This is a genomic window from Actinomyces sp. (assembly GCF_030530635.1).
Lineage (GTDB): Bacteria > Actinomycetota > Actinomycetes > Actinomycetales > Actinomycetaceae > Actinomyces.
The window spans coordinates 1-57671 of the sequence record NZ_JAUMUL010000012.1 but is presented as its reverse complement, the minus strand read 5'-3'; the positions used below and the strand labels follow the sequence as shown (position 1 = coordinate 57671).

Sequence of the window (57671 nt, the reverse complement as noted above, 5' to 3'; positions counted from 1 at the left end):
GCCTGGTGGCCGCGGTCGCCAACGCCTCGGGACGCAGGCCCTTGGCCGGGGGCAAACCTCATCCGGGCATCTACCGGCGTGCGTTGCGTCGTGTAGGAGGCACCAGGCCGCTCGCCGTCGGCGACCGGCTCAATACCGACCACGTTGGGGCGCGGGCCGCGGGCATCCCCGGCCTGCACGTGCTCACCGGCGTCAGCACCGCCCGCGATGTGCTGCTGGCCTCGCCCGAGGAACGGCCGACTTTCTTGCACACGGACCTGCGCGGCCTGCTGCAGCCCCACCCCGTGCCCGCGCGCATCATCAATGATGGTGAGGTCTGGTGGCAGGTCGGTGACGAGTGTTGGCGGGCGACCGGAGCAGGCCTGGAGAGCCGGAGCGCCGGACTGCTCGACGATGCCGCGACGGTTGCGGTCAGCCTGGACGCGTATCGCGCACTCGCCTGCGCGCTATGGGAGTATGCCGATGCCCACGGCGGCCGCACGGAGGTACTGAACGTGCCGGAACTCGAAGTGTCCTCTTGAACGTGACGACGCCTGGAGCACACGGATGAACGCCGCACCTCGCCCGGTTCCGCCCTCCCCGCCCGGGGCCGCCCGTGACGCCGTGCCGGAGTTGGCGGCACGGCTTGAGGCCGTCGCTGAACTGCCACTGGAGGAACGCGCCGCTCAACTCGCAGCCATACGTGAGAGGCTGTCATCCGATTTGCGTCAGACCGAGAACTGATCCCGGACCCGAACCCCGACCCCATGGCACGACTAATCCGCATCGATTCAGAACTCGTTCGGCGAGGGCTCGCCCGCTCCCGTGCCCACGCCGCGCGGCTCATTGGCGACGGCCACGTGACCCTCGACGGCGTGGTGGTGACCAAGCCCGCCCGGCAAGTCAATCCGGCACAGGCGATCGAAGTCATCGCCCCGGAGAACGACGACTACGTTTCCCGTGGCGCGCATAAGTTGGCGGGTGCGCTTGAGGCACTTCAGGAGCGCGGCCTGTGCCCGCGCGTCACCGGCCGGCGCTGCCTGGATGCCGGCGCCTCTACCGGCGGCTTCACAGACGTGCTGCTGCGCCGAGGCGCTGCTCACGTGGTTGCTGTCGACGTCGGCTACGGTCAACTCGCCTGGTCTCTGCGCAACGATCCGCGCGTGAGTGTGCTGGAACGTACTAATGTGCGCACACTCCGGCCCGAGGCGGTGACTCCCGCGCCCGAACTCGTTGTTGGCGATCTGTCGTTCATCTCACTGACCACCGTGCTGCCGGCCCTGGTCGGGGCGGCAGCCCCCGACGCCGACCTGCTGCTCATGGTAAAGCCCCAGTTCGAAGTCGGCAGGAGACGCCTTGGCCACGGGGGCGTGGTCCGCGACCCCGCACTGCACCTTGAAAGTGTGCTAACCGTGTGCGAGTGCGCCCATGCCCTGGGACTGGGCATCGACGCCGTCACCGCCTCGCCGCTGCCCGGTCCGGCCGGGAACGTCGAGTATTTTGTGAACATGCACGCCGGACGGGCCGGCTCACCGACGGATCTGGTCGGTCCGGCATTGCAGGACGAGATTCGATGCGCAGTTGCCGCCGGACCCGCCGGAGACAGCTCCACACGCAACACACATCTCCCGGAAGGAGGCGGACATGACCACCGGAACCATTCCCGCGACCACGCCTGAAGTCGCCTCCGAGGAAGCGTCGGGGAAGAGTGCAGCGGGTGCCGACGCGACTGGCATGCAGGTGGTCCAGAACCCCTTGGCCCTGCGCCGGCCGCAGCTGAGACGCGTCATGCTTCTCCAGCGCGATCTGAACGACAAACCGGTCCCGCCCCACCGCAAGGCGGCTCCCACCGCCACCGCCGTGGCCCGCGCGGAGGCAGCGTTGCGGGCGCACGGCGTCGAGCCCGTGGAGCCCGGATTCGAGGGCGACGTGGACCTGGTGCTGGTCATGGGGGGCGACGGCACCATTCTGCGCGCCAGCGAAGTCGCCCGCGATCGGGACGTACCGCTGCTGGGAATCAACACCGGGCATGTCGGCTTTCTCGCCGAGGCCGACCCGGACGCCGTGGAACAGGTCGTCGCCGACCTTGTAGCCGGCCATTATGTGGTCGACACCCGCATGACCGTTGATGTGGAGGTGCACGCCCCGGACGGGGCGGTTACCCGCGACTGGGCCCTCAATGAGGCCGCACTGGAGAAGCGCGACCGTGCCCGCATGGTCGAGGTGGCCGTCGGCGTCGACGGTCAGGCGGTATCCTCCTTCGGCTGCGACGGGCTGGTCATGTCCACACCCACGGGCTCCACCGCCTACGCCTATTCCGGCGGAGGCCCCGTAATCTGGCCCGAGGTGGAGGCCCTGTTGCTCGTGCCGCTGTCAGCGCACGCCCTGTTCACACGCCCGCTGGTTGTAGGCCCCGATTCCCGCCTGGAGGTGGTCATTTACCATGCCGGCTTCGGTGGAGCGGAGGTGTGGTGCGATGGCCGCCGCTGCCTGGACGCCCCCACCGGCTCGCGCATCTGCGTCACCCGCGCCGAGCGGCCGGTGCGGCTGGCCCGGTTGAACAAGGCTCCCTTCGCCACTCGCCTGGTACGTAAATTCGATCTGCCCGTGCAGGGATGGCGCACCGCCGAGGCGTCCGCCGCCTTGACGGACCGGGACGGCGACATACGGTGATCGAGTCGCTGCACATTGAGAACCTCGGGGTGATCGAGGAGGCCGACTTGAATCTAAGCCCCGGGTTGACCGCCCTGACCGGAGAGACCGGCGCCGGCAAGACCATGGTGCTCACCTCGCTGGGGCTGCTCCTGGGACAGCGGGCCGAGTCCGCAGTCGTGCGGGCCGGAGCCGATCGGGCCCTGGTAGAGGGAGCCTTCATCCTGTCTCCTTCGTCGCATGCGGCGAGCCGTGCCGTCGAGTCCGGCGCCGAACTCGACGAGGATCTGCTACTCGCCTCGCGCGTCGTTCCGGCATCCGGACGCTCCCGGGCACATCTGGGCGGCCGCGCCGTCCCCTCGGCGGTACTGGCCGACGTCGGAGCCCGCCTCGTGTCCGTACACGGGCAGGCGGATCAGTTGCGCCTACGTTCGGCCTCGGCGCAGCGCGCCGCACTCGACGGCCTCGGCGGGCCGAGTCATGCAGCCCTGTGTCGCCGCTACGCGGAGGCCTACCAGACCAGGAACACGGCGGCCGCGGCACTGGAGCAGTGGCGCGCCGGCGCCGAGTCACGCCGCGTCGAGGCCGAAGACCTGAGACGATGGCTGGAGCAGCTGGACCAGCTCGCCCCACAGCCGGGGGAGGACACCGCTCTTACCAGGGAGGCCGAACGGCTGGACCACGCCGAGGACCTGCGCCGTGCCGCCGCCGCGGCTCGCATCGCACTGGCCGGAGACGAGGAGGCCACCGCAGATGCCCCGGACGTCATGGCCCTTACCGCCGCCGGCGACCGGGCCCTGGCCCAAGTGGCCGGCCTCGATCCCGCCCTGAACGCGTTGGCCGACCGGCTGCATCAGCTCAGCATCGTCACCGCGGACCTGGCCGGTGAATTCGCCGAGTATCTCGCATCCCTGGACGCAGATCCCGCCCGCCTGGCCTGGGTACAGGACCGCCGTGCGGAACTCGCCCGGGCCTGCCGGGAGATCGGCGGTCCCACCACCCGGCTCGACGACGTCGACGCCCTGCTCGCCTGGGGAGAGGCTGCCGCCGCCCGCCTGGATGAGCTCGAAGGCCCCCACGGCACCGCCGAGGCCCTGACCGAGGCGTTCGCCGAGGCGGAGAGCACGCTTGCCGACGTCGCCGGTGAACTGTCAGGCGCTCGGAGGCTTCTTGCCGAGCGCCTGCAACAGGAGGTCAATGCTGAGCTCGCCGGGCTGGAGATGAAGGAAGCGCGCCTGGTCGTGGAGCTCCAACCGCGCGAGGAACCGGGACCCACCGGTGCCGAGACCGTGGTCCTGCGGCTCGTCTCCCACCCCGGGGCACCCGCCCTGCCGCTCGGGAAGGGAGCCTCCGGCGGCGAACTGTCCCGCATCATGCTGGCCCTCGAGGTGGTACTGGCGGAGGCGGTGCCCGCAGCTCCGGGGCCCGGCGTCCGGGAGGGCGCGTCCGCCCACCACCGGCGCACTTTCGTATTCGATGAGATCGACTCCGGTGTGGGCGGACGGGCAGCCGGGGAGATCGGTCGCCGCCTGGCACGGCTCGCCCGTCGTTACCAGGTTGTGGTAGTCACCCACCTCGCGCAGGTGGCGGCTTGGGCGGATACGCAACTGGTGGTGCTGAAGGAGACGGCGGCCAACGACGTACAGACCGCCGTGATGCCGCAGCGTCCCGGTGCAGATCGTCCGTCCGTGCGGACTCGGGTCACGGCCGTCACCGGTCCGGCCCGAGTGCGGGAACTGGCACGCATGCTCTCCGGCCATGAGAACTCCGAAGCGGCCCTTCGGCATGCCGCTGAGCTGATTGACGAGGCCCACGTGGCAGAATCCCGGTCGTGAGGCTCCCGTTTCCGTTCCGCAAGCAGGCCCCGCCAGAACCGGACCGCCCCAGCGGCATGGTCCGGGTGGACGCGCGCACCAAGAAACTCACTAAGCGACTCCAGCCCGGTGAAATCGCGGTCATCGACCATGTCGATCTTGACCGGGTGGCGGCCGAGGCCCTGGTCGAATGCAAGCCGGCGGCCGTCCTGAACGCGGCCCCCTCCGTATCCGGCCGCTACCCGAACCTCGGCCCCGGCATCCTCATTGACGCGGGCATCCCGTTGGTCGACGACCTCGGCCCGGACATCATGCGTTTGCACGACGGACAGCGCATAACCATTGAACTCGACTCCGACTCCGACCATCCTGGCGCGGTGCACGTAGAGGGCCGCGGCGGACACCGCCACGGACACCGGTCGGCCGCCCAGACTGCCTCCGGTGCGGGAGGCAGCCATGACTCCGCCATCCTCGCCGAGGGCGTCATTCAGACGCGGCAGAGCATTGATGCGCTCATGGAAGATGCCAGGCAGGGACTGGCGGTCCAACTCGAAGCATTCGCCGCCAACACCCTGGAGTACATGCGTGGCGAACGCGACCTGCTACTCAATGGCGTTGGCATTCCGGAGATCCGTACCTCCATGAGCGGCAGGCACGTGTTGATCGTGGTGCGCGGCTACTCCTACAAGGAAGACCTCCAGGCCCTGAAACCCTACATCCGCGAGTATAAACCGGTCATCATCGGAGTCGACGGCGGTGCGGACGCGGTCCTGGAAGCCGGACTCAAACCGGCCATGATCGTCGGCGACATGGACTCCGTGTCCGACAAGGCCCTGGCCTCGGGCGCCGAGATCATTGTTCACGCTTACCGTGATGGGCGCGCACCCGGGCTCAAACGAGTCGAGGACCTCGGCGTGGAACACACCGTTTTCGCCGCCACCGGTACCAGTGAAGACATCGCCATGCTGATGGCCGATGAGGCGGGCGCCGAATTGATCGTCGCCCTGGGCACACACGCCACCCTGCTGGAGTTCCTCGACAAGGGACGCGCCGGCATGTCCTCCACCTTCCTCACCCGCCTCAAGGTTGGTGGGCGACTCATCGACGCCAAGGGCGTGTCCCGCCTGTACCGCACCCGCATCTCCGGCTGGCAGCTGGGGCTGCTGGCACTGGCGGGATTGATCGCCCTGTTCGTCGCCCTCGCCGCCACCCCCGCGGGCCAGACCTTCCTCGGCCTGTCCGGAGCAGTGTGGGACGATCTGGTCAACTTCTTCCGGTCCCTCGTAGGACTCACGCCGAACACACCCTCCGTCTGAGCAAGTACAGGATTCTTCATGATTGACTTTCGCTACCACCTGGTCTCGCTCATCTCCGTCTTCCTCGCCCTCGCCGTGGGCGTCGTCCTGGGGGCGGGGCCGCTGCAGAACTCGCTCGGCACGGCGCTCAACGATCAGGTCAGTTCCTTGCGGGCGGACCGCAACGATCTGCAAACCCGTCTGGAACAGACCGCGGCGGCCGTCAATGAACGTGACGAGTACATAAAGGCGACTGCCGAGTCCTTGCTGCCCGGAGTCCTGAATGGGCGCAGAGTCGCCGTCGTCACCATGCCCGGTGCGGAGCGCAATGACATCGACACCGTCATTACCGAACTCGGGACCGCAGGCGCCACCGTCGTCCGCCGTGTCAACTTGAGCACCGCCTGGGCGGAGACCGCACGCGAGTCCTTCCGCTCCACCTACTCCGGTCAATTCGCCCCGTACCTGGATGCCGCCGCCGCGGACGGCAATGCCGTACTCGGGCAGGGGCTAGCCACTGCTCTGACCACCGAGGGTGAGAATGCCACCGCCCTGATGGGGCTGCTCACTGCATCCGACACGCCACTTGTCACCGAGGACACTCCGCCATCCGGTCCGGCCGACATGATCGTCGTAATCGGTCCGCGGACGGTTGCCTCCCCTAATGGCGGGGAGCCGACCGCCGCGGCCACGCCCGAGCAGGACGCGTCAGCCTGGGTCGCGGCACTGACCGGTGTCGCTTCTGTCTCCACCACTGCGGTTGTCGGCGCCGCCGACGCCCGTGCGGACATCGTCTCCGCCCTGCGCACCTCCGAGGCGCCGGTGACCACAGTTGACTCCATAGGCCAGGCCACGGCCGCCGTATCCACCCCCCTAGCGCTTGCGGCCGTCGCTGCGGGTACGGTGGGCGATTACGGCTTCGATGACGGAGCCGACGCCGTCATCCCGCCCGTTTCCCGCTGACGCCGGTTACGCTTGCGGTCATGATGCCAACCAGTTCTCCGGCAGGTGGGCTCTCTCCACTGGTCGCTGCCGGCGCATCCGGCCTCACCACGGCGGCCTGCGCCGCCGGACTCGGAGCTGTAAGAGGCGTGTCGCAGCGGCTGCGACGCGTCAACTACCGCGGACGTACTGTGAATCTGCGTGGTGGTGTGGCGGTGGCAGCCGGTGCCGTCGCGGCGGGATCCTGCGTTGGGAGAACGCTCCCCGACGCCGCCGAACCAGCTGGTGCCAAGGCTGCGATCGCCTCCGTCACGGCGACTTTGGCCGCGGGCGTGGCGGGCCTCATCGACGACCTTGATGCCGGTGCGCATGACGGTGATACACCCGCCAAGGGGTTGAGCGGGCATCTGGCGGCTCTGCGTCGGGGTCACCTGACCACAGGCGCGCTGAAGGTGGCGGTGATCGGCGCCTCCGCTTTGGCAGCGGGCACTGTTATCGCCGCGACGCGGAGCCGTGGCGGAACAGTGCGTACGGCGGTCGATGCCGCGACCAGCGCCGTCGTGATCGCGTCCTGGGCCAATCTTCACAACCTGCTCGATCTGCGTCCCGGGCGTGCGCTCAAGGTTGCGGCCCTGACCACGGCGCCGTTGTTGGCCGACCCACGTCCACAGGCCTCGGTCAGCCGGATGCTGGCGGCAGGGGCCCTGGGCACGACCACCGCGGCCATGCCCGCGGATCTAGGCGAGACCACCATGCTCGGCGACACCGGGGCCAACGCCCTGGGTGCCCTGGTGGGTGCCGCCCTGGCCGCCCACCCCAGTGCCGTACTTCGCACCGTCGCCGCCACCACCGGGACGGGACTGGTTCTGACCAGTGAGCGGGTCTCCTTCAGCCGTGTGATCGAGGCCAATCCCATCCTTTCGGCCGTCGACCGCCTTGGGCGCGCGGACCAGTGACCGGGCCGATCACCTCCACGGCTTCTGACGCCGCCGAACACGGCGCGACGAAGGGTAGTCGACGCGGCCTCATGAGTGCCGCCGGGGGAGTAGCCGGGCTCACCTTGGTTTCGCGTGCGCTTGGTTTTCTGCGCTGGATCGTGCAGGCAACGACCGTTGGCGCGGGCACGGTCGCCGGCGCCTACGCCACTGCCAACCAGATCCCCAATGTGCTGTATGAGGTGGTGGTGGGTGGAGCGCTGGCGGCCACCGTGGTACCGCTGCTGGCCGGACCCGTGGGGGCGGGCCGCGAGGCTGAGGTTTCTCGCACCACCTCAGCGCTGCTGGGACTGGTACTGATGGTCCTGACCCCGCTAGCCGTTCTCCTGGCCGCATGCGCAGGTACGGTCGCAGGCTGGTTCCCCGTCTCCCACGGCGTGGCTCCCGCCATTCAACACGACCTGGTGGCGTCCTTCCTGCGCATGTTCGCGGTGCAGATCCCCCTGTACGGCGTTGGCGTGGTGCTCACCGGCGTGCTGCAGGCGCACGGCCGTTTCACTTGGCCGGCACTCACCCCGGTGCTATCCAGCCTGGTGGTGATGGCGACATACGCCGTGTACGGGGCGCTCACCCGAGGATCGGAGACCGCTTCCTCGGCGGCGCTGCAGGTGCTCGGCTGGGGGACGACACTGGGTGTGGCGGCACTGTCGCTGCCGCTGCTGTGGCCTGCGCGCCGGCTGGGGGTCCGGCTGCGACCTACCCTGCGCCTGGGGCACGGCACCGCGGCGAAGGCGCTGCGCCTTGGCGGCGCCGGGGTATGGACGCTGATCGCCCAGCAGCTCAGCGTCCTGGCGGTGCTGGCGCTCGCTCGCGCCGGCGGCACTACCGGCACCGTCGCCGTTTACCAGTACACACAGGCCGTCTACGTACTGCCCTATGCGGTACTTGTGGTACCCGTGGCCACCGTCATCTATCCGCGGCTGGCGACTGCCTTCACGCGTGCAGGCAATGACGCGCGCACGCTCACCGCCTCTTCCACCGCGTTGGTGACGGGTGTGGCCGTGACCGGGGCGGGCATGCTGCTGGCCGCCGCCCACGGTGCGGAGCGGTTCTTCGCTCAGCTGGCCGAGGTTGAAGGCATGGGTGCTTCCCTGGCCCTTTTGGCCCCTGGCCTGGTGGGTTACTCACTGATCTATCAGGTCACGCGTGCGCTGTATGCGGCTGATCGGGCCCGCGCCGCCGCTGGTGCCGCAGTTGCAGGTTGGCTGACGGTCGCGGCGGCATCCTGGCCGGCGGTGCGGTTGTTGGCTCCGCACGGCGGCGACGGTGTGGGCACGCTCAAGGGACTCGCCCTGGGCACGACCACCGGCATGTGCGTGGCCGGTGTCGGCATGCTGGTCGTGCTGGCGCGCTGCATGGGGGTGGGGGTGCTGGCGCCGACGGTGCGTCTACTGGCGGCGACCGCCCCGATTGCTGCCGTGTTCGGGCTGGTCTGCAATTGGCTCAGCCGCCAGCCGGCCGGAGCCATCGGCGAGGTGGCTGTGGCGGTTGGCGGGGCGCTGGTTACCGCCGCCGTGTCTGTGGCTACCATCTGCGCCGTCGACCGGGAATCGGTGGCTTCCCTGCGCCGTCCCCGGGCTGCCGGCCGTAATATTGCGGACCAGGGTGAGTCACAGGAGGTGAAATGAGCCGATCACAGGCCGAGGGCTCTCGGCGCGCCGTATCCGGTGATGGGACGGAAGCAGGCCCGGGTCGTCTGCGCATACTGGAGGTATCGGGAAGTGCCGCCGGGGGCATGCGCGCCCACGTCGCCGAGTGTGCCCGGATCTTGGCCGGCGAGGGGCATGATGTGATTGTTGAGGCCCCATCCGATGTCATTGCGGGTGCCGATTTCGGGCAGGCCCGCTTGGAGGTGCTGTCGATCGGCGCCCGTCCCACGCTCGGCGACGGCGCCGTCATTGCCCGGTTGCGGCGGCTTGGGCGCCGGGCCGATGTGGTCCACGCCCACGGGTTGCGGGCCGGCGCGCTGGCGGCTTGGGCCCTGGGCAGGCGGCGACCGGGACGCACCCGCCTGGTGGTGACTATCCACAATCGCCCGGTGGGCGGAAGGCTGACAACCGCCGTCGGGGACAGGCTGGAGAGCCTGGTGGCCGCACGCGCGGACCATATCCTGGCGGTTAGCCCCGATCTGGCAGAAGACTTTCGCAGCAGCGGAGCGCAGCGGGTCGACCTCGCCGTCATTCCCGCTCCGCGGCGCGACGAGCGGGGCCTGGCGCCCCGTGCATCCTCGGTTGAGTCCGCGTGGCGGGGGGCCTCCGGGAGACTTCTTACCGTTGCCCGCCTGGCGCCCCAGAAGGGCCTGGACCTGCTTTTGGATACTGCGGCACTGCTGGCGGCGTCCGGCGTGGAAGGCTCCGGGACGATGGCGGGGCTGGCCTGGGCGATCGCCGGTGAGGGGCCGGGCCGGGCCGCCGCCGAGGCCCGGATCCGTGCCGAGTCGTTGCCGGTGAACCTGCTGGGGCGGCGCGAGGATGTGCCGGCACTGATGGATGCCGCCGACGTGGTCGTACAGACCAGCCTGTGGGAGGGGCAGCCGATCGCGCTTCAGGAGGCCCTGCAGGCGGGTGCCGCCATTGTTGCCACCGATGTGGGCGGGACTGCCGCCACCGCACGTGGAGGTGCGATCCTAGTGCCCCCGCAGCCACAGGTAATCGCCGAGGCCGTGGCGGGGCTGCTACGAGATGCCGAGGCCCGGTATCGGGTGCGGGAACGTGCGCGGCGTGCGGCCGAACGGCTGCCGGATGGTGCCGCGCTTGCGGCCCAGCTGGAAGCCGTTGTCGCCTGCCGTGAAGTACCGTGAATTTTAGGAGAGAACGATGAGTCAGCCGAGCCGGCTCTGGGATGTTCACGATCCGACACGCCGGGTGATCAGCCACGAGCGTGTCTGGTCGGGGCCGATTTTTGCGGTCGACGACGACGCCGTGGTGCTGGCCGAGGGGATCGCACCGGTACGTCGCCAGACGGTGGTGCACCACGACGCCGTGAATGTTGTGGCTCTGCGAGAGGGGCGCGAGTCCTCACAGTCGGACTCGGCCGCAGAGATCCTCATGGTGCGCCAGTACCGCCACCCGGTGCGAGCGATGCTGTGGGAGATTCCGGCCGGGCTGCTCGACGTGCCGGGGGAGTCTCCCCTGGCCGCCGCACAGCGTGAACTCGCCGAGGAGACCGACTATGCGGCCGCCCGCTGGGACGTGCTGGTCGACTCTTATGCCTCACCCGGCTTCACCACCGAGGGGGCACGCACCTTCTTGGCCCGTGAGCTGAAGCTGCTGCCCGGGGAGGAGCGGATTGCCCGGGAGGCCGAGGAGGCGGAGTTCGAGCCCACCTGGGTGCGTTTCGACGACGCCGTGGAGGCGGTTCTGCGTGGGAGGCTGCACAACCCTTCCACGGTGATCGGTATTCTCGCCGCCGCGCGCGTGCGGGAGGACGGCTACACGAGCCTGCGTCCGGCCGACGCCGACTGGCTGCGCAGTCCCGAGAGCCTGTGAAGCCGTCACGGCTCCTTGGTCGTGCGAGTGTTGATGGCCTGGATTTCGGCTACGGGGATGTTGGTGGTTGTGGTGGTGGTGTGGGTGTTCATGGTGCCGGTGGCGCCGTCGGTGGCGGTGTAGGTGATGGCGTAGGACACCTTGACGTCCACCGGGGTCACAGCGTCCTTGAAGTGTGCGCTGGAGCGGTCGAACACGATTACGCAGTCGGTGCCCTTGGAGTCGTTGTCCTGGGTCCAGGGGATGCCGAAGCCGGTGCAGGTCGCGGTGCCGTCCTTGGGCTGGAGCGTCAGCCGGGAGGCGGTGGCGGTGATGGTGGCGGTCACCGGGCCCGCCGTAGCCGTAACCACCGCTTCTTTGGGTGTGTCGCCGGTGGCCCAGATCCAGGTGTCCATGCCCACGACCGTGGCTTGCATGTCTCCTACCGTGGGGTTGTAGCCGATTGTGGCCGTAGGAATCGTCACCGCGTCCCACGCCGCCCGCGCCAGGGTGGCCCCGTCAATCACCGGCTCCGGCGCAGCCTGACCGGCAGGCACCCACACCGGCGGATGAGAAACTATGTGGTCCTGAATCACGTCGTAGAAGTCTCGCGGGTCGTCGTCGGCCATGTACTCCGAGGAGCAGGTTGCCACGTACCAGTGCCCCTCGGTGTCGTCCGCATGCGACTCGTAGTCGGGGTAACGGGCTTTCTGCTCCTCCAGCGCCTTCGGGTCGGAGTTGTTGTTGTTACGGTGGTAAACGTCGGATGCTGCGCCGCCCGGTGAATCAAGCCAGTCGGCCGTCTCGGCGCCCGACAGGCCCTCCATATACCAGCAAACCGGATGCACGCTCGCCGTTACCGTCTGTGAGGAGACCGTAACGCCCCCCGAACCGGAGCCATCCGACGCAGCCGACACATACTCCGCCGACACCGCAATCTGCACCGAACCATCCCCACCCGACGAAACCGAACCAGAAGCACCAGAAGACGAACCAGAACTGTTTCGTCCTCCAACTCCTGCAGCGTACGAAGGTGTACCAGGGCCCAATAGAAGGGAAAGCAGAAGTAAGACACCCATTATCGTGGCGAGCTTGTCGCTTATTGGACTAGTCTCCATGATTCAGGCCCAGCACTCGTTTGTGGAGAGTGTTCGTTCGTCGGCAGTACGCCACGTCGTATCGTCATAGACGAGTGTTACGACTCTTTCGTAGCGCCCTTGCAGTGTTTCGGGATCGGTATTCTCCGTCCCTGATGTGTCATATGAAGTCAGGCCTGCCTGATCGCTACAGACCCTGACTTCAGCCTGCGTGCTAGCTAGATCGGGCGCAGTAACAGCTACAGAGGTAATTGCTATACGCAAACCGCCACTGACGGTCTCGCCTGCGATAGGGTCGTAATGATCTTTGAGTCTCTGATACGCCTCAGGTGTGGTGAGGGGTTCGGCGTTTTCTACGCCGGTGCCGGTGAACCAGATGTTCCAGGTGACCTGGTCGTAGTTGATGAAGGCCTTGAGTACCTCGGTCTGCTGGGCGTCCAGGTCCTCGGGAATGGAGGTCACTATGTAGCGGTCGGTGGACATCGACTCCGCGGTCACCACACCCGCCGCCTCCGCGGAGGCCGCGGCGGACGCGGACGCGGCCGCGGCGGCTGCTGATTCGGAGGCGTCGGCTGAGGTCATGGCCTCGGGGTCGAAGGTGCCGACACCCTGTCGACCATGCACAGCTTCCTGCCGCCGCACCCCGGCCCCACCGCGGTCGCCGGCATGTATGACGCCTCCGTGGGCCACACCCTGGCCATCGGCCTGCTCATCGCGCTCCCCGTCGGCATCGTCGTCGCCATCGTCTGGCCGCGACTGCCCTTCGTGCGCACGGTCACCCCGGAGATCCCGCAGGGCCTCATCTCCGACAAGGAGTTCTCCGACGACGAGCTCCCGCCCATGGCCCGCTCCCTCATGGTCGCGCTGCTGCCGGTCATCCTCATCGCCGGCGCCGCGCTGTACGACATGGCCCAGCCCGCCGACAACCTGCTCACCGACATCATCGGCTTCGTCGGCTGCCCGGCCATCGCCCTGCTGATCGCGCTGCTGACCTCGATCGTCGTGTTCGGTCCCGCCGGTGGCCGGTCGATGAGCGAGGTGGCCGCCTCCATGACGGACGGCGCCAAGTCCATGGCCATGATCCTGATGGTCATTGCGGGCGGCGGCGCCTTCAAGCAGGTCCTCACCGGTGCGGGCGTGGCCGACTACATCGCCGAACTGACCGGCGGCTGGTCCATCAGCCCGATCATCCTCGCCTGGATCATCGCCGTGATCCTGCGCATCGCCCTCGGCTCGGCCTCGGTAGCCGTGGTCACCGCCGCCGGCATCGCCGCCCCGCTGGTCGCCGCCAGCGGCGTTTCCCCGGAGATCATGGTGCTGGCCACCACCTGCGGTTCGGTGGCCTTCAGCCACGTCAACGACCCCGGATTCTGGATGTTCAAGGAGTACTTCAACCTCACCGTCACCGAGGCCATCAAGGTCCGCACCACCTACACCACCGTGTTGTCGGTGCTCGGTCTGGGCGGCTGCCTGCTGCTCAGCCTATTCATCCACTGACCCAATCGCTCAATCACCGTCAAGAAAGGACACCGCATCATCATGCGCATCGGATTCATCGGTCTCGGCATCATGGGCAAGCCCATGGCCATCAACCTGGTTCACGCCGACTACGAGCTGGTCGTCTTCAACCGCAGCCCCCAGGCGGTCGCCGCCCTGGTGGCCGAGGGCGCCAGGGCCGCCAACTCGCCCCAGCAGGTCGCCGAGCAGGCCGACGTCGTGCTGACCATGTTGCCCAAAGGCCCCGACGTGCTCTCCGTCGTCGAGGGGGAGCGCGGCCTACTCGCCGGCGCCCACGCGGGCCTGACCCTCATCGACATGAGTTCCATCGCCCCCGGTGTCTCCCAGCAGATCGGCGGCCTGCTGGAGGAACAGGGCGTGGGCATGCTCGACGCCCCCGTCTCCGGCGGGGAACCCGGCGCCATCGACGGCACCCTGGCCTTCATGGTCGGCGGCCCGCAGGACCTGTTCGACCGCTACCGGGACGTCCTGGGCGTCATGGGCTCCTCGGTGACCCGGGTCGGCGAGCTCGGCGCCGGCAACACCGCGAAGCTGGCCAACCAGGTCATCGTCGCCGTCAACATCGCCGCCCTGTCCGAGGCCCTGGTGCTGGCGCACCAGGCCGGAGTGGATCCGCGCGGCGTCGTCGACGCCATCCGCGGCGGCCTGGCCGGCTCCAAGGTGCTTGAGCAGAAGGCCGAGAAGATGCTGACCGACGAGTTCGCCCCCGGCTTCCGAATCGACCTGCACACCAAGGACCTGAATAACGCCCTGGAGACCGCCCACTCCGTGGGCGCCGCCCTGCCCCTGGCCGCGGCCGTGCGTGAAATGATGACCGCCATCTCCAACGACGGCCACCTGCGCGACGACCACTCCAGCCTGCTGGCCTACTACGAGCGCCTGGCCGGCACCGCCCTGGCGGACTTGGCGGAATAGACCGGGCACCCGCCGGGAGGAGAAACCGAGATGACTGCACCCAAGATCGAGAAGTTCGAGGTCTACCCGGTCGCCGGCCGCGATGTCGGCGGCCGGGCGTGCAGACCTTCGACCTGTGCACCACGGTGCATGCCGTGACCGCCATCAGGGCGGCCATGCTGGACCTGCTGGGCAAGTACCTGGACCCGCCAGTGGCGGCCCTGCTCGGCGGAGGCCGTCTACGGCTGGAGGGCTCGGTCCGCGTCGCCCAGCTCTGCCACGACCTGGGCCTGACCTGGGGGCTGCCACTCGAACAACCACTTCGACATCTGCCTGGCGATGGTCGTCCAGTGCGGAGCCGCCGCCCCGGGCCGCAGTAGGTCCGCGCCTTCCCGGCCTGCCTCAGCCGATCCCGGCGATGGGCGCCGCCAAGGGCGTGCCCGAGGCATCCCGACGCTCATCGGCGGCCGGCAGGTCAACCGGCTGACCGCTGCCACCCACGGCACGGGCCGGGCCGACCCCCACCCAGGCGAGTACCAGCTCGTCCTCGCCGCGCAGGAAGCGCTGGGCGCGCACGCCCCCGGTCGCCCTGCCCTTGGCCGGGTAACGGTCCAGCGGGGTGACCTTCACGCTGCCGGAGCCGGTGCCGGGCAGTGCCCCAGCGCCGTCGGCCACCGTCACCACCACGGCCTCGGCCAGCAGATCGATGGGCACCGCCGCCCCGGCCACCACGCGGGCGCCCTCACGCAGGGCCACTCCCGCCATGCCGCCGGCTCCACGCCCCTGCGGACGCACCTTGGCCGCCTCGAAGCGCAGCAGGCGGGCGTCGGAGGTAACCAGCACCAGCATGTCGGAGTCGGCGGCCACCCCGGCGAAGACCACCCGGTCGCCGTCGGCCAGCGAGATGACCTCCCAGGCATCACCGTTCTTCGGCTCAGTGCCCGGCTTGACGCGTTTGACCACGCCCCCGGCGGTGGCCAGCACCACGGGGGTGGCGGAGTCATCGCCGGGGGAGCCGAGCGGCACCAGGCCGACGACCCGCTCCTCCGGCTCGATATCCGCCAGCAGTTGCGCCGGCTGGCCGCCCGCCAGGGATGGCGCCCCCTCCAGACGCGGCACCTCCGGGGCGGACAGCACCTCCAGACGCACCAGCCGACCCGCATCGGTGATCGCTCCGACGTGGCCGCGGGCCGTCGTCGCCACCTGAGAGACGAGGGCGTCATGGCGTTGCCGGCCGCCCGAGCGCGGCACGGCCTCCGCCCCGCCCACGCGGGCCACCAGGCCGGTGGCCGAAAGCAACACCCGGCACGGGTCGTCCGGAACCGTCAGCGGCACCTGCCCGGCGCCGGCCCGCAGACTCACCGCCGCCGCCTGCTGCATCGCCCGGGAGGCACCCCCGCCGGCACCTAACGCAGCCCCGGCACCTGCAGACAGCGCCCCCGTACCCGTGCCCGCCGCCTCCAACAACACCGTGCGTCGCGGCGTACCGAACTCCTCCGCCACCGCCGCCAGTTCACGGGAGACCGTGGCCCGCAGCAGGGACTCGTCATTCAGGATCGCCTCCAACTCGGCGATCTCGGCAGCCAGCTCGTCGCGCTCCTTCTCCAACTCGATCACGGAGAACTTCGTCAGACGCCGCAGCTGCAGCTCCAGGATGTAGTTCGCCTGCGGCTCGGACAGGTCGAAGACCTGCATCAGCCGCCGCCGGGCCGTGGCGGCATCCTCACTGGAGCGGATCACCTGAATGACCTCGTCGATATCCAGGATGGCGATCAGCAGTCCTTCCACCAGGTGCCGGCGCTCGCGCCGCTTGCCCAGGCGGAAACGGGTGCGCCGCTCCACCACCGTCAGGCGGTGGCGTACGAACACGTCCAGCAACTCGCGCAGTCCCAAGGTGCGCGGCTGGCCGTCCACCAGGCACACGTTGTTGATGCCGAAGGAGTCCTCCAGCGGCGTATACCGGTACAGCTGTGCCAGCACCGCCTCGGGGTTGTAGCCGTTCTTCACCCCGATCACCAGCCGGGTGCCGTGCTTGCGGTCCGTCAGGTCCGCGACGTCGGTGATGCCCTGCAGCTTCTTGGAGGCCACCGTCTCCTTGATGCGGGAGATCACCTTCTCCGGCCCCACCAGGTAGGGCAACTCGGTGACCACGATGCCCTTCTTGCGGGCGGTGATGTTCTCAATGCGAGCGGTAGCACGGGTGGAGAACTTGCCGCGGCCGGTGCGGTAGGCCTCCCGGATCCCGTCCAGGCCCACGATCATGCCGCCCGCAGGCAGGTCCGGTCCTGGAACGAAGGCCATCAGCTCCTCCAGGGTGGCGTCTGGGTGCGCGAGCAGATGCCGGGCCGCCGTCACCACCTCGGTGAGATTATGCGGAGGCATATTGGTGGCCATGCCCACGGCGATGCCGGAGGCGCCGTTGACCAGCAGATTCGGGAAGGCCGCCGGCAGCACCTCCGGCTCGGTCAGGGTGTAGTCGTAGTTGGGGGCGAAGTCGACCGTGTCCTCGTCGATGTCCGCCGTGAGCGCCAGGGCGGTGGCGGCCAGGCGGGCCTCAGTGTATCGGGGTGCTGCCGGGCCGTCGTCCAGGGAGCCGAAGTTGCCGTGCCCGTCCACCAGCGGCAGCCGCATGGTGAAGGGCTGCGCCAGCCGTACCAGGGCCTCGTAGATGGCTACGTCCCCGTGCGGGTGCAAGCGCCCCATGACGTCGCCGACGACGCGGGAGGACTTCACATGCGGCCGATCCGGACGCAGCCCCATCCGGTCCATCTGGAACAGGATGCGCCGCTGCACCGGCTTCAGGCCGTCCCGGGCGTCCGGCAGGGCGCGCGCGTAGATGACCGAGTAGGCGTACTCCAGGAAGGAGGTGCGCATCTCCGTGGGCAGATCCTGCTCCACGATGAGATGGTCGGCGGGCGGGGGTGTAGGTGGGGCGGACTTCGGCATGGTCGCATTGTGGCTCACCGCCGCTTCGCCGACGGGGCAACGACACCCGGGATTAACGGGAACGATGGCATGATCTGCCCCATGACGTGGACTGCGCAGGCTCGCCCGGGGGATGACGCCCCCACCCCGACGTCGCTGGCCGACGAGGTCACCCGTGCCGGCTACTACCCGGAACTGGTGCTCGGCACACTAGATGCCGCCGTTGCCGGAGAGGAGGTGCTGGTCGACCTGGTTCAGGCCGAGACGGTGTTCGACGACGCCGTTCACCGGCACTTGACGGTGCTGGCCCTGACCCCCAGCCGCCTGATCATCGTGCATGTGGACGACGCCCCCCGCGAGGACGGCCTGCCCGGCGCGTTGGCGACCAGTGAGGCCGTGCCGATCTCGCGTATCAAGTCCGTGGGCTTCACGCGCGGCGTATCCGAGCCGGCCGCCGACGGCGGACGCCTGACGGAGATGACCATCGCCCTGTCCTGGGGTTCTGTGCGTCGTATAGACCTCGAACCCGCAGGCTGCACCGACCCCGACTGCCAGGCCGACCACGGTCTGACCGGCGTATTGGTCCCCGACGACATCGTGGTGCGAGTGGCCGCCGGAGTCGAGGGCGATGAGGCGCTCGCCCGTGCCGAGCGCTTCGCCCGCGTCCTGTCCGCCGCCACCGCCCGGGCCGCGGCTGAAGCATGAGCGTCCCGCACCTGCGGCAGGTCTTGGCGGCGGCCGCCGCCGGTGCCGGGCTGACGCTGCGGGCGGGTCCTCCCGGGGCGATCACCGCCGCCGAGGCGCGGCGGGCGGCCACCGCCTGGGGACTACTCGGGCCCGACGGCGCCGCGGACGACTCCGGGATCGTCGTCGTCCTCGTCGACGGGCTCGGGCTGGAGCTGCTCCAGGAGCGCCGCGGGCACGCCCCCACCCTGCGCACCTGGATGGCCGACGCCGAATCCTCCCCGAGCGCAGGCGCCGCCCGCACCTGCGCCCCCTCCACCACCGCAGCCGCCCTGACCACGCTGGGCACCGGCGCCCTGCCCGGCGCCACCGGTATGGTCGGATACAGCGTGCTCAATCCCGGGTTGTCCCGAAGCCTTCCCGCCGGCGCGGTTCCCTGCGGGAAGAACAACCTGAGCCTGATCACCTGGGAGGGCGACGCCCCCGACCCGCGTCGCTGGCAGGAGGTGCCCACCGTTTTTGAACGGCTGATCCCACGGGCGCGGGCGACCGCTTCGGCGCCCCTGGCCGTGACCATTGGTCCGGGGCGCTTCGCGGGATCAGGGCTGACCGAGGCGGCACTGCGGGGCGCCCCCCACCTGGGCGCCGACCGGATGGAGGACCGGCCCGCGCTCGCCGCCGACGCCCTGCGGCGCGGGGTGCCACTGGTATACCTGTACGTCGGCGAGCTCGACCACGCCGGTCACCGCCACGGATGGCGCTCGGAGCCCTGGCTGCGTCAACTCGAACGCCTGGACCACACTATGGCGGAGCTGCTGCGTGAGGTTCCCGCCGGTACTCGAGTGCTGCTCACCGCCGACCACGGCATGGTCGACACCGACTCCGCTCATCGCCTCGATCTGACTGACAGCCCCGAGCTGTCCCGCGATATCGTCGCTGTTGCCGGGGAGCCGCGCTTCAGCCAGCTGTACGTGCCGCATTCGGACCCGGAAGTGGCCGCGGTGGTCGCCGACCGGTGGCGGAAGGTGTTGGGGGAGCGGGCCGCGTGGGTGGGCACCGCCAAGGAGGCGGCCGTATTGCTCGGGCCGGTGGGGGAGCGTACCGAAAGCGTCCTGGGGGATGTGCTGGTGGCCATGGCCGGCAACTGGGTGGTGGTCGATCCGCGCGTCCACTCCGAGAGCGCGATCGCCATGCCGGGTGTGCACGGCTCGCTGACTAACGCCGAAATGGCGGTGCCGCTGCTGCTGGCCCGGGCCTGACGGCCCCGTCCGCGCGCCGGGGCGGCGTGGTGGGGGTCTATTCCGGTTTTGCGCCGAAGACGATCTCATCCCAGGAGGGCACGGAGCGGCGGGCGCGACGCTTGGGCTTGGGCGCTGGCGCCGCGGGCATCTCCGGAAGCGCCTCCTGAGTGGCGGAGGCGTCGCCGTCGGTCCCGCCGTCCTGCTCCCGAGCGGGTGTGGGAGTTGCGCGCAGCCTGCTGCCGGCCGGGTGATTGCCGGTGTGCGCGCGGCGACGTTCGGACATGGACACCACCTGTGCCTGGCCCTGTGCGGGAGTGTTCGCCTGAGCGTTGCCGCCGGGCTCCGACGCGGAGTCCTCCTCGGCGGGGGCGAGCGCCTCGATCCGCCGACCGCGGTTGGAGGCCAGGTCCGCCAGCAGGGCGTCGGTGGAGTCGACCGCGGACGCCGGTGTGGTCGGGGACTCAACTGCCGGGGCTGGTGTGCGCGCCGAGGCCGGCGAGGCGGAGGAGGCCGCGCCGGGGGCGGCGGAGTCCTGATCGAAAACGGTGGGGCGGCGCGCGCCTCCCGCCTCCGTCAGCCAGCGGGCCTCGTCATCCAGGGCGGAGACCGAGCGGGCCGTGAGATCCAGTTCCCAGTGTGCACGCTTGGCCTGAGCGCCCTGCACGAAGGTAAGGACGATCTGCCAGGGATCGCGCCCCTCACGTAGCGCATCCCATTCGAGGCTGTCGGGCTCGACGCCGCGCGTGGCCAGCCTGTCCATCGCCAACTCGCCCAGCACGGGGGAGTCCTTCTCCCAGCCGATCCGGCAGGCCTGAGCCTGCTGCACGGCCCACAGGCGTTCGGCGATGACCGGCCCCTCGAAACGGCGCACATGCTCCACGTCCAGGCCGGTGGCGGAGGCGACCTCTTCGGCGCTGGCGCCCGCCCGCATGAGTGCCTGCAACTCCCGGGGACGGACGGTCTGGCCGGGGGCGGGCGGAGGCGGAGTAGGGGCGAGGGCCGCGGGACGTGCACGTCTCACGGAGGCCCGCAGCGCGTCGTCGACGACGATGCTGTAGCGCTCACCGCGTGAGTCGGTCATGACAATGGTGTCGCCGTTGGCGCCCAGCAGCTCGAGTTCGATCATTGACGTGGGCCTCCTTACAGTACCCCCGCGGCCCTAGAAGGGCGGGCCGCACAAGGCTCAGCGTGCCATCTCAACCGCCCCGTGTCCGGTAGGCGGGGCCGCGTGCCACGCAGCAGCCGTTACCTGTTCGCCCACAGCCGCTGCATAAGGCCTGGTCAGCCGGTTCCCGCCGTCGCCGTGTGGTGCTATGGTGCGCGTGCCCTAGCTCAGCGGGGCGGTACGCGTTACCGATCGTTCACCGATGGGGACGTAACCGTTCCCGGCAGCGTCCGCCGCTGCCCGAGAGCCCCAACGAGAGCCGTCCACGACAGAAAGTGACGAGGCCATGGCAACCGACTACGACGCCCCGCGCAAGAATGACGACGAGCCCGAAGCCGACTCCATTGAGGAGCTCACCGCTCGCCAGAAGGACCAGTCATCGGAGGCGATTGAGGAGGATGAGAACGAAGTCGCCGAGGGCTTCGAACTCCCCGGGGCGGACCTGTCCCGGGAGGAGTTGAGCGTGCACGTCGTGCCGCAATTGGAGGACGAGTTCACCTGCTCGGAGTGCTTCCTGGTTCACCACCGGGGCTCCCTCGCCTACGTCGACGACACCACCGGCCTGCCGGTGTGCACGGACTGCGCCGGCTGACGGGAGGACAGATACATGGGCATTTTCTCCCGCCGAAGTCATGACGATGCCGGAGCCGATGCCGCCGACTCGAAGGAGCCTGAGCCGGAGGCGGCCGGCACCGGCCCCTGGGACGTGGACGCCGTGCCCGCCGCCACCGCGCCCGCCGGCCGTATCGATCTCGGTGCCCTGCGGGTCCCGGCCGTCGACGGCATGCAGATCCGCATGGAACGAGCCGGTCGGGACGCCGAGGCGTCGGCCGCCGTCCTCATTCTGGGCGGCTCCACCCTCGAACTGCGGGCCTTCGCCGCCCCCCGGACCGCCGGCATCTGGGAGGAGCTGCGCTCCGACATCACTGCCGAACTGACCCGTGCCAGGGCCACCTACGAGATCATCGGCGGGGACTACGGCCCCGAGATCCTCGCCCAGGTGCCGGTGCGCACCCCGGATGGACGCGGTGCGACCGTGGCCGCTCGCTTCATCGGCGTTGACGGGCCGCGCTGGTTCCTTCGCGGCGTACTCCAGGGGCGCGCGGCCACGGACGCCGACGCCGCCCGGCCCCTGCGAGAGGTATTCGCCGACACCGTAGTCGTGCGCGACTCGGTGGCCCGTCCTCCGCGCGAAATCCTGCCGCTGCACGCCCCCGGTGCGGCCGCCGCCCCCGCCGCTGAGGACCTGCCCGGCCTGGATCCCCTGCAGCCCGGGCCCACCATCGCCGAGGTGCGATGAGTTCGCACGGCGTCACCCCGATCAAGGATCTGACGCCGCGCAGCCACTCCCGTGTGTCTGGTGTGCTGAGTGCGGTCACCTACCGGCCCGCGGCCGTCAAACCGGTGCTGGTGGGGCGACTCGATGACGGCACGGGCTCGGTGGACCTGGTCTGGATCGGTCGGCGCGCCATCGCCGGCATCACGCCGGGCATCCGTCTGCGTGCCGAGGGCACGGTCGTGGCCGAACGCGTCCGCCCCTGCATTTACAACCCCCTGTACGAGATCCTCGGGGAGGAAGCATGAATGACCAGCCCGATGCCGCGTCGATGCCTAGGGGTGGACTCGGTGCCCTGGACGCCGAACGTTTCGACGCCGCAGCCGCCGTCGGCGGTTGGCGGGGCATTCTAGAATCCGCCGCCCCCACGCTCGTATTCGTCTGTGTACTCGCCGTACGTGCCGACGCTCTAATTCCCGCCCTGCTGGCCTCCTTGGCGGTCAGCGCCCTCGCCCTGGTGGCGCGGCTGAGCGTCCGCCAGCCGCTGACCCAGGTGCTCGGCGGCGCGGCGCTGGCCGTCATCAGCGCCCTGTGGGCCTGGCGCTCGGGCAGCGCCACCAACTTCTATGCCACCGGGCTTGTGATCAACGCCGTCTGGCTGGCGGCCACCGGCGGCTCGTTGTTGGTACGTCGGCCCCTGATCGGACTACTGCTGCGGATCTGGCACGCGGCCTCCGGTGACGAGTACGCCGACCACCCGGATGCGCGGCACCGCTACGCGCTGGGCACCGGGGTCCTGGCCGCCATGTTCGCCCTGCGCCTGGCAGTGGAAGTGCCACTGTTCCTCGCCGGCGAAGCGGCCGTTGGTGCCCTCGGCCTCGCCCGACTGCTGCTCGGCCTGCCGCTGTTCGCCCTGACCCTGTGGTTCGTATGGTTACTAGTCCAACCGGTGCTCAGGTCGGCTTCGGCCCTGTCGGCTCAGCGCTAGGACCGTCCGCCTCCACAGCGGGATCGGCTACCCCCGTGAATATCGCCGGCATTTCCTCCAGCGCCGTTTCGCCCGCCCGCGCGGTGAGGAACAGCAACTCGTCTCCCCGCTCGAAGCGGTCGCCGCGTCCGGGCCGAATCGGTCGGTAGTCCCGCAGAATCGCAGCCAGCACCGTGTGCGGCGGCAGCTTGACGGCGCTGACCGGCTCGCCGATGACGGGAGAGTCGTCAGGCAGTGTTAGTTCATGCATGAGCGCACCGGACTGGTGGAAAGTGAACACGGGCACGAGTGAGCCGACGCTGACGGCCTCCTCCACCAGGGCAGTCATGATGCGCGGGGTGGAGACGGCCACATCCACGCCCCAGGTGTCATCAAACAACCACTCGTTCTTCGGGTTGTTGACCCGCGCGACCGTACGCGGTACTCCGTATTCGGTCTTGGCCAGCAGGGAGATGACCAGATTCGCCTTGTCATCGCCGGTGGCGGATACGACGACGTCGCAGTCACCGGCGCCGGCGTCCGCCAGGGAGCCCACGTCACAGGCGTCCGCCAACTGCCAGTCCGCCTCCGGCACGGAGGCGATACGCATGGCATCGGGGGAGCGGTCCACCAGGGTGACGTCGTGGCCGTGGCTGATCAACTCGCGGGCGATGGACCGGCCCACCGAGCCGGCTCCGGCAATTAGGATCTTCATGTTCAGACCTCCTGCGTGGGCGGACGGGACAGGGCACGCTGTACGACGGGCAACTGCTGGATGGTGGCCGCCAGATGCAGGCGGTCGTGCTCCTGAATGATGGTGCTCGTTCGCGGTATCACGGCCCCCGAGCCCCGGGAGATCCAGGCGACTCGCACTTGGAGCCGCTCCTCCAAGGAGCCGACCGTCGTACCGACCCAGGCGGCGGACAGGTCGGGCTGGACCAGTCCCGCGGCGCCGGAGGGATCCATGAACTCCCGCGCCGTCCCGCCGGGGAGCAGGCGGCGCATCATGTGCTCGGCGGTCTGGCGTACCGTCGCCACGGTGGGAATGCCCAGCCGCTCATAGACGTCGGCACGGGTCGGGTCGTAGATGCGGGCGACCACGTGTTCAACACCGAATAACTCGCGGGCGACCCGCGCGGCGATGATGTTGGAATTGTCCCCGTTGGACACGGCGGCGAAGGCGTAGGCCTCGTCGATTCCCGCCTGCTCCAGCGCGTCCCGGTCGAAGCCGATACCCTTGACCTTGCGCCCGTTGAAGGTGGCCGGCAGTCGCCGGAAGGCGTCGGAGTTCTGGTCAACGACGGCCACCGAATGACCCATGCGATCCAACTGGGATGCCATGGAGGCTCCTACTCGACCGCAGCCCATGATGACGAAGTGCACGGAATCAACGGTACTCCGTCAACGGGCGGCAGGCTTGGCCCAGGCGTGAGGCGGACGTAGCATCGTCGTTCGTGCGCGACTTCGCCGACCGCGTCAAGCGGCTTCTCCTAGGTCGCCCGGTGCCCGGCCGGGCCCCGGGCAAGGCCCTGCTCCCGAAGCGGATCGCTCTGCCGGTCTTCGCCACCGCCACCCTGTCAAGTGTCGGCTACGTCCCCGACGAGATTCTGATCACCCTGGCGGTGGCCGGCTTGGCCGCCACCTCGCTCTCCCCCTGGGTCGCACTGGCCGTGGTGAGTGTGCTCGTCGTGGTAGTCGCGGCCTACCGGCAGACCGTGCGCGCCTACCCCACCGGCGGCGGCGACTACGAGGTGGTCTCCACCAATCTCGGCCACCGTACGGGGCTCGTGACCGCCTCCGCGCTGCTGAGTGATTACGTGCTCACCGTGGCCGTGTCCATATCCTCAGGTGCCGGCTACCTGATCGCCGCCGTCCCCGCCCTGGCCCCTCACAAGGTGGGCATCGGGGTGGGGATCGCCACGCTTCTGGCACTGGTCAACCTGCGTGGCGGCCAGCGCACCCGCGGAGTCCTGGCCCTGCCCGCCTACCTCTACATGGGGGCCATCGGGATCATGGTGCTGGTCGGCGTCATTCAAGAACTGACCGGCACACTTGGGCAGGCGTCCTCAGCCGCGTACGAGTTGGCCGCTCACCCCGGCTGGGATCAGGGACTTACGGGGCTGGCAGGCGCCCTGCTCATCCTGCGGGCATTCTCCTCCGGCTGTGCCGCCCTGACCGGCGTGGACGGCGTTGCCGTCGACGTGACCGGGCTGCGCCGTCCCAAGTCCAAGAACGCCGCCACCACCCTGCTGCTGCTCGGGATCATCACCGCCGCCATGCTCATGAGCGTGGTGCACTTGGCCTCCGCCGTCGGTGTGCGCATGGTCGGCAACCCCGCAACCGACCTACTCACCGACAGTACCCCCGTCGGCGATGGCTACCGGCAGGATCCGGTGATCGTGCAGGTCGCCGCCACCGTGTTCGCCGACTTCCGGCCCATGTTCTACCTGGTCACGGTGACAACCGGCCTGATTCTGGTGCTGGCCGCCAACCGGGCCTTCCACGGATTCCCGGCGCTGGCCGGCGTACTTGGACGTGAGGCGTACCTGCCGCGTCAACTCGCCGAGCGCGGCGACGGGCCGGTCCGCACGAGCGGCGTCATCGTGGCCTGGGCGGGTGCAGCAGCGTTCATGATCGCCTTCCAGGCCAACACCAGCCGGTTGATCCAGCTGTATGTCGTGGGTCTGTTCATTTCCCTCACACTCTCCCAGATGGGCATGGTGTGCCACTGGAACCGGGCGCTGTCCACCGCCACGGATCCGGGTGCCCGCCGCCGGATGCGCCGTTCGCGTATCGTCAACGGCATCGGCGTGGTCTCCACCGGTGCCGTGCTGGCGACCGTCCTACTGACCATGCTCACCCGCGGCGCCTGGATCACGCTGACCATCATGGCGGCCCTATACCTGGTGATGAAAGCCATCCGCCGTCACTACCGCCACGTCAACGAGGACCTTGCCGTCGCCGACCTGCACGACACGCGCCTGCTGCCTGTGCACGTCCACGCCATCGTCCCGGTGTCCAGACTGCACCGGCTCGCCCTGCGTACCCTGACATACGCCCTGTCCACCCACCCGACCTACATTGAGGCCGTCACCGCGGACATCGGTGACGGCGCCGCCGAGCGACTGTTGAGCGACTGGGAGGAGGCCGGGCTGCAGGTCCCGCTTACCGTGCTGGACTCGCCATCGCGCGACAGTGCCCGTGCGATCGTCTCCTACGTGCGCAGCGTGCGGCGTGAATCCCCCCAAGACCTGGTAGTCGTCCTCCTGCCCGAGTACCTGGTGCGCCACTGGTGGGAACAGGCCCTGCACAACCGTACCGAGCTGCGTGTGAGGGCCGCCCTGCGGCTCACCCCGGGGGTCGTGGTGGCATCGGTTCCCTGGCAACTGGGCCGGCCCGGCCATCATGGCATTCGCGGCACGGCCCCACGGAACATCACGGATGCCGACGACGCCGTCCGGCACGCGGCCGACCGTCGACCGACCTCCGCGTACCCTCATCACCGCCCGACCCCGACCGCCCCACCGACGTCTCAGGAGAATGCATGAGCCCCCGCCGCCGCAGTGTCCCGCCGAGGCCGCCCGCCACCACTCCCGCGATGCCGGAGTACCTCACCCTCGCCGTCGGCGCCCCCGCCCACGGCGGCCACTGCGTTGCGCGTCCCGTCGACGACCCATCCGGGCGCGTAGTCTTCGTCCGCCACGCTCTGCCGGGCGAGACCGTGCGGGCCGTGATGACGGAGAAGAATGCCAAGCTTTGGCGCGCCGACGCGGTTGAGATCCTGACTCCTTCGCCGGACCGCGTGCGTCCGGTCTGGGAGGAGGCCGGCCCCGGGGGAGTGGGAGGCGGAGAACTGTCCCATGTCGCCCTGCCGGCACAGCGCACCTGGAAGCGGTGGGTGCTGGCTGACTGCCTACGCCGCATCGGTGGTGGAGAGGTCGTCGAGGCCGTAGCGGCCCTGCCCGGCGCCACGGGAAGTGCCGTGCCGATCGAGCCCATGCCGGGGGATGCGGCCGCCGAGGCCGACCCCGACCCGCGCGTGCGCGCCCGTGCCGGTACCGGCACCCGCACTCGAGTGTCCCTGACCGTCACCGATGGGGGCGAGGCCGGCATGCACGGATTCCGCAGCGGCACCGTTCTGCCCGTACGCGGCCTGCCACTGGCGGTGCGTTCCATCCAGGATCTGGGACTCACCGAACGCGCCCTGTGGCGCAAGCACTTCCGGCCCGGCATGCGCGTGAATGCCGTTGCACCATCCGAAGGCGATCCGCTGGTCCTGCTGGAGGATCCGGATGATCCCAGTCGGACCACCACGGTGCTGACCGGCTCCGGTCGCTCCACGGGTCGCCGGCGGGTCGGCGAGGTCGTCAATGCCTCCGGCCTCGGTCTGGGACTACTGCGCTACTCGGTGCACGCCGACGGCTTCTGGCAGGCTCACCGGCAGGCCCCTGCCGTACTTGTTGACCGGGTGGTGCGTGCCGCGCTCGCCGAAGAGCCGACCGCCTCCGGTACCCGCCCCGGTGACGCCCCGCTTGACCCCGCGCGCACAGGCGGCATTCGCGTGCTCGAGCTGTACTCCGGGGCCGGCCTGTTCACCTTGCCGCTCGTAGCCCTAACTGGCGCGGTGCACTCCCTGGAGGGAGACACGCGCGCCGTCGGTGACGCCCGTCGCACCCTGCACGACTATGCCGATGCGGAGCTGGCCGCCGGTCGTGTCACCCCGGAGGCGGTCTCCCGGTTGGGGCACTTCACCGCCGGCGACGCTGCCACGGGGAGGAACGCCGACGTCGTGGTCCTCGACCCGCCGCGGCGGGGTGCGGGCCGCGGAATAATCCAAGCCGTGGCCGCCTTGACTCCCCGCCGGGTGGTCATGGTCGCCTGCGACCCGGCCGCACTGGCCCGTGACCTGGGCGCCTTCCTGAAAGCCGGTTATCGGCCGGTCGCCATGAGCGCCCTGGACATGTTCCCCCACACCCACCACTTCGAGACCATCGCGGTGCTGGAGCGCAGCTGAGCCGCACGCCCGGGACGCCGGCCCGTTTTCGTCACTCACGTGTGGCGTATGCCGTGGCGCTCGGGAGGCGGTGCGGCCCGTGTTGACACCGCATGAAGCCTGGTCCGCTACCGTGATCAGCAGCCAATCCCGCCTCAGCGCATCCCGTGCGCCGCCGCGCACTAGCAGGAACAGGAATGAACTTGACCAGTCTCGACACCTTCAACGCCCGCACCATCCTCGACGTGGACGGGCGCCCCTATGAGATCTACCGGCTCGACGCCGTCGCCGGTCTGGAGCCCCTTCCCTACGCCCTGAAGGTACTGGCGGAGAACCTGCTGCGCACCGAGGACGGCGCCAACGTCACCGCCGACCACGTGCGCGCCCTGGCCTCCTGGGATCCCACCGCCGAGCCCGACACCGAGATCCAGTTCACCCCGGCGCGGGTGGTCATGCAGGACTTCACCGGCGTGCCCTGCATCGTGGACCTGGCCACTATGCGTGAGGCGGTGGCGGACCTGGGGGGTGACCCGGAGGTCATCAACCCGCTGGCCCCCGCGGAGATGGTCATCGACCACTCCGTCCAGATCGACTCCTTCGGCCTGACCAGCTCCCTGGAGCGCAACAAGGAGCGCGAGTACGAGCGCAACGCTGAGCGCTACCAGTTCCTGCGCTGGGGGCAGGGGGCGCTGGCGAACTTCCGGGTGGTCCCCCCGGGTACCGGCATCGTGCACCAGGTCAACATCGAGTACCTTGCCCGCACCGTCTTCACTCGGGAGATCACGGGGGCCGACGGCGCTCCCGTCACCCAGGCCTATCCGGACACCTGCGTGGGCACAGACTCTCACACCACCATGGTCAACGGCCTGGGCGTGCTCGGCTGGGGAGTGGGCGGCATTGAGGCGGAGGCCGCCATGCTCGGCCAGCCGGTATCCATGTTGATCCCGCGCGTGGTCGGTTTCAAACTCTCCGGGTCCATCCCCGCCGGGGCCACCGCCACGGATGTGGTGCTCACCATTACCCAGATGCTGCGCGCGCACGGCGTGGTCGGCAAGATCGTGGAGTTCTACGGCGAGGGTGTGGCCGCGGTGCCGCTGGCCAACCGAGCCACCATCGGCAATATGAGCCCCGAGTTCGGCTCCACCGCGGCGATCTTCCCCATCGACGACGTCACCCTGGACTACCTGCGCCTGACGGGCCGTTCCGAGGAGAACATCCGCCTGGTTGAGGAGTACACCAAGACGCAGGGCCTGTGGCACGATCCGTCCCGGCAGGCGACCTACTCCGAGTACCTCGAGTTGGACCTGTCCACCGTGGTGCCCTCCATCGCCGGCCCCAAGCGCCCCCAGGACCGCATTGAGCTGTCCGACTCGAAGGCCTCCTTCGAGAAGACCCTGCCGACGTACGCCGCCGAGGCCCACAAGCCCACACCGGTGGCGCTCGCGGACGGCACGCAGGTCACCCTCGATCACGGTCATGTGGCCATCGCCTCGATCACCTCCTGCACCAACACCTCCAACCCGTCGGTGATGGTGGCGGCCGGGCTGCTGGCCCGCAACGCCGTCGCCAAGGGACTGCGCTCCAAGCCGTGGGTGAAGACCTCAACCGCCCCCGGCTCCCAGGTGGTTACGGACTATTACGAGAAGGCCGGGCTGTGGCCCGCTCTGAACACGCTGGGCTTCAACGTGGTCGGCTACGGCTGCGCCACCTGCATCGGAAACTCCGGGCCGTTGCCCGCCGAGGTGTCGGCGGCTGTCAACGATGCTGACCTGGCGGTCGTGTCGGTGCTGTCCGGCAACCGCAACTTCGAGGGGCGCATCAACCCCGACGTGAAGATGAACTACCTGGCCTCCCCGCCGCTGGTGATCGCCTACGCCCTGGCCGGCACCATGGACTTCGACTTCGCCACCGAGCCTCTGGGCCAGGACGATGAGGGGCGGGACGTGTTCCTGGCCGACATCTGGCCGGACCCCACCGAGGTGCAGGCCGTCATCGACGCGACCATCGACCGGGAGATGTACACCCGCGACTACGCCGACGTCTTCACCGGCGATGCGCGCTGGCAGGGCCTGGACACCCCCACCGGTGAGACCTTCACCTGGGACGAGGACTCCACCTACGTGCGCAAGGCCCCCTTCTTCGAGGGCCTGACCATGGAGCTGACCCCCGTGGAGGATGTGACCGGTGCTCGTGTGCTCGCTCTGCTGGGTGACTCGGTTACCACCGACCACATCTCCCCGGCCGGCGCCATTAAGGCTGACTCCCCGGCCGGCCGTTACCTGGCCGCCCACGGGGTGGCGCGCAAGGACTTCAACTCCTATGGCTCGCGCCGCGGCAACCACGAGGTCATGATCCGCGGCACCTTCGCCAACATTCGGCTGCGCAACCAGCTGCTCGACGGGGTGGAGGGCGGATACACCCGCAACTTCCTCACCGGCCAGACCGAATCGATCTTCGACGCCTCCCAGGCCTACCAGGCCGCGGGTGTGCCGCTGGTGGTGCTGGGCGGCAAGGAGTACGGCTCCGGCTCCTCACGCGACTGGGCGGCCAAGGGCACGGCGCTGCTGGGGGTCAAGGCGGTCATCGCCGAGTCCTTCGAGCGCATCCACCGCTCCAACCTGATCGGCATGGGCGTGGTGCCGCTGCAGTTCCCCGTCGGCGAGTCGGCGGCCTCACTGGGTCTGGACGGCACCGAGAGCTTCTCGATCACCGGCCTGACGGCCCTGAATGAGGGCGTCACCCCCCGCACGGTGACGGTCACCGCCCGGCGTGCCGACGGCGGCGAGGTCACCTTCGAGGCGGCCGTGCGCATCGACACTCCCGGCGAGGCGGACTACTTCCGCAACGGCGGCATCCTGCAGTACGTGCTGCGGGGCCTGGCTCGCGGCGACCAGCGGTAGGACTCGGCCCGCCCGCCACAGTCCCGGTTTTCAGCGGAGGGTGCACCGGCGTCCACAGGCGTGTTTCATGCCAGGTGCCGCGGGCGCTCTCCACACCCCCGCAGCGCACATTTCGCGATTGCGTCAGTATCTTGCCTGTCTCGGTGCTTGGCCGACTCAGTTCGGGCAGACCGAATACCGGTGTCACTGGCGCGGATGAGGTGCGCGAAGGGAGAGGAGACGACAATGGATGAGGTATGGGGAGCGGGCTGGAGTCCGCTTGGGCGCTCCCAATCGTGTGCCTGCGGGCTCCGGTCGTCCGCCTGCGCCTCGTACGGGAATGCGGATTGAGGCGTGTGAGATAGGGTGGAAGTACGTGACCCTGGCTCACGAGGATAGCGCTGGGGCGGACAGTGTAGGGCCGGCATGGATCGGCGTGACTCGTGGTGGTGGAGCGGCCTGCGACCAGGTGGCGCGGCTAACGAGTTCGCCAGGAGCAAACGCGATAAGGAATCGTTACGACATCCCAGATGCACACCGGGGGCCGCACCCGGGGGCGCGGTTGTTGGCCCGTGCTTGGCGATGGGGTTGTGCGCTGCGCCTGTTAGGGGTCTGCCACGCCACTTAGCGGTTTACCGAACATCTTCAGGGCAGGTGGGGGCTGTGGAGTTGGTCGCGCTGGGGTTGGGTTACAAGGATGGGGACCGGCAGCTGACACGACCCGCATCGCGCCCGAAGCCTCAGGTCAGGGCGTCCCAGCCGTGGGTCAGGGCGTGGCCCCTCGCCCGCCACATCCACCGGCCGCACCTGCACAGCCGACGCGTAGTTCCCGCATGTGCACGCGGAGAAGTCGCGGTTGCCTCGCCGTGCCGGTGGCTCCGTGCAGAATCCTCCGGGCCGGTCGCTCTCGCCGCGCACCGTCAATTACGTAAATACAACGTTGCCTTTCTGGTGCGGTCACGCGGTTTTCGGCGTGTCGAGCAATATTGCGATAGGCGCGAGCAGTGTGAGCCCGGCTTGCCTCGCTCTCCCTGTGGTAGGCCCTGGCTGGATACGCCACTGAGGGCGGTCCGATGAGCTCGAATCCGCCTGCTTGACCGCGGGACCGGCCGGCCAACACTACCGGATCGGCTCCCCGTAACGGCGGAGACATGCGGTTGCCTCGCTTCCGCTACCGGGCGCGTCCGGAAGTCGACGGCGGCGGCGAGGCCGCCGGGGGAGCCGCTTATCGGGCGTCCGCGACACCTGCGTGTGTACATGGAATTGACCGGACAAAAAACACTCCTTATGAGATTCCGTGTGTGAGTGTGTTCACGGTTCGGACTGGGTGTCATAAAGTCGGTGATGAGTGAGCACGACGCCGACCGGCGTCGGGCGAGGAGGCCCGATGTTCCAGATACGTATCCACGGCCGCGGTGGTCAAGGGGTGGTGACCGCGGCGGACCTGCTGGCGTACGCCGCCTTCAAGGAGGAACGCCATGCCCAGGCCTTCCCGTCCTTCGGCTCCGAGCGTACGGGAGCACCGGTGGTCTCCTACTGCCGCATCGACACCCGTCCGATACGCACCCATGAACCCGTGCTCACGCCGGATGCGGTAATCGTCCAGGATCCCACCCTGCTGGGCGCCATTGATGTCTTCGGGGGCTTGCGCACGGGCGGCTATGCACTCATCAACTCCTCGCGGCGCTTCGCCACTTTCGACCTGGACCCTGACACCGTCGCCGCTGTCCCTCCGGCACACCGTCTCACCGTGCCGGCCACGGATCTGGCCATGGAACATCTGGGGCGTCCCCTGCCCAACGCCGTCCTGCTGGGGGCCTTCACCGCCGTCACCGATGTGCTCGGCATCGAGTCCGTCTGTGCCGCCATCGCGGACCGCTTCCCGGGAACGGTGGGTGAGCGCAATATCGCCGCCGCCCGGGCCGCCCACAGGATCGTTGCGGACAAACTGGCCCGCAAGCTCTCCGGGGCTGATCCCCGGGCCGGCTACAACCACGAGGAGGAGACCGGTGCTGCGTGAGATCGAGGGGTCGAAGGCGGTGGCGGCCGCTGTGGCCGCCTGCCGCCCGGGCGTGGTGTGCGCCTACCCCATCTCGCCTCAGACGCACATCGTGGAAGAGCTCTCCCGGCTGGTCAAGGTGGGGGAGCTGAGCAGCGAGTACGTCAATGTCGAGTCCGAGTTCGCCGCTCAGTCGGTAGCCATCGGTGCCAGTGCCGTGGGTGCCCGTGCCTACACAGCCACCGCCTCGCAGGGCCTGCTGTTCATGGCGGAGGCAGTTTACAACGCGGCCGGCCTGGGGCTGCCCATTGTCATGACCGTGGCCAACCGGGCCATCGGCGCTCCCATCAACATCTGGAACGATCAGTCCGACACCATGAGCCAGCGCGATTGCGGTTGGCTCCAGCTCTTCGCAGCGGATAACCAGGAAGCCGCGGACCTGCATGTCCAGGCCTTCCGTATCGCCGAGGAGCTGAGCCTGCCGGTGATGGTCTGCATGGATGGTTTCGTGCTGACTCATGCTGTGGAGCGTGTGGATGTGCCCGAGCAGGACCAGGTGGACGCCTTCCTGCCCCCGTTCCATCCGGTCCAATCCCTCGACCCGGATGATCCCATGACCATTGGCGCGATGGTGGGGCCCGAGGCCTTCACCGAGGTCCGCTATCTGGCGCACCACAAGCAGCAGGCCGCGATCGAGGTGATTGAAAGGGTGGGACGGGAGTTCGCCGAGTCCTTCGGCCGGGACTCCGGAGGGCTCCTCCACACCTATCGCACGCAGGGGGCCGAAACCGTGGTGGTAGCCCTGGGATCGGTGACCGGAACGGTCAAGGACGTCATTGACACCCTGTGGGACGACGGCGTGGCGGTCGGGCTGGTGTCACTGACCTCATTCCGGCCCTTCCCGGAGGCCGCCATGGCACGTGCACTGGCCGGGGCCAAACGGGTGGTGAGCCTGGAACGGGCCTTCTCGCCGGGGCGTGGCGGCGTCGTCGAGGAGGACCTGCGCCGGGTCCTGTGGGACCGCGCCGGCGAGGTTGCCCTGGCCACGGTGGCCGCGGGTCTGGGCGGGCGCGAGATCACCTCGGCGTCCCTGGCAGAGGTCCTGCGCCGTGCAGATCGCGGCGAGCTCGCCCCGCTGGAGTTCCTGGACCTGGATGAGGAGGCCATCGCCGCCCACCTGGCGGCTGTCGGCCCGCGTACGGAAGGAGCCGCACCATGACTACCACAACGCCATCCACTACCGCCCCGCCATCACCGGCAGCGGGGAATCGGGTGCGCTTCTACCAGGTGGGCTCCTTCGCGGTGGGCAATCGACTCCTGCCGGAGGTCCATTCCCTACAGTCCAGCCGGGAGCGGCACAACTCGCTCACCTCCGGGCACCGCGCCTGCCAGGGCTGCGGAGAGGCACTGGGAGCCCGCTACGTGCTCGATGCCGCCACGGCGGCCGCCGAGGACGCCGGCGGCCGCGTGGTCACCGTCAACGCCACCGGCTGCCTGGAGGTCTTCTCCTCGCCCTATCCCGAGTCCGCCTGGCGCCTGCCCTGGCTCCACTCCCTGTTCGGCAACGCCCCCGCCGTCGCCACCGGTGTGGCCACAGGGCTCAAAGCTCTGGGACGCGAGGACATCCGGGTGGTCGCCCAGGGCGGCGACGGCGGCACCGTGGACATCGGTTTCGGCTGCCTGTCGGGGATGTTCGAACGCGGAGACGACGTCCTGTACGTCTGCTACGACAACGAGGCCTACATGAACACCGGGGTTCAGCGTTCGGGAGCCACTCCGCCGGCGGCCCGTACCGCCACCACCCAGGCGGTGGGGGAGGCGCCGGGCAATGTATTCGGCCAGGGCAAGGACGTGCCCCGCATCGCCATGGCCCACGAGATTCCCTACGTGGCCACGGCCACTGTCGCGGACCTGCACGATCTGGAACGCAAGGTCGCCTACGCCATGGGCCTGCACGGCCCTCGGTATATCCACGTGTTCGTTCCCTGCCCCCTGGGCTGGGGAACGAAGTCCTCGCACACCGTGCGCATCGCCCGCTTGGCGGTCGAATCGGGGCTGTTCCCCGTCTTCGAGGCCGAGCATGGTGAGGTCACCGGGGTCAGCCACATTCGCCGTCAGGTTCCGGTGGAGGACTATCTCGTGCTCCAGCGCCGCTACGCCCACCTGTTCCGCCCCACCCGGGATGAACAGACCATCAGTCGCATCCAGGCCCTCGCCGACCGCAATATCCGCCGCTACGGTCTGCTGAACCGGACCGACCTGCCGCCGGTCCTGAATGACAAGGCCACCGGCCTCGTCTCCACCCTGGGTGCACGCGCCGACCTCAACGATGCCCCCGAGGAGGACTGACATGACTGCTGTTTCTACGCCTGAAACCGCACCCGGAGGGGGCGGTGGGGGAAAGCTCCGTCCCTTCGCCATCACCCTGGATACGGCCTCCTCCCTGGTCAACAAGACCGGTGCCTGGCGGGTGGAGCGTCCCGTGTATCGCGACTTCCTGCCGCCCTGCAACGATGCCTGTCCCGCCGGGGAGAACGTTCAGAAGTGGCTCTACAACGCCGAGGATGGCTCATATGAGCGGGCCTGGCGCACCATCATGCGCGACAACCCGCTGCCCGCCGTCATGGGACGTGTGTGCTACCACCCCTGCGAGACCGCCTGCAATCGCGGCCAGGTTGACGAGGCGGTCGGCATAAACGCCGTCGAGCGCTTCCTGGGCGACCAGGCGCTGCGCCAGGGGTGGATGCCCGACCCGTGCGAGCCGGATACCGGTAAGCGCGTACTCGTGGTGGGCGCCGGCCCGGCCGGTCTGAGCGCCGCCTATCAGCTGCGCCGCCGCGGCCACGCCGTCATCATCCGCGACGCTGCCCCCAAGGCCGGCGGCATGATGCGTTACGGCATCCCCGCCTATCGCCTGCCCCGGGATGTGCTCGATGCCGAGATCGCCCGCATTGAGGCCATGGGGGTCCGTTTCATCCTGGACAGCAGGGTGGATCGCATCGCACCGGAACTGTCTTCCGGCGAGTTCGACGCCGTGTTCCTGGCCATCGGCGCCCAGGTCGGCCGACGCGCCTACATCCCGGCCGGTGATACCGCCCGCATCCTCGACGCGGTCACCATGCTCAAGGACGTGGCGGGCGCAGGTGAGGCCGACGGCGTGCCGGTAGGCGACCAACTCATGCTGGGCCGCCGCGTGGTGGTCTACGGCGGCGGCAACACCGCGGTCGACGCAGCCCGCACTGCCAGGCGTCTGGGCGCTGAGGAGGCGATTATCGTCTACCGGCGCACCCGCGAGCGCATGCCCGCCCACGACTCCGAAGTGGTCGAGGCCCTGGAGGAGGGCATCCAGATGCGGTGGCTGTCCACCGTTCAACACGCCGCCGCCGGACAGCTGCGCATCGAGAAGATGGAACTGGACGAGACCGGTTTCCCACAGCCCACCGGTGAATTCGAGGATCTGGCCGCCGACTCGCTGGTCCTGGCCCTGGGCCAGGAGTCCGACCTGGGACTGGTTGACGGGGTGTCAGGGTTGACGATCAAGGATGGCGTGGTGCAGGTAGATGAGCAGTTCATGACCGGCCACCCGGGCTTGTTCGCAGGCGGTGACATGGTGCCCTCCCAGCGCACCGTCACGGTGGGAATCGGGCACGGCAAGCAGGCCGCCCGTGCCATAGATGCCTACCTGCGCGGTGAGGTCTACCGGCACCCGGTCCGCCCCCGGCTCGCCGACATCGGCGCCATTAACTCCTGGTACTACTCCGACGCCCCGCAGCAGGTGCGCGAGCGGCTGGAGGGGGCCCGCCGCTCCCAGACCTTCGACGAGGTGGTCCAGGGCCTCGGCGCGGATGACGCGCTGTTCGAGGCGCGGCGCTGCATGAGTTGCGGCAACTGCTTCGAGTGTGACAACTGCTACGGGGTGTGCCCGGACAATGCCGTCATCAAGCTGGAGCCGGGGCGGCGCTACGCCTTCAACTACGACTACTGCAAGGGCTGCGGAATCTGTGTGGAGGAGTGCCCCTGCGGTGCCATCGAGATGGTCCCGGAGTTGAGCTGAAGCGCTTTGACCGGTTTCAGGCGGGGGTCACGCCCAGGCCCTCGATCACCTCGGCGCCGGGCAGTGCGGCCAGCAGGGCTCCGGGAACCAGCAGCTTGGAGTGGCGCACGCCCGAGCCGATGAGCACCGTGTCCCGTGCCGCCACCTGTGCGTCGATCAGCAACCGCCACTGCGTGGGCAGGCCTACCGGAGTAATGCCGCCGTAGGCCATGCCGGAGAGTTCCACGGCCTGCTCCATGGGCAGGAAGGAGGCCTTGCGCACGTCGAGCAGGTTCTTTACCAGGTGGTTGACGTCGGCGAAGTCGTTCGCCCGCACCACGCAGGCGGCCACGCGCCGCTCGCCGGTGCGCTTACCAGCAACCAGTACGCAGTTGCCGGTGGCCTCCGGATTCAACGAGTACTCAGCGCTGAGTGCATCCGTATCCGACAGGGCCGGATCGATCTCCACCACCTGCGCCGCAGCGGCCAGGTCCCGTCCCGGCGGGGTGTCGGCGAGGGCCTGGAGTGCGGCGGCGACGGGCGGGGCGAGCAGGTCCGTGCGCTTCAGGGCGGACTGCCAGCCGAGTGTCTGGGCGAAGACGGTGGCGGGTTCACGCAACTCGGACATACGGACAACCTCTCAGTCCTGGATGGTGGTTCCGGGCGGCGGACGGGGCCGGCGCTGGAAGGGATTTCGCGAAGAGTCTACGGCGCCGTCACCTCGCAGCGGTGACCGTGGTCGCCAAGCGTCATCCGCATTGGGAATGAACTGCGCCATGCGCGGCGTTGCCACCTGCGACAACTACAGACCGAGGCAGGACCGAGGAGAACTTAATGGACGACATCGCCGTCACCGCATCCCCGCAAGTTGAGGAAGTCGACCTCCTGGTAGTAGGAGGGGGCAAGGCCGGCAAGTCGCTCGCCATGGCGCGTGCCCGCAAGGGTGATACCGTCGTCATGGTTGAGCGCGACAAGGTCGGCGGCACCTGCATCAACGTCGCCTGCATACCCACCAAGACGCTGATCTCCTCCGCGCGTGTTCTGCATCAGGTGCGGGGTGCGGCCGCCTACGGCGTGGCTCTGCCCGAGTTAGGCGCCGATGACTCCAGCTCCCGCGACGACACCGCGCTGCTGAACCGCGCCCACATCGATCTGGCCGCACTGCGGGCCCGCAAGGAGAAGGTCGTGGGCGGCATGGTTGCGGCGCACGAGACCATGTTCACCGACTCCGGCATGGACTTCGTGCGCGGCGCCGCGCGCTTCGTAGCCCCGCGTACCGTGGAGATCACCACCGCCGACGGCGCCGCGCGCAGGGTGCGGGGGCGGCGCGTCCTGATCAACACCGGTACCACCCCGACCGTCCCCGCCATTCCGGGCCTGGTCGACACCCCCTACTGGACCAGCGAGGACCTGCTCACCCTGCCCGAACTGCCCGGGCATCTGCTCATCCTCGGCGGCGGTGTCATCGGTGTGGAGATGGCCTCCCTGATGGGGCTGCTGGGTGTACCCGTCACGCTGCTCCATTCCGGGGACCACGTGCTGAACCGGGAGGATGCCGATGTCGCCGCGGAGATCGCGGCCGGGCTGGAGGGACTCGGCGTGGAGATCCTCACCGGCGCCCGTGTGAGCGGCGTGCGCTCCGCGGCCCGCTCGGGGCCGGTGGTGGTGCGCACCGAGGACGGCCGCGAGGCCACCGGCTCGCACCTTCTGGTGGCTCTGGGGCGCACCCCCGTCACTGCCGGCCTGGGCCTGGAGAAGGCCGGGGTGGAACTGACCGAGCGGGGATTCGTGTGCGTCGACGACCACCTGCGCACCACCGCCGACGGCGTCTACGCCGCCGGGGACGTGGCCGGCACCCCCATGTTCACCCACGCCTCCTGGAACGACTTCCGCGTGCTGCGGGACCTACTGGATGGACGCGAGGTCACCACTGCCGGCCGCATCATTCCCTGGACCGTGTTCACCACCCCGGAACTCGGGCACGTGGGCCTCACCGAGGCCCAGGCGCGGGCCACCGGGCACAAGGTGCGCGTCGCCAAGACCCCTACCGCCGCCGTTCCCCGCGCTAAGACCCTGGGTGCCACAACCGGGTTCTACAAGGTGATTGTCGACGCCGACACCGACCGGATCCTCGGCGCAGCCATCATCGGTGACAGCGCCGGCGAGGTCATCACCGCCGTCCAACTCGCCATGCTCGCCGACATGCCCTTCCAGCAGCTGCGCGACGCCCCCATCTCCCACCCGACCATGGGGGAGGGGCTCAACGTCGTCCTGGACGCGCTCGGCTGACCCACACCGAGAGCCACTACGGACCCGCCTGCTACGCGCCCACTGCGACAGGCCCACTGCCCCGTCGGCGCCGGGATGCCGATGGGGCAGTGGCAGGATGGCCCGCGTGCTTCACGTCGTCTTCTTCGAGCCCCGCATCCCGGGCAATTCCGGTGCCGCCATCCGCCTGAGCGCCAACACCGGGGCCATGCTGCACCTGGTGGACCCCCTGTTCGACATGGACGACGCCAAGTTGCGTCGTGCCGGCCTTGACTACCACGACCTGGCCCGTACACGCGTGCACGCCACCTGGGAGGATTGCCTGAAACAACTGCCCGGGCGCATCTTCGCTTTCACCGCCCACACCACCACCTTGTATACCGACATCTCCTGGCAGGAGGATGACGCCCTGCTCTTCGGTCCCGAGCCCACCGGCCTGCCCGAGCCGATCATGGACCACTCGCGCATCACCGGCCGCGTGCGCATCCCCATGCTTCCCGGCAGCCGCTCGCTCAACCTGGCCAACTCCGCCGCCATCGGTCTTTATGAGGCCTGGCGCAGCCTCGGCTTCCCCGGCGCCGGCTGACAGGCGCCTCAGAGCATCCGGCCGGGGCGGAGTGACAGGTCCTCGACGACGGCATCCAGCGGCATATCAACCGCCACCCTCACCGACGCGGCCACCGACTGCGCCGTCATATGATCCGCGGCGCGGTAGGGACGCCCCGCCCCGCCGTCGGCGGCGCCCTCCACCATGGAGGCATTCTTGTGGTGCAGGCGCCGCTGCATCGGGGTGTCCACGCGTCCGGGATAGATCGTGGTGACGCGCACACGGCCGCGTTCCTCCTCGCGCAAACCGTCGGCGAATGCCCGCAGCGCGTGCTTGGAGGCGCAGTAGAGGGTCTGCCCCGGCCATACGCGCAGCCCTCCGCCGGAGTTGATAAGAACCACGAGCCCGCGCGCCCCGCGTAACGGGTCCAGCAGCAGGCGGGTCAGATGCGCCGGGGCGACCACATTCAAATCCAGTACCCTCCGCCACTGCTCGGCAGTTAGCTCGGCCAGTGCGGCAGCGGACTCCATGCCGGCCGAGTGCACGAGCACGTCGAGCCTCTCCAGGCCCAGGTCCTCTACCGCGGTGGCCACGGCCGCGTCATCGGTAAGGTCCAAGGGCAGGTTCCTGACCGAGGCGGCGTGGGCGGCTCTGAGCGCGCCGGCGCACGACTCCAGGTTCTCGGCGCTGCGCGCCACGAGAACCAGATCATGGTCCCGGGCCAGATCGCGGCATACCGCCAGGCCGATGCCGGAAGTGGCTCCCGTGACCAGTGCGAGCGGGCGTCGGGAATTCACTGCGGATCCCGGAGGAAGGGGGCGACGCCGGGCTCGCCCGGCTGGGAATAGGTGACCGTCAGCAACGCCCTGGCAATGGCGTGGAAGGAGCACTGAGCGGCCACGGTCGTCGCCGAGGCGTCGTCGTCCAGGCCGAGAGTGTCCACGTCCAGGGCGTGCACGGCGAAGATGTAGCGGTGGTCGCCGTCGCCCGCCGGCGGGTAGGGGCCGGACCAGGCGTGCGTGCCCGAGTCGTTGACGGCGTGGAAGGCGGCACCGTCAAGGCGGAGGTCGGATTCTCCCACGCCCTGCGCCAGGGAGGTGACTGATACGTCCAGGTCCTGCACCGTCCAGTGCCACCATCCGGCCGGAGAGGGGGCATCCGGGTCGAAGCAGGAGACCACGAACGAACGGGTGTCGGCCGGGAATCCCGACCAGTGCAGCTCGGGGGAGATGTTGTCGTGTACCGCGGTGAAGCAGTCGGGCATGCGCTCACCGTCCACGAGGTCGGCGGAGGCCAACGTGAAGGCGGGAAGCGTGGGAAGAGAGTCGTAGGGGAAGGGCGGGCGAGGGCGGGTCAGATCTGCGGCCATGGCGGAGCTCCTCGGAATCGGGCGATGACCGGTCGGACTGGCGACCGGGCTGATACCAACCACTGTAGACGTTGACCCCGAGGCGATACGTGTCAGAGAGGACGGCTATTCTTGCAACAATGGATCGAACGGGTGTTCGATATGCTTGCTGTTGGAGGAGGACAGTCATGGGGCAGGCTCGTCGTAGCGCCCGGGCGCTCGCAATTGCGTCGCGCGCGGATCGTCTTGCCGCTGCCCGCGCCGCCCTCGCCCGGGCCGAGGACCATGCCGGTCTTCGTGGCCGAGAGGCCGGGCGGGTCGCTCACGTGTTCGCCGGCACCGAGCGGGGCGTGCGCGTAGACGGCGCCACCGCGCTCGCGGCCCCGGTGCCGGCGCCAGGAGAGCCCGCGGTCGACTCGCTCCTGCCGGTGGGCGCCGAGGCCGCCGGCGTGGTTGCTCTGACCGGGTCCGTGGGGGCGCTTCTCGCCCTGGCCGCTCTCCGCCAGAGCCGAACGGGCTGGTGCGGTGTCATCGGCTGTGAGGGGTTGGGGTGGTGCGCCGCGGCCGAGGCCGGCATGGATCTTTCCCGGGTGCTCGCAGTCCCCGCCGCAGACCTGCCGCCCGATCTGCTCACCGCCGCCTTCGGAGCCCTGCTGGACGGCGTAAGCGTCCTTCTCATCTCCGCAACAGCCGCATCCCGGCTACGGCCCCGCGACCGGCGCACTGCCCTGGCCCGAGCCCGTGAGCGCCATTGCCTGATCCTCACCCCCTTCCCCTGGGAGGGGGCGCGTGTCCTGACCGCATCCCCGCTGCGCCTGCAAGCGGGAGACGACCCGGCCTCGGGCGTCATTCCCCTGGGTAGCCGTACGCAGGCGGAGGGGCCGCGGGAGTTGACGGAGGGCTACCTGCAACGCCTGACCTGGACCCTCCACAGCCCTCACCGCCCCGGGCGGGTCCGCCTGGTGTTCGACGCCGCGGGTGCGCATCTGACCACCGCAGCTCCCGAAGCACCTGCCGTTCCGGCCCCCATGCCGCGACCGCAGCTGGTCGTCGTCGGCGGGGCGGATGTGCGTGAGTCCCAGGAGAAGACTGCGTGATCCCCTTCGCCCCCGCCGTTAACAGCTCCGGTCCGGAGCCGGCTCCGGACCCCTGCGAACCGCGGCTCATCGCTGTGTGGACTCCGGACTGGCCCGTCGTCGCCCTGACTCTGGAGGCCCGTCGCCCCGATGCACCCGATCCGGCGCTGGCACCCGTCGCCGTGGTGGGTGGACGAGGCGTAATCGCGGCCTCGGCGCCGGCCCGTGCGCTAGGCATCACCCGGGGCATGCGACTGCGCGTGGCCCGGTCGCTGTGTCCCGGGCTCATTGTTCTGTGCCCGCATCCCGACCGTGAGGCGCGGGCCTATGAGACAGTCATGGAGGCTCTTTCCGAGCTTCTCGCCGATCCGCTCGTCGCCCGCCCCGGGTTGGCGCTGTCCACCGTCCGCGGCGCCGCCCGGTGGGCGGGCGGGGAGGAGCCACTGGCCGCCGCACTGGTCGATGTCGTGGCCGCCGGCCCGGGGGTCGAGTGTCAGGTCGGCATCGCCGACTCCCTCCTGGGCGCCATCCTCGCCGCCCGCCGAGGCGTCATCGTCCCACCCGGAGCCACGCCCGACTTCCTCGCCCCCCAACCATTGGGAAGCCTGCTGCACGCCTTGACCACTCAGCGGGGACGCCAAGAGGCTCACCCCTTCCTGGAGGACTTCGCCCGGCTCGGTCTGCGCCATCTGGGCGACCTGGCCGCGCTGCCCCGCCGCGACGTCGCCGCACGCTTCGGGCCCGCGGGGGAGCGCCTGCACCGCCTCGCCTCGGGACGTTGGGAGACCCTGCCGCGGGTGGCCCGTCCCGCCGCCGACGTAGCCGCGCAGACCCTGCTGGATCCGCCCCTTGAGCGTGCGGATACCGCGGCCTGGGCGGCGCGCTCTCTGGCGGAGCAATTATCCGGGCGCCTCATCTCCCTGGGAATGTCTGCCGCACAGCTCCGCGTGGAGGTGCGATGCGAGAACGGGGCTGAACTGGGCCGCTCCTGGCTGCTCGGTGCCGCGCCCTCGCCCGCCGAGATCACCGACCGTGTGCGCTGGCAACTGGAGGGGTGGCTGGCCGGCCGTTCCGGGCGGCCTCCCGCCGCGCCCCTGACTCGCCTGCGCCTGCTCGCCCTAGGTCTTAGCCCGGCGGGATCCGCCCAGGCCGGTCTGTGGAGTGCTCCCGGGGAGCAGGCCGAGCGCCGAGCGCATCGCGCCGCCGGACGTGTCGAAGCGCTCCTGGGTGTCGGTGGTCTGTATGTTCCCCGGCCGCATCCCGGGCGGGATCCGCGTTCACGAATCGACCTCGTCGGCTGGGGGGAGAGTACCGCGCAGGCTCCGGGCACGGCCCCCTGGAACGGTGCGCTGCCGGCCCCTTCACCCGCCCTCGTGCCCCCCGAGCCGCTGCCCGCGCAGCTCCTGGATGAGGGTGGGCGGGACGTCGGAGTCGACTCGCAGGGCCAGTTGAATGCCGCTCCGGTGGACGTGGCCGTGGAATGCTCCGATGAGGAGGATGCGGCGTCACGATGGGGTGCGGGCTGGGACGCTGAATCGGGGAACCGGTCGACGCGGAGGCGGGTTCTGTTCTGGGCCGGGCCCTGGCCCGTCGATGAGCACTGGTGGCGTCCCGGGGGTGCGTCTCGACGTGCCTACCTGCAAGTCGTCACCGATACCGGCCCGCCCCTGCTGCTCGCCCGTTCGGGCCGCTGGTGGGTCGACGGCGTCTATTCCTGAGAAATGCGGGGGTGACCTCCCGGTGCTCGCGGCCCGAGTCCCGCCGGGAGGGCGGGGGGACGACGATTAACCGTCAGGGCTGTGACGCCGACTGCGCATAGCCACGCCAGAGCGATGGCCCAGCCGGCTAGTACGTCGGTCAGCCAGTGATAGGCGAGGTACACACGTGACAGACCCACCAGTGCAATGACCGTACAGGCCGCCGCGGTCGCCAGTGCCTTGCGCGCCGGCGCCATCGCGGAGAACAGTACGAAGCCCGCCAGCACACCCATGAAGACCCCGGTGTTGAACGCATGGCCGGACGGAAAGGACCAGGAGGATGCGGGCTGTCCCAGCAGCAGAGAGGTTGAGGGCCGTGAGCGGGCAAAAAGGAGCTTCAGCAGCACGGTGAGCAGCGAGGATCCGATCATGGCCCCGGCCAGCACCAGGGCATGGCGTCGCTGGCCGCGCAGGAGGAAAAACCCGCAAGCGAGCACCGTGAGCGCCGTCAACCCGAGTGTTCCGCCCAAGTGTGTGAACGTCCACGCCACCGCCGTGACGAGTCCGTGGCGCAGGCTCACTGCCCAGGTTGTGACTGCGGGATCGTAGGCGGCCAAGGATCCTCCGAACTCGGTGCTCACCGCGAGCCATACGAACACTGACAATGCCGCCGTCGCCGTGAGGGTGAGATGTGGTCGGAGGTCCCGCCGCGGGGCGACCGTGATTTGCTGCATGAGGCAGGAGCCTATAAGCCGACCCTGGGTGCGGCCTGTGGTCGGTGAGTGTCGGCGCCAGGGGAAAGCCCGCCCGGTAGCATCTGGGCGGACCGGCTCCTATCCCACGTGGGGGAGCCGGGGGTTGCGGAGAGGGCTCGCGCCCCGCTCCGGGAGAGGAAACAGGACATCTATGGCCAAGCTCTACTTCCGCTACGGCGCCATGAACTCGGGCAAGACCACGGGATTGCTCCAGACCGCCTACAACTACGAGGAGCGGGGTCAGCGGGTGCTCCTGGTAAAGGCCGCGATAGATACCAAGGGTGACGATACCGTCGTCTCCCGCCTGGGCATGACCCGACGCGTCGACCTGCTGGTCACAGCCACTGACGATGTGCGCGCCCTGGTGCGACGCTCCGCCCTGGGGGAGCGCGCCGTCGACCCGCAGGCCTGCGCGCGGGAGACGGTTGATTGCGTGCTGGTCGACGAGGCGCAGTTCCTAACCCCGGCGCAGGTAGACCAACTTATGGAGATCGTGCTGCTTGACGATGTTCCCGTGCTGGCCTATGGGATCCGTACGGATTTCCGCACCGTGAGCTTCCCCGGATCGCGGCGTCTGCTGGAGATCGCCCACTCCCTGGAGGAGTTGAAGACGATCTGTCGTTGCGGACGCAAGGCCGTTTTCAATGCCCGGAAGGTGGGCGATGCATTCGTGTTCGACGGCGATCAGGTGGCCATCGAAGGCCTTGATGTCACCTACGAGTCCCTGTGCGGCAAGTGCTACCTGGGTGCCGGGGGCGTACTGCCGGGGGAGTGAGGGTCTTGGGCGGGCACTTGGCCGCGCCGCGTGGTGCCGGGGCGGGTCGAACCAATGCGGGGCCGGTTGAAGCGGCTTGCTGGGTGCTGAGAGAGATGCGAGAAATGTGATGCACATCTCGCAAGCGGGGGAGCGTTAAGGACTATGAGGGGCGAATTCGTGTCGGACTCTCGCGCTACTGTGTACATATGTTCGAAGGTGGAGGTGTTGAGAGTCGGCCGACCGGGACTCGCCCGGTGGGCCGGGTAGGTACGCCTGCCACCGGGGCCGATTGCCCGCCTGCCGCAGGGTTCGGAGCGGAGTTGGATTCGGAGGTTCTGGCAGGGGAGCTGGCGCAGGTACCGGCCGGTGCAGGGCTGGCGGGCCTGGTTGAGGGGCTGTTGGCCGGAGTGCTGGTGCCGGGCAGTCTCAACGGTGATGCGGCCGGCTCCGTCGATGATGCGTTGCCGCGGATGCGCATACCACGGACGCCGGTGACGCGGCGGATGCGGCAGACGCGGTGGAGATGCTGGATATCCCTGATGTTGACGGCATGCTGGCTGCGATCACCAGTCCGTCCGACCGGGTGCTGGCGGAGTCGGCCGCGCGGCTTGGAGTCGGCTGGGGTGTCGGTACCGGTATCGACGCGCTGGCCTTGCTGGGCGGACGGGTGCTCAGCGAGTTGGTGGCGGCCTGCCACCGGCTGGCGGCGTGGGCGTCCTGGTGCGAGGGGGTGGCGGCTGCCTGCCTGGCCCGCACACCGGAGATGAATCGTGGCGCGGCTTCCTGGGGGCCGGGCGGGCGGCCCGAGTGCCTGGTCACTGAGGAGGAGCGGCGTTTCACTACCGGCGGGGAGATCGCCTGCCGGCTTGGCCTAACCCGGCAGGGCGCTGGTCAGGTATTGGACCGGGGACAGGCCCTGTTGCAGCCCGACTTCGCCGCCACCGAGACCCTGCACCGGGCGGGTCTGCTGGACCAGTCGAAAACCGCTTTGATCGTGAGGCGCTTGGAGGAAGCCGATCCTGAGGTGGCGGTGGCGGTGCAGGAGCGGGTGCTGCCCCGCGCGTCCCGCCGCACCGCCTCACAACTGGGGCGGGATATTGACCGGGCCCTGGCCGCCCTGGATCCCGGCGGCGCCGGTAATCGACGTAAGCGCAACCAGGCACGCAGGCAAGTGACCCGTCCCCGCCAGGCGGGTGAGGGAGTCCATGAGATGAGACTGCTGTTGCCGAGCCTGGATGCGTTCCTACTGGACACAACCCTGGACGCCATTGCCGCCAGTGCGCGGGCTGCCGGGGACCAGCGCTCCCTGGCACAGCTGCGGGCCGATGCTGTCACCGGCATGACCTTGCGCACCCTGCAAGGCATCCAGTACGTCGCTTGCCGGGTTTCCCACGTTACCGACGCGGGCATCCCCGGTGGGGCCGGCCCGACAAATGCCCGTGGGGGCGTGTCTAGCGGTGGTCCCAAGGGTGATGCGGAAAGTGCCGCCCCCGCCGTCTTACCCGCCAGCGCCCCGAGCGCGGAAGTCGCCGGCACCACCGGGGAGGGCCACGCTTGCGCCGATGCAGCGTGCCGCTTTCCGGTCGCCGGGGGCGAGCGTCGTCTTCTGCCGGACGGAGTACCACTGGAGGGGCTGCTCGGGGCGCTGAACTCATTGGTGGAACCCTCCCGGCCCTGGTGGACGCCCTCAGGGATCGAGCCGGTCTTCCCGCCGTCCGGGATCACCATCAACGTTGATGTCACCGTACCCCTGGACCACCTACTGCCCGACGCCGCCGAGTTCGGCGGCAGTCCGCCGGCAACCGGCGAGGACGAGGGTCCGCCCCCAGACACTGGAGCGAGTCCGCCCGCCGCATCCGCTGGGGCAAGTGAACCCTACGCGGCACTCACATGCCTTAGGGTGAGTGCATCCGAGGGGCCAAGTGCGCCTGCCGCGGGTGGTGGGACTCTGCCCACCCGTGGCGCGCCTAATAAGGTGCCGAACGCTGCTGCAAAGGCGGCGGAGGTCACCATCGGCACCAGCAGAGTGCCGGTGCCCGCCGCCACCGCCCGCGCCCTCGCGGCCGGTGGCACCTGGCGCCGGCTGGTCACCGACCCCCTTTCGGGCGCTGTACTGGACGTAGGTCGGTCGCATTATCGGCCTCCGGCCGCCCTCCGCGACCTAGTGCAGACAAGAGATGTCTCCTGCACGTTCCCCGGTTGCACGGTTCCGGCCTCTCGCTGCGACATTGATCATGTGCAAGCCTGGGCCGACGGCGGGACCACGAGTCTGACCAACCTAACAGTCCTGTGTCAGGCCCACCATCGCCTCAAGCACACCCCCGGCTGGACCCTGTCGCGTCAAGACGGCGGTGCCCTGGTATGGACTACTCCGACCGGCCGCCGGTACCGGCGTGACGTGGACGGAACCATCACCCTCATGGCTCATCGGATCGGGCCGCGTCAGCTTGCCGTTCCCGTGCAGCGTGTGCCCGAGCGCCTCGCTCAGGCCGTCGATGACGCGTTCGTGAACCGCCTACGCCACGGGCTGAAGCTCGCCACCGCTTCCGGCCGCCCCGGTCGGCCTCCGTGGGTCACCAGCCGTGGGCCCCGCCCCGGGCAGGTAGTCGGCGCCTTCGAGTCCACCCCCTATCCGGACGCCCTGCACGATCTCGGCCTGGCTCCACTGCTGGATGAGATTCCACCCTTCTGACGCCCACCCCTTTGAGCCGCCCTCCCAGGAACAGCATTGAGGACCGATTCCATGAGTTGCGACACCGGCACTCACCGTTACGCCGAGCTTCACGCCCACTCCGCCTACTCCTTCCTCGACGGCGCCAATGAGCCCGAAGACCTTGTCATCGCCGCCGCTGAACTCGGTCTCGAGGCCCTCGCCTTGACCGATCGTGACGGCATGCCCGGCATCGTCCGGCATGCTCAGGCCGGTCGTATTCACGGTCTTGCCACCGTCCACGGTACCGAACTCACCCTGGACGACGGAGCCCACCTTCCCGTACTCGCCCGGGGGCCAAGGGGCTACCACCGCCTGTGCGCCGCCATTTCCGGTCATAACCTGGCTGCCGGTAAACGCGTGGATCCCGCCCACCGGCTGCCCGAGCTGGCCGCCGCCCTACGGGCGGATACGAAGACGGCCACGGGAACCGGCACCTCCACCTGTCTGGTTCTCACCGGCACCGCCAACGGGCCTCTTCGCCGCGCCCTCGGCGACCCGCAGCGGCCAGACACCTGGGATCTCAAGGCCGCCGACGCCGTCCTGGCAATCCTGGTAGATCTTTTCGGTCGCGACGGGGTCGCCGTCGAGATCTGCCTGGACGGCGGCCCCACCGATGCCGCCGTGACCGCCGTCCTCACCGGACTGGCCTCTGAGCGGGAGCTCCCGCTGGTCGCCACCGGTGCGGTGCGCTGCGCCCGTCCGCCCGACTCCCGCCTCGCGGACGTCCTGACCGCTACCCGCCTGCGCACCGATCTTGAGGGTGCCCGTGGGCACCTGCCCGCTCTTGGGCGCTGGTTGCGCGGCCCGCAGGACATGGCCCGCCTCCACCGCCGGGCGCCCCACGCCGTCGATACCGCCGCCGAGATGGCTCAGGACCTCGCCTTCGACCTCACCCTCATCGCCCCCGGACTTCCCGACCCGGAGGTCCCCGCGGGACATACACCCGCCACCTGGCTGCGCGAGCTCACCCGCCGCGGAGCCATGGCACGCTACGGTAGCGCGGCGGATGCCCCAGAGGCCTGGAAGGTCCTCGCCCATGAACTCGACGTCATTGAGTCACTGGGCTTTCCCGGCTACTTCCTCATCGTCCGCGCCATAGTCGACTTCTGCGAGAGTGCCGGCATCCTGTGCCAGGGTCGGGGCAGCGCGGCCAACTCCGCCGTCTGCTACGCCCTGGGCATCACCGCGGTGGATGCCGTTCGTCATCGCATGCTCTTCGAACGCTTCCTCTCCCCGGGGCGGAGCGGCTACCCGGATATCGACCTGGACATCGAGGCCTGCCGTCGCGAGGAGGTAATCCAGCACGTCTACGCCCACTATGGGCGCGACTACGCCGCCCAGGTCGCCAATGTCATCTCCTACCGGCCCCGCTCCGCGATCCGCGACGCCGCCAGGGCTCTCGGCCACCCGGCCGGATTGCAGGATGCCTGGGCGGCGCGGATGTCCCACCACTGGAGAACCGTGCGCACCGAAGACGACCCCGGGATGGACGCTCCCCCCGCACAGGTACTCGACATCGCCGAGCAACTGCTGCGCCTGCCCCGGCATCTGGGCATCCACTCCGGCGGCATGGTACTCGCCGATCGGCCGGTCACCGAGGTGTGCCCCGTGCGTTGGTCCGCCATGGAGGGGCGCACCGTCCTGCAATGGGACAAGGACGACTGCGCCGCCGCAGGTCTGGTCAAGTTCGATCTGCTGGGCCTGGGCGAACTGACCGCACTGCGCCTGGCCTTCACCAGCCTTGCCGAGCGCGGTGAGACGGTGCCTGATCTCGCCCCCGGCGGCTTCCTGCGTCCCGTCCAGATGGGCCGCCCCTGGGGACTGCACACCCTGCCGGAGGAGGACCCGGCCGTCTACCGGCTGCTCGGTGCGGCAGACACGGTAGGCGTCTTCCAGGTCGAGTCCCGCGCCCAGATGGCCACCCTGCCCCGCCTGCGTCCACGCGTGTTCTACGACATCGTCGTCGAGGTCGCCCTAATCCGTCCCGGCCCCATACAGGGAGACGCCGTAAACCCCTACATCCGTCGCCGCCTGGGCCGCGAGCCGGTCACCTACCTGCACCCGTCCCTCCGACCCGCCCTGTCCAAGACTCTGGGCATACCACTGTTCCAGGAGCAACTCATGCAGATCGCCGTCGACGCCGCCGGCTTCACCCCGGCCGAGGCCGATGCGTTGCGACAGGCGATGGGGGCCAAGCGCTCCGTCGAGCGTATGGAGGCCCTGCACGAGCGACTGGTGCAAGGCATGGAGGAACGGGGCATTGATACCGTGACCGCGCAGACCATCTTCGAAAAGCTCCGCGCCTTCGCCGATTTCGGCTTCCCCGAGTCCCACGCCTTCTCCTTCGCCTACCTCGTCTACGTCTCCGCCTGGCTCAAGGTCCGCAAGCCCGAGGACTTCTATGCCGGCATCCTTGCCGCTCAGCCCATGGGCTTTTGGTCCCCGCAGACCCTGGTAGCCGATGCGCGCCGCCACGGAGTGCGCGTGCTGCCGGCCGACATCAACTTCTCCCGGGAGCAGGCCTGCGTCGAGTCCCGGAACGACGCCGGCGCCGCCCACGCAGATGCGCGTCCCAGTCTCAATGCGCTCAGCCCCCTGGATGTTCACCCCGAGCTCGCCGTCCGCCTCGGTCTGGCTCCCATCAAGGGACTGGGCGAGGCCGCCACCGCCATCGTCGTCGAACGCAACGCCCACGGCCCCTACCGTGACATCGCCGACCTCGCCCGCCGCGTGCGTCTGAGCCGTTCCCGTCTCGAGGCCCTCGCCGCCTCCGGGGCACTGGCCTCCTTAGGCGTCGCCCGCCGCGAGGCCCTTTGGGCTGCCGGTGCCCTGTCTCAGGAGTACGGGCAACGTCATTCCCCCGGCGGTACCCACGATCACAGTGGGTCTGCCTGGTACCAGCCACCGCTGCCCGGGACCGCCGTCGGCGCCCGTGCGCCGCACCTACCGGACATGACCGATCGGGAACGTCAGGACGCCGACCTGCACCTGACCGGGGTCTCCACCCAGGCCTCACCCATGGCGTTCCAACGCGAGCGGCTCACAGCCGCCGGTGTACTCACCGTCGCCGACGTCCTGCACCACGAGCCGGGCCGCCGGGTACGGGTGGGCGGGCTCGTCACCCACCGGCAGCGCCCGAGCACTTCGGCCGGCACGATCTTCCTCAACCTCGAGGACGAGACCGGCCTGCTCAACGTCATCTGTCCCATCGGCATGTGGCGGCGCCACCTCGAGGTCGGGCGCCGGGCGGCGGCGCTCGTGGTGCGGGGGATGGTTGAGTCCGGCGACGGCGTGACCGCCTTGGTCGCTGAACGCCTGGAGGCGTTGACGGGCGTCACCTCACCGGGCAGCCGCGACTGGTGCTGATCGGCGCCGGCTTCGATCCGTTGAGTCGTTTCAGTCCCTAATCCCTGTCGGTCCTTAATCCCCGGAATAGGACGGCAGCTCACCCACTACCGGCGCATCCTTGGTATGCAGCTCGGAGTACACGGACCAGGCCACACTCACCAGTGGCACCGCCACGATCGCGCCGAGCAGGCCCGCGGAATAAGTGCCTACGGCCACGGCGATGATGACTACCACCGGGTGTAGGGACACCTGTCGGCCCATAATGAGCGGCTGCAGAATGTGTCCCTCGATCTGGCCTATGCCGGCCACCCCCAGGCCCACCACGATCATGGTGACGAAGCCCTTGGAGGCCAGGGCGACCACCATGGCGATGATCATCGCCGTCGGCGCCCCAATGATCGGGATGAAGGCGCCGATGAAAACCAGTACCGCCAGCGGCGCGGCCAGTGGCACGCTCACGATCTGGAGGAATATCCCGCACATGATCCCGTCGGTCAGTGCCACGATCACGGTGCCCCGGGCGTAACCGGCGAAGGTGTACCAGCCGGCGCCGGCGGCGTGGTGGACGTCCTCGCGCAGATGGGCGGGAAGCTCATTGAGGAACCACCGCCACATGCGGCCCCCGGAGGCCAGGAAGAAGATCGTCGAGAAGATCGCCAGTGCCAGCACGGCGAAGATATTCACCACGGTGCCCGCATTGGACAGCACCTCCGTGGCCAGAGCGGGGGCATTGTTCATCAGGTAGCCCTGCCCCTGATCGAGCAGCCGCTGCAGCTGCCCCATGAGTTCCTGCTGTGTCAGATCCAGTGGCAGGGGACCGTTGACGATGAAGTCCACGATGGTATCCACGCCGTCGGAGAACTGGGATGCCAACGTATTCCATTGATGCGTCACCGAGGTGATCACATAGGTCACCATCCCCACCACAAGCGCCAGAGCGGTCAGCAGTCCGAGGAAGGTGGCCGGATAACGGGGCATGACCCGGGCGAACAGATTCACCAGCGGATGCAGGATCGAAGTGAGCACCAGGGCCATGAACACGCCAACGAACACCGGGATGATCCTCGAGGTGGCGTAGAAGACGAGGCCGATGATGATGATCAGCCCCAGCAGCAGCCAGGCTGACAGGCCCCCGCGCACCAGCCAGGACGGCAGTGAGGCAAGAGGCGAGGACGAACCGGTGGTGCCGGCATGCGCGTCGTCGTCGATTTCCGTGGTCTCCACCGTAGCGAAGTCGTCATAGCGCAGCTGTTGCTCGCGGGCGTCAAGTCGAGCCTGTTCGGCCCGGTCGATTGTGCGGCCCAGCGCGTTGCGCCCCGCGCGCAGACGGGAGGCGAGACGCCTCAGCGCGGAATCCGCCGCCGGCGTCTCCTCCGATGAGGATGTTGGCGGGCGCTCGTCCGCCGCCGGTTGTGCGGCAGTGGGCGTCTGAGCCTCACGCAGCTCGGCCCCCTCTCCGGCCGCACGGCTCTCCGGGGCGCCGGTGCCGGCCGCGTCCTGTGCGCTGGCCATCTCAGACCTCCTCGCCGAGCAACTTCTGCAAATCTGCCGGGGTGGCGGCGAGGGCGACCGCGCCGTGCAGGGCCTCCGGGCTGCCGTAACCCCATAGGACACCGATGCAGTCGACGCCCGCTGCCCTGGCGCCCTCGACGTCGTGGGCCAGATCGCCTACGTGCACCGGTCGGCTCACGTCGACGCCCGCCGCCGCGAGCCTGTCAAGGGCGGAGCCGATGACCTGAGCCTTCCTGCCGCCGATGTCACCGTCGCCTGCCCCGCTGACCACGGTGAAGCGGTCGAGCAGACCATGGTGTCTGAGGATCTCGCGCGCATAACCCTCATGCTTGGAGGTTGCCAGTGCGAGCGGCACTCCGGCTGTGTGCAGGTCGTGCACCAGCTCGTTCACGCCGTCGTACAGGGGTGAGTCGAGCATCGTCTGGCGGTAATGGTGCCGGTAGGTCGCAACCGCCCGGGTGTTGGCCGCACCGGTAAGCCCGGCATACAGACGGAAGCCGTCTACCAACGGCGGGCCGACGAAGCGCTTGAGTTGCGCGGGCGTCTGCGCCGGCAGGCCCAACTCGGTGAAGGCCGCCGTCAGTGCCGCGAGGATTGCCGGTGCGGAGTCGATGAGCGTGCCGTCCAGGTCGAGCAGGACGGCGGTCGGGGGGTGGGGCAGGGGGAGCGGGCAGCCCTCGGGGTCGGCTCCGGCGATCGCATGCATATTCTTCCTGGCTCACTCTCATTCGCGGACGCGGTTCAGCCTACTAGCGTGGTCGCCATGAACGCAGACACCACACGCCCCCGCCTGCCGTGGACCACCGCCCTGACTCCGGGGCGGGGTGGGCAGCCCCGGCTGCTCATCGACGCCCCCGCGGGCAGCGCCGAGATCTACTTGCACGGGGCCCACCTGACCGACTGGAGGCCACGTGCTGGCAGGCCCGTGATCTTCACCTCCCGCCGAGCGGTATTCGACGGCCGGACTCCGATCCGCGGCGGTGTTCCGTTGTGCCTGCCCTGGTTCGGTGCGGGCCCGGGCGGCGACCGACGGCCCTCGCACGGTTGGGGCCGGATCTCGCCATGGCGCCTGCGCAGCGTGCAGTCGAGGCCGGGCGGTGGCGTGCAGGCCCTGTTCGCGCTCGAGCGCGACGGCATCTTCGCCCTTTACGCGGTGGACTTGGGGGAGGAGCTCTGCCTCACGCTCTCCTTGCGGCGTACCGGTGACGGCCCTGCGGGGCATCCGGTTGAGGCCGCCCTGCACACCTACCTGGCGGTCGGTGATGTGACCGCGGTAGAGGTGAAGGGCCTGGGTGGCGTCTCCTACCTGGACAAAACGACCGGCCGTGCCGACCAGGTGCAGCACGGGCCGCTGCGCGTCACTGGCCTAACGGACCGCGTCTACGCCGCCGGATCCCCGGTCGCCATCAGTGATCCGGCATATGGCCGTCGCATAACCGTCACCGGCGTGCGCGCCCCTAACACCGTGGTTTGGAACCCGTGGAGTGCGGGTGCCGCCGCGCTGACCGACATGGATGACGACGAGTTCGCCTCCATGCTGTGCGTGGAGAGTGCCGTCGTCGGTGAGAATGCCGTGCGACTGGCTCCCGGGGAGTCGATGTCGCTGGGAACCAGGATCGCCGTCGCCCCGCTGTGATGCATGGCACCCGAGACGGATTTGCCCGCCCTGGCCCGGAGCGTGTTAACTTTCCTGAGTCGGTGCTTCCGGGCTGTGCCCTGCGGCGGTGACAACAAGTCCGAGTGGCGGAATAGGTAGACGCGCTAGCTTGAGGTGCTAGTGCCTGACTAAAAGGGCGTGGGGGTTCAAGTCCCCCCTCGGACACCCGCAGCGGGGCCGCGGCCGGTAGGTCGTGGCCCTTCGTGTCTGCGCCCGTCGTAATGCCATATCTCCGATCGTCTCCGCTCTGGCGCTGCGCCGGTAGGCTCGCCGCATGCAGCCCTTCGAGATCCGTGTGCCCGCCGAGACCCGTGACGGCGCCAACCGGCCCGCGCTCCTGTTGTCTGTTCCCACCAGCGCCGACGTGAACCGGGTGGCGGAGATCTGCCAGGATCCTGACATTCAGGAGTGGACCACCGTCCCGCGCGGTTACACCCGCGCACACTCGCAGGACTTCATCGAAGGCACGGTGCGCACTGGCTGGGAGACCGGCAAGGAGCTCACCTGGGCGGTGCGTGAGGTCGGTGAGGACGGCACCGCCACTCTGGTCGGCATGATGGGCATCTCCGGTCAGGCCGACGGTGCCTGGGAGATCGGCTACTGGCTGGCTCCCGAGGCCCGCGGTCGTGGCACGGTCTCTCGGGCGGCACGTGCCGTCGTCGAGATGGCTTTCGATCCGGACGGCCCACTGCACGCCGTCGCCCTGCGCTGGCGCTGCGACATTCACGACGGCGTGCCCAACTGGGCGTCCTGGCGGGTCGCCTGGGGGTTGGGTTTCCGCCGCGAGGGGCGAGTGCGCTCCTTCCTCGCCAACGACGGCGTGCTGCACGACGGCTGGGTGGGCACGCTCCTGCCCGCCGACCCGCGCCGCCCCGCCGCCCCCTGGGACGGTCCCGTCACCGTCGGCGGGCAGGTGGCCGGCTCCTCGCACACCCACGGTGTGAACACACCGCTGGTGGCTGCCGACCCGGTCGGTGAGCGCGAGGGTGACGACCCCGAGGCGCTGGTGCGCCGCTTCCACTCCACCTACGGCCTGCCGATCCAGACCGACGGGCCCAGCCTGGATCGTGAGAGCCTGCACATGCGCATGAGCCTGATCGCCGAAGAGTTCGCCGAGCTGGTCGGCGCCGTCTATGGGCAGGCGGCCCGCGGCGAGGTCGAGGCCGCTTACCGGCGCGCCGTCGCAGCCGACGACGGCACCCGTGACACGGTGGAGACCGCCGACGCCCTGGCCGATTTGGTCTACGTCATCTACGGCATGGCCCTGGAAACCGGCATCGACCTGGCCGCGGTACTGGCCGAGGTGCAACGCTCCAACATGTCCAAGCTCGGGGCGGATGGTCGGCCCATCTACCGGGAGGACGGCAAGGTCCTCAAGGGACCCGGCTTCTTCCCGCCGGACGTGCCCGGCGTGCTCGGTCTCTAGGAGCCCCGGGACACAGCCGCCGTCGTCCGGTGCTCCCTGGGATGGGCCGGAGCGCGTGGCAGGATGACTCCCATGACTCAGGCCGATCCCGCTGCGGCGGAAGCACTCCCCGAAACCAACCCCTTCGCCCGCCCCTGGAAGCTCGCCCTGGAACTGCCCGATTTCGCCGCCGTCTCGCCGGCGGATATCGAGCCGGCGGTACGGGCCGGTATGGCGGCTCAGCGTGCCCAGTGGGAGACGATTGCCACCAACCCCGCCGCGCCGACCGTGGCCAACACGGTCGCCGCCGTCGAAGGCAGCGGCGAACTGCTGTCCCGCGCGCTGACCGTGCTGTATGCCCTGACCTCGGCCACCGACAGCCCCGAGCTGGACGCGCTGGAGGAGGCCCTCGCCCCCGAACTGGCCGCCCACGATGACGCCTACAGCCTGGATGCGCGCATTTACCGGCGTTTCAAGACCCTCGACGAACAGGTGCGTGCCGCCGCCCAGGCCACGCCCGCCCAGACCCCGGTGGACGCCGACGGTCAGGCGATCGACGCCGAGACCGCCCGCTGCATCCGCTTGGCCGTGGAGGAGTTCGAACGCGATGGCGTCGCCCTGACCGGCCCGGACGCGGACCGGCTGCGCGCCATCAACGCCCGCCTGACGGCCCTGTCCACCCGCTTCGCCACGCTCACCACCAAGGCCATGCACGCCGCCGGCGTCGCCAACTTCACCGCCACTCCCGCGCTGGCCACCACCTCCGCCCACGCCGATCGCGTCGCCCTGCTGAACCGGTCGCTGAGCCGTGGACTGTCCGGCGAACATGACACTCGGGCCCTCGTGCTGGAGGAGGCCGGGCTGCGGGCCGAGCGCGCCCGCCTGCTCGGCTACTCCCACCACGCCGCGGTCGTCGCCGCCGAGTCGGCCGCCCGCACCAGCCAGGCCGTCAACGAGCTGCTCACCCGCCTGGTGCCCCCGGCCATGGCCAACGCCCGCCGCGATGCCGAAACCTACGCCGCCCGCATGGCCGCCGACCCGGCCACCCGACCCGGGGAGAGCTTCGGCCCCGCCGACTGGCCCCGCTACGAGGAGGCCGAGCGCAAGGAGCGCTTCGGCGTCGACGACGCCACCCTCGCCCCCTACCTGGAGCTGAACAACGTCATCGAACGGGGCGTCTTCTACGCTGCGAGCCGCCTGTACGGCATCGGTTTTCACGAGCGTCCCGACCTGGCCGCCCACATGTACGCCCCGGATGTGCGCGTCTGGGAGGTCCGTGACGGCGAGGGCGATGCCGCACCCCTGCTGGGACTGTTCGTCGGCGACTACTACGCCCGCGAGGGCAAGCACGGTGGCGCCTGGATGGACTCCCTGGTGGAGCAGAGCCACCTGACCGGCCGCAGGCCGGTGGTCATCAACTGCCTGAACCTGACCAAGCCTGAAACCGGGCCGACGCTGCTGAGCTGGGACAACGTCATCACCGCCTTCCACGAGTTCGGCCACGCCCTGCACGGACTGTTCGCCGATACCCGCTGGCCCAGCGCGTCGGGCACCAACGTGCCCCGCGACGTGGTCGAGTTCCCCTCCCAGGTCAACGAGAAGTGGGCACTGCACCCGCAGGTCATCGCCTCCTACGCCCGCCACGTGGACACCGGCGCGCCTCTGCCGCAGGACCTCGCCGAGAAGCTGCGCAGCCAGGGCGCCTTCGGCCAGGGCTACGCCACCACCGAGTACCTGGGGGCGGCCCTGCTCGACCAGGCCTGGCACACCCTG

At 69.4% G+C, this 57671-nt stretch carries 48 protein-coding genes, 1 tRNA gene and 1 pseudogene (1 of these 50 running past the window's edge); 38 read left to right on the top strand and 12 right to left on the bottom strand.

Features of this window, described 5'->3' with window-relative positions:
* The 11 genes from Q4A20_RS04875 to Q4A20_RS04825 form a co-directional block, all read left to right on the top strand.
* Positions 1–521: the 3' portion of an HAD-IIA family hydrolase gene (locus tag Q4A20_RS04875; RefSeq protein ID WP_303120909.1), read on the top strand. It extends 559 nt beyond the left edge of the window; only the last 521 of its 1080 coding nucleotides appear in the window; its start codon lies off the left edge, out of view; its stop codon occupies positions 519–521.
* Positions 522–546: 25 nt separating this feature from the next.
* A complete protein-coding gene (locus tag Q4A20_RS04870) occupies positions 547–723 on the top strand; it encodes a hypothetical protein (RefSeq protein WP_303120894.1) in 177 nt (58 codons plus the stop codon).
* 23 nt (positions 724–746) lie between these two features.
* Entirely contained in the window at positions 747–1658 is a 912-nt protein-coding gene (locus Q4A20_RS04865) for a TlyA family RNA methyltransferase (protein WP_303120892.1), read from the top strand.
* A 109-nt stretch (positions 1659–1767) separates the two neighbouring features.
* Positions 1768–2652 (top strand): NAD kinase, encoded by an 885-nt coding sequence (locus Q4A20_RS04860; RefSeq protein WP_368502437.1) that lies wholly within the window; start codon positions 1768–1770, stop codon positions 2650–2652.
* The gene (gene recN / locus Q4A20_RS04855; RefSeq protein WP_303120890.1) at positions 2649–4466 is read left to right on the top strand and encodes a DNA repair protein RecN; all 1818 of its coding nucleotides are present in this window, start codon (positions 2649–2651) and stop codon (positions 4464–4466) included. Before Q4A20_RS04860 ends, recN begins: the two co-directional genes overlap by 4 nt.
* Positions 4467–4522: 56 nt before the next feature.
* The gene (steA, locus tag Q4A20_RS04850) at positions 4523–5761 is read left to right on the top strand and encodes a putative cytokinetic ring protein SteA (RefSeq protein WP_303120906.1); all 1239 of its coding nucleotides are present in this window, start codon (positions 4523–4525) and stop codon (positions 5759–5761) included.
* Positions 5762–5779: 18 nt separating this feature from the next.
* Positions 5780–6703 carry a copper transporter gene (locus tag Q4A20_RS04845; protein ID WP_303120888.1) on the top strand — a complete coding sequence of 308 codons (924 nt, stop codon included), beginning with the start codon at positions 5780–5782 and terminating at the stop codon, positions 6701–6703.
* Between the two features lie 20 nt (positions 6704–6723).
* Positions 6724–7638: a hypothetical protein gene (locus tag Q4A20_RS04840; RefSeq protein WP_303120886.1), complete on the top strand. Its 915-nt coding sequence runs from the start codon at positions 6724–6726 to the stop codon at positions 7636–7638.
* Positions 7639–7709: 71 nt separating this feature from the next.
* Positions 7710–9305: a murein biosynthesis integral membrane protein MurJ gene (murJ, locus tag Q4A20_RS04835; protein WP_303120884.1), complete on the top strand. Its 1596-nt coding sequence runs from the start codon at positions 7710–7712 to the stop codon at positions 9303–9305.
* Positions 9302–10477 (top strand): glycosyltransferase family 4 protein, encoded by a 1176-nt coding sequence (locus Q4A20_RS04830; RefSeq protein WP_303120882.1) that lies wholly within the window; start codon positions 9302–9304, stop codon positions 10475–10477. Before murJ ends, Q4A20_RS04830 begins: the two co-directional genes overlap by 4 nt.
* 16 nt (positions 10478–10493) lie before the next feature.
* A complete protein-coding gene (locus tag Q4A20_RS04825) occupies positions 10494–11165 on the top strand; it encodes an NUDIX domain-containing protein (RefSeq protein WP_303120880.1) in 672 nt (223 codons plus the stop codon).
* A 5-nt stretch (positions 11166–11170) separates the two neighbouring features.
* Here Q4A20_RS04825 and Q4A20_RS04820 read toward each other — a convergent pair whose 3' ends face one another.
* A complete protein-coding gene (locus Q4A20_RS04820) occupies positions 11171–12088 on the bottom strand; it encodes a hypothetical protein (protein WP_303120878.1) in 918 nt (305 codons plus the stop codon).
* Positions 12089–12265: 177 nt separating this feature from the next.
* Positions 12266–12823: a hypothetical protein gene (locus tag Q4A20_RS04815; protein ID WP_303120876.1), complete on the bottom strand. Its 558-nt coding sequence runs from the start codon at positions 12821–12823 to the stop codon at positions 12266–12268.
* A gap of 18 nt (positions 12824–12841) precedes the next feature.
* Between Q4A20_RS04815 and Q4A20_RS04810 the strand changes: the two are divergent.
* From Q4A20_RS04810 to Q4A20_RS04800, 3 genes and pseudogenes are all read left to right on the top strand, one after another.
* Positions 12842–13738, top strand: a pseudogene (locus tag Q4A20_RS04810) (gluconate:H+ symporter); the annotation flags it as partial.
* A 42-nt stretch (positions 13739–13780) separates the two neighbouring features.
* Positions 13781–14674, top strand: coding sequence for a 2-hydroxy-3-oxopropionate reductase (gene garR / locus Q4A20_RS04805; RefSeq protein ID WP_368502436.1), 894 nt, complete (start codon positions 13781–13783; stop codon positions 14672–14674).
* A 98-nt stretch (positions 14675–14772) separates the two neighbouring features.
* Positions 14773–15033, top strand: a complete 261-nt coding sequence (locus tag Q4A20_RS04800) for a hypothetical protein (RefSeq protein ID WP_303120874.1) — start codon at positions 14773–14775, stop codon at positions 15031–15033.
* Positions 15034–15055: 22 nt separating this feature from the next.
* Here Q4A20_RS04800 and Q4A20_RS04795 read toward each other — a convergent pair whose 3' ends face one another.
* Positions 15056–17599, bottom strand: coding sequence for a DNA topoisomerase (ATP-hydrolyzing) subunit A (locus Q4A20_RS04795; RefSeq protein ID WP_303120872.1), 2544 nt, complete (start codon positions 17597–17599; stop codon positions 15056–15058).
* 81 nt (positions 17600–17680) lie between these two features.
* Between Q4A20_RS04795 and Q4A20_RS04790 the strand changes: the two genes are divergently transcribed.
* Positions 17681–18283, top strand: a complete 603-nt coding sequence (locus Q4A20_RS04790) for a DUF5998 family protein (RefSeq protein WP_303120870.1) — start codon at positions 17681–17683, stop codon at positions 18281–18283.
* Positions 18280–19521: an alkaline phosphatase family protein gene (locus Q4A20_RS04785; protein WP_303120868.1), complete on the top strand. Its 1242-nt coding sequence runs from the start codon at positions 18280–18282 to the stop codon at positions 19519–19521. The genes Q4A20_RS04790 and Q4A20_RS04785 overlap by 4 nt, the downstream gene beginning before the upstream one ends.
* Before the next feature lie 37 nt (positions 19522–19558).
* On the opposite strand, the gene sepH is transcribed toward Q4A20_RS04785, so the two are convergent.
* On the bottom strand, positions 19559–20629 hold the full coding sequence (sepH, locus tag Q4A20_RS04780) for a septation protein SepH (protein ID WP_303120866.1): 1071 nt from the start codon (positions 20627–20629) through the stop codon (positions 19559–19561).
* Positions 20630–20954: 325 nt separating this feature from the next.
* Here sepH and Q4A20_RS04775 point away from each other — a divergent pair, with 325 nt between their 5' ends.
* Genes Q4A20_RS04775 through Q4A20_RS04760 form a run of 4 tightly spaced genes read left to right on the top strand, consistent with a single transcriptional unit; the run spans position 20955 to position 22932 of the window.
* On the top strand, positions 20955–21260 hold the full coding sequence (locus tag Q4A20_RS04775; RefSeq protein WP_303120864.1) for a DUF4193 domain-containing protein: 306 nt from the start codon (positions 20955–20957) through the stop codon (positions 21258–21260).
* Between the two features lie 15 nt (positions 21261–21275).
* Positions 21276–21968: a DUF3710 domain-containing protein gene (locus Q4A20_RS04770; RefSeq protein WP_303120862.1), complete on the top strand. Its 693-nt coding sequence runs from the start codon at positions 21276–21278 to the stop codon at positions 21966–21968.
* Positions 21965–22252, top strand: a complete 288-nt coding sequence (locus Q4A20_RS04765; protein ID WP_368502435.1) for a nucleotide-binding protein — start codon at positions 21965–21967, stop codon at positions 22250–22252. The genes Q4A20_RS04770 and Q4A20_RS04765 overlap by 4 nt, the downstream gene beginning before the upstream one ends.
* Positions 22249–22932, top strand: coding sequence for a DUF3159 domain-containing protein (locus Q4A20_RS04760; RefSeq protein ID WP_303120860.1), 684 nt, complete (start codon positions 22249–22251; stop codon positions 22930–22932). Before Q4A20_RS04765 ends, Q4A20_RS04760 begins: the two co-directional genes overlap by 4 nt.
* On the opposite strand, the gene Q4A20_RS04755 is transcribed toward Q4A20_RS04760, so the two are convergent.
* Entirely contained in the window at positions 22898–23626 is a 729-nt protein-coding gene (locus Q4A20_RS04755; protein ID WP_303120858.1) for a TrkA family potassium uptake protein, read from the bottom strand. The genes Q4A20_RS04760 and Q4A20_RS04755 overlap by 35 nt on opposite strands.
* A 2-nt stretch (positions 23627–23628) precedes the next feature.
* Positions 23629–24252 carry a TrkA family potassium uptake protein gene (locus Q4A20_RS04750; RefSeq protein ID WP_303120856.1) on the bottom strand — a complete coding sequence of 208 codons (624 nt, stop codon included), beginning with the start codon at positions 24250–24252 and terminating at the stop codon, positions 23629–23631.
* A 113-nt stretch (positions 24253–24365) separates the two neighbouring features.
* On the opposite strand from Q4A20_RS04750, the gene Q4A20_RS04745 reads away from it, so the two are divergent.
* The 7 genes from Q4A20_RS04745 to Q4A20_RS04715 all read left to right on the top strand — a co-directional run bounded on the left by Q4A20_RS04745 (position 24366) and on the right by Q4A20_RS04715 (position 36836).
* Complete coding sequence (locus Q4A20_RS04745) at positions 24366–26459, top strand: APC family permease (RefSeq protein ID WP_303120854.1); 2094 nt, start codon at positions 24366–24368, stop codon at positions 26457–26459.
* 50 nt (positions 26460–26509) lie between these two features.
* Entirely contained in the window at positions 26510–27925 is a 1416-nt protein-coding gene (locus tag Q4A20_RS04740; protein WP_303120902.1) for a class I SAM-dependent RNA methyltransferase, read from the top strand.
* Positions 27926–28107: 182 nt separating this feature from the next.
* A complete protein-coding gene (acnA, locus tag Q4A20_RS04735) occupies positions 28108–30804 on the top strand; it encodes an aconitate hydratase AcnA (RefSeq protein WP_303120900.1) in 2697 nt (898 codons plus the stop codon).
* Between the two features lie 1366 nt (positions 30805–32170).
* Positions 32171–32803 carry a 2-oxoacid:acceptor oxidoreductase family protein gene (locus Q4A20_RS04730; protein WP_303120852.1) on the top strand — a complete coding sequence of 211 codons (633 nt, stop codon included), beginning with the start codon at positions 32171–32173 and terminating at the stop codon, positions 32801–32803.
* Positions 32793–34001, top strand: a complete 1209-nt coding sequence (porA, locus tag Q4A20_RS04725) for a pyruvate ferredoxin oxidoreductase (RefSeq protein ID WP_303120850.1) — start codon at positions 32793–32795, stop codon at positions 33999–34001. The genes Q4A20_RS04730 and porA overlap by 11 nt, the downstream gene beginning before the upstream one ends.
* Entirely contained in the window at positions 33998–35131 is a 1134-nt protein-coding gene (locus tag Q4A20_RS04720) for a thiamine pyrophosphate-dependent enzyme (RefSeq protein WP_303120848.1), read from the top strand. The genes porA and Q4A20_RS04720 overlap by 4 nt, the downstream gene beginning before the upstream one ends.
* Position 35132: 1 nt before the next feature.
* Positions 35133–36836, top strand: coding sequence for an NAD(P)-binding protein (locus Q4A20_RS04715; RefSeq protein WP_303120846.1), 1704 nt, complete (start codon positions 35133–35135; stop codon positions 36834–36836).
* Between the two features lie 16 nt (positions 36837–36852).
* Here Q4A20_RS04715 and Q4A20_RS04710 read toward each other — a convergent pair whose 3' ends face one another.
* Entirely contained in the window at positions 36853–37443 is a 591-nt protein-coding gene (locus Q4A20_RS04710; protein ID WP_303120844.1) for a YbaK/EbsC family protein, read from the bottom strand.
* 206 nt (positions 37444–37649) lie between these two features.
* Here Q4A20_RS04710 and Q4A20_RS04705 point away from each other — a divergent pair, with 206 nt between their 5' ends.
* Together Q4A20_RS04705 and Q4A20_RS04700 are read left to right on the top strand one after the other, a co-directional pair.
* Positions 37650–39104 carry an NAD(P)/FAD-dependent oxidoreductase gene (locus Q4A20_RS04705; protein ID WP_303120842.1) on the top strand — a complete coding sequence of 485 codons (1455 nt, stop codon included), beginning with the start codon at positions 37650–37652 and terminating at the stop codon, positions 39102–39104.
* 106 nt (positions 39105–39210) lie between these two features.
* A complete protein-coding gene (locus Q4A20_RS04700; protein ID WP_303120841.1) occupies positions 39211–39669 on the top strand; it encodes a tRNA (cytidine(34)-2'-O)-methyltransferase in 459 nt (152 codons plus the stop codon).
* Between the two features lie 8 nt (positions 39670–39677).
* Here the strand turns inward: Q4A20_RS04700 and Q4A20_RS04695 are convergent, their stop codons facing one another.
* Together Q4A20_RS04695 and Q4A20_RS04690 are read right to left on the bottom strand one after the other, a co-directional pair.
* A complete protein-coding gene (locus Q4A20_RS04695; protein ID WP_303120840.1) occupies positions 39678–40427 on the bottom strand; it encodes an SDR family oxidoreductase in 750 nt (249 codons plus the stop codon).
* Positions 40424–40999, bottom strand: a complete 576-nt coding sequence (locus Q4A20_RS04690; RefSeq protein ID WP_303120839.1) for a YbhB/YbcL family Raf kinase inhibitor-like protein — start codon at positions 40997–40999, stop codon at positions 40424–40426. Before Q4A20_RS04690 ends, Q4A20_RS04695 begins: the two co-directional genes overlap by 4 nt.
* 167 nt (positions 41000–41166) lie before the next feature.
* On the opposite strand from Q4A20_RS04690, the gene Q4A20_RS04685 reads away from it, so the two are divergent.
* On the top strand, positions 41167–42075 hold the full coding sequence (locus Q4A20_RS04685) for a hypothetical protein (protein ID WP_303120838.1): 909 nt from the start codon (positions 41167–41169) through the stop codon (positions 42073–42075).
* 74 nt (positions 42076–42149) lie between these two features.
* On the top strand, positions 42150–43772 hold the full coding sequence (locus Q4A20_RS04680; protein WP_303120898.1) for a DNA polymerase Y family protein: 1623 nt from the start codon (positions 42150–42152) through the stop codon (positions 43770–43772).
* Here the strand turns inward: Q4A20_RS04680 and Q4A20_RS04675 are convergent.
* Entirely contained in the window at positions 43763–44392 is a 630-nt protein-coding gene (locus Q4A20_RS04675) for a phosphatase PAP2 family protein (RefSeq protein ID WP_303120836.1), read from the bottom strand. The two genes, Q4A20_RS04680 and Q4A20_RS04675, sit on opposite strands and share 10 nt — an antisense overlap.
* Before the next feature lie 265 nt (positions 44393–44657).
* Between Q4A20_RS04675 and Q4A20_RS04670 the strand changes: the two genes are divergently transcribed.
* The 3 genes from Q4A20_RS04670 (at position 44658) to Q4A20_RS04660 (ending at position 51342) form a co-directional block, all read left to right on the top strand.
* Positions 44658–45281: a thymidine kinase gene (locus Q4A20_RS04670; protein WP_303120834.1), complete on the top strand. Its 624-nt coding sequence runs from the start codon at positions 44658–44660 to the stop codon at positions 45279–45281.
* 505 nt (positions 45282–45786) lie between these two features.
* Entirely contained in the window at positions 45787–47955 is a 2169-nt protein-coding gene (locus tag Q4A20_RS04665) for an HNH endonuclease signature motif containing protein (protein WP_303120832.1), read from the top strand.
* Between the two features lie 51 nt (positions 47956–48006).
* Positions 48007–51342 (top strand): error-prone DNA polymerase, encoded by a 3336-nt coding sequence (locus Q4A20_RS04660; protein ID WP_303120830.1) that lies wholly within the window; start codon positions 48007–48009, stop codon positions 51340–51342.
* A gap of 54 nt (positions 51343–51396) precedes the next feature.
* Here Q4A20_RS04660 and Q4A20_RS04655 read toward each other — a convergent pair whose 3' ends face one another.
* Together Q4A20_RS04655 and Q4A20_RS04650 are read right to left on the bottom strand one after the other, a co-directional pair.
* A complete protein-coding gene (locus Q4A20_RS04655; protein WP_303120828.1) occupies positions 51397–52836 on the bottom strand; it encodes an AI-2E family transporter in 1440 nt (479 codons plus the stop codon).
* Position 52837: 1 nt separating this feature from the next.
* On the bottom strand, positions 52838–53542 hold the full coding sequence (locus Q4A20_RS04650) for an HAD hydrolase-like protein (RefSeq protein ID WP_303120826.1): 705 nt from the start codon (positions 53540–53542) through the stop codon (positions 52838–52840).
* Positions 53543–53599: 57 nt separating this feature from the next.
* Here Q4A20_RS04650 and Q4A20_RS04645 point away from each other — a divergent pair, with 57 nt between their 5' ends.
* The 4 genes from Q4A20_RS04645 to Q4A20_RS04630 form a co-directional block, all read left to right on the top strand.
* A complete protein-coding gene (locus Q4A20_RS04645; RefSeq protein ID WP_303120824.1) occupies positions 53600–54472 on the top strand; it encodes a D-hexose-6-phosphate mutarotase in 873 nt (290 codons plus the stop codon).
* A gap of 98 nt (positions 54473–54570) precedes the next feature.
* A tRNA-Leu gene (locus Q4A20_RS04640) sits at positions 54571–54658 on the top strand.
* 109 nt (positions 54659–54767) lie between these two features.
* Positions 54768–55919 (top strand): bifunctional GNAT family N-acetyltransferase/nucleoside triphosphate pyrophosphohydrolase family protein, encoded by a 1152-nt coding sequence (locus Q4A20_RS04635; protein ID WP_303120822.1) that lies wholly within the window; start codon positions 54768–54770, stop codon positions 55917–55919.
* A 63-nt stretch (positions 55920–55982) separates the two neighbouring features.
* On the top strand, positions 55983–57671 hold a 1689-nt coding region (locus tag Q4A20_RS04630; RefSeq protein ID WP_368502434.1), incomplete at its 3' end, for a M3 family metallopeptidase.

What these genes read in the sequence shown, in the direction of transcription:
- Q4A20_RS04870 (WP_303120894.1), top strand. Translation starts at nt 547, where the DNA reads ATGAACGCCGCACCTCGCCCGGTTCCGCCCTCCCCGCCCGGGGCCGCC.
- Q4A20_RS04865 (WP_303120892.1), top strand. Translation starts at nt 747, where the DNA reads ATGGCACGACTAATCCGCATCGATTCAGAACTCGTTCGGCGAGGGCTC.
- Q4A20_RS04860 (WP_368502437.1), top strand. Translation starts at nt 1,768, where the DNA reads ATGCTTCTCCAGCGCGATCTGAACGACAAACCGGTCCCGCCCCACCGC.
- steA (WP_303120906.1), top strand. Translation starts at nt 4,523, where the DNA reads ATGGTCCGGGTGGACGCGCGCACCAAGAAACTCACTAAGCGACTCCAG.
- Q4A20_RS04845 (WP_303120888.1), top strand. Translation starts at nt 5,780, where the DNA reads ATGATTGACTTTCGCTACCACCTGGTCTCGCTCATCTCCGTCTTCCTC.
- Q4A20_RS04840 (WP_303120886.1), top strand. Translation starts at nt 6,724, where the DNA reads ATGATGCCAACCAGTTCTCCGGCAGGTGGGCTCTCTCCACTGGTCGCT.
- murJ (WP_303120884.1), top strand. Translation starts at nt 7,710, where the DNA reads ATGAGTGCCGCCGGGGGAGTAGCCGGGCTCACCTTGGTTTCGCGTGCG.
- Q4A20_RS04830 (WP_303120882.1), top strand. Translation starts at nt 9,302, where the DNA reads ATGAGCCGATCACAGGCCGAGGGCTCTCGGCGCGCCGTATCCGGTGAT.
- Q4A20_RS04825 (WP_303120880.1), top strand. Translation starts at nt 10,494, where the DNA reads ATGAGTCAGCCGAGCCGGCTCTGGGATGTTCACGATCCGACACGCCGG.
- Q4A20_RS04815 (WP_303120876.1), bottom strand. Translation starts at nt 12,823, where the DNA reads ATGACCTCAGCCGACGCCTCCGAATCAGCAGCCGCCGCGGCCGCGTCC.
- garR (WP_368502436.1), top strand. Translation starts at nt 13,781, where the DNA reads ATGCGCATCGGATTCATCGGTCTCGGCATCATGGGCAAGCCCATGGCC.
- Q4A20_RS04795 (WP_303120872.1), bottom strand. Translation starts at nt 17,599, where the DNA reads ATGCCGAAGTCCGCCCCACCTACACCCCCGCCCGCCGACCATCTCATC.
- Q4A20_RS04790 (WP_303120870.1), top strand. Translation starts at nt 17,681, where the DNA reads ATGACGTGGACTGCGCAGGCTCGCCCGGGGGATGACGCCCCCACCCCG.
- Q4A20_RS04785 (WP_303120868.1), top strand. Translation starts at nt 18,280, where the DNA reads ATGAGCGTCCCGCACCTGCGGCAGGTCTTGGCGGCGGCCGCCGCCGGT.
- sepH (WP_303120866.1), bottom strand. Translation starts at nt 20,629, where the DNA reads ATGATCGAACTCGAGCTGCTGGGCGCCAACGGCGACACCATTGTCATG.
- Q4A20_RS04775 (WP_303120864.1), top strand. Translation starts at nt 20,955, where the DNA reads ATGGCAACCGACTACGACGCCCCGCGCAAGAATGACGACGAGCCCGAA.
- Q4A20_RS04770 (WP_303120862.1), top strand. Translation starts at nt 21,276, where the DNA reads ATGGGCATTTTCTCCCGCCGAAGTCATGACGATGCCGGAGCCGATGCC.
- Q4A20_RS04765 (WP_368502435.1), top strand. Translation starts at nt 21,965, where the DNA reads ATGAGTTCGCACGGCGTCACCCCGATCAAGGATCTGACGCCGCGCAGC.
- Q4A20_RS04760 (WP_303120860.1), top strand. Translation starts at nt 22,249, where the DNA reads ATGAATGACCAGCCCGATGCCGCGTCGATGCCTAGGGGTGGACTCGGT.
- Q4A20_RS04755 (WP_303120858.1), bottom strand. Translation starts at nt 23,626, where the DNA reads ATGAAGATCCTAATTGCCGGAGCCGGCTCGGTGGGCCGGTCCATCGCC.
- Q4A20_RS04750 (WP_303120856.1), bottom strand. Translation starts at nt 24,252, where the DNA reads ATGGCATCCCAGTTGGATCGCATGGGTCATTCGGTGGCCGTCGTTGAC.
- Q4A20_RS04740 (WP_303120902.1), top strand. Translation starts at nt 26,510, where the DNA reads ATGCCGGAGTACCTCACCCTCGCCGTCGGCGCCCCCGCCCACGGCGGC.
- Q4A20_RS04730 (WP_303120852.1), top strand. Translation starts at nt 32,171, where the DNA reads ATGTTCCAGATACGTATCCACGGCCGCGGTGGTCAAGGGGTGGTGACC.
- Q4A20_RS04720 (WP_303120848.1), top strand. Translation starts at nt 33,998, where the DNA reads ATGACTACCACAACGCCATCCACTACCGCCCCGCCATCACCGGCAGCG.
- Q4A20_RS04715 (WP_303120846.1), top strand. Translation starts at nt 35,133, where the DNA reads ATGACTGCTGTTTCTACGCCTGAAACCGCACCCGGAGGGGGCGGTGGG.
- Q4A20_RS04710 (WP_303120844.1), bottom strand. Translation starts at nt 37,443, where the DNA reads ATGTCCGAGTTGCGTGAACCCGCCACCGTCTTCGCCCAGACACTCGGC.
- Q4A20_RS04705 (WP_303120842.1), top strand. Translation starts at nt 37,650, where the DNA reads ATGGACGACATCGCCGTCACCGCATCCCCGCAAGTTGAGGAAGTCGAC.
- Q4A20_RS04690 (WP_303120839.1), bottom strand. Translation starts at nt 40,999, where the DNA reads ATGGCCGCAGATCTGACCCGCCCTCGCCCGCCCTTCCCCTACGACTCT.
- Q4A20_RS04685 (WP_303120838.1), top strand. Translation starts at nt 41,167, where the DNA reads ATGGGGCAGGCTCGTCGTAGCGCCCGGGCGCTCGCAATTGCGTCGCGC.
- Q4A20_RS04670 (WP_303120834.1), top strand. Translation starts at nt 44,658, where the DNA reads ATGGCCAAGCTCTACTTCCGCTACGGCGCCATGAACTCGGGCAAGACC.
- Q4A20_RS04665 (WP_303120832.1), top strand. Translation starts at nt 45,787, where the DNA reads ATGCTGGATATCCCTGATGTTGACGGCATGCTGGCTGCGATCACCAGT.
- Q4A20_RS04660 (WP_303120830.1), top strand. Translation starts at nt 48,007, where the DNA reads ATGAGTTGCGACACCGGCACTCACCGTTACGCCGAGCTTCACGCCCAC.
- Q4A20_RS04655 (WP_303120828.1), bottom strand. Translation starts at nt 52,836, where the DNA reads ATGGCCAGCGCACAGGACGCGGCCGGCACCGGCGCCCCGGAGAGCCGT.
- Q4A20_RS04650 (WP_303120826.1), bottom strand. Translation starts at nt 53,542, where the DNA reads ATGCATGCGATCGCCGGAGCCGACCCCGAGGGCTGCCCGCTCCCCCTG.
- Q4A20_RS04645 (WP_303120824.1), top strand. Translation starts at nt 53,600, where the DNA reads ATGAACGCAGACACCACACGCCCCCGCCTGCCGTGGACCACCGCCCTG.
- Q4A20_RS04635 (WP_303120822.1), top strand. Translation starts at nt 54,768, where the DNA reads ATGCAGCCCTTCGAGATCCGTGTGCCCGCCGAGACCCGTGACGGCGCC.